Source organism: Actinoplanes sp. TFC3 (assembly GCF_001553785.1).
Lineage (GTDB): Bacteria > Actinomycetota > Actinomycetes > Mycobacteriales > Micromonosporaceae > Actinoplanes.
The window spans coordinates 4,448,664-4,504,918 of record NZ_LOJP01000001.1 but is presented as its reverse complement, the minus strand read 5'-3'; the positions used below and the strand labels follow the sequence as shown (position 1 = coordinate 4,504,918).

General features: G+C 66.4%; 55 protein-coding genes, 2 pseudogenes and 1 riboswitch (1 of these 58 only partly in view). Of the genes and pseudogenes, 14 read left to right on the top strand and 43 right to left on the bottom strand.

Features of this window, described 5'->3' with window-relative positions; all coding sequences use genetic code 11:
- From TFC3_RS20250 to TFC3_RS20150, 22 genes are all read right to left on the bottom strand, one after another.
- On the bottom strand, positions 1-367 hold the 5' end (the start) of the coding sequence (locus tag TFC3_RS20250) for a bifunctional DNA primase/polymerase (protein ID WP_067502248.1). It extends 518 nt beyond the left edge of the window; 367 of the gene's 885 nt are visible here — the first part of the coding sequence; its start codon is at positions 365-367; its stop codon lies beyond the left edge, outside the window.
- Positions 368-490: 123 nt separating this feature from the next.
- Positions 491-730: a hypothetical protein gene (locus tag TFC3_RS20245; protein ID WP_067502245.1), complete on the bottom strand. Its 240-nt coding sequence runs from the start codon at positions 728-730 to the stop codon at positions 491-493.
- A gap of 4 nt (positions 731-734) precedes the next feature.
- Positions 735-1,364 carry a hypothetical protein gene (locus TFC3_RS20240; protein ID WP_067502243.1) on the bottom strand — a complete coding sequence of 210 codons (630 nt, stop codon included), beginning with the start codon at positions 1,362-1,364 and terminating at the stop codon, positions 735-737.
- A 35-nt stretch (positions 1,365-1,399) separates the two neighbouring features.
- On the bottom strand, positions 1,400-3,244 hold the full coding sequence (locus TFC3_RS20235; RefSeq protein WP_082772188.1) for a DNA polymerase: 1,845 nt from the start codon (positions 3,242-3,244) through the stop codon (positions 1,400-1,402).
- Positions 3,245-3,383: 139 nt separating this feature from the next.
- Positions 3,384-4,166, bottom strand: a complete 783-nt coding sequence (locus tag TFC3_RS20230) for a hypothetical protein (RefSeq protein WP_067502237.1) — start codon at positions 4,164-4,166, stop codon at positions 3,384-3,386.
- A gap of 90 nt (positions 4,167-4,256) precedes the next feature.
- The gene (locus tag TFC3_RS20225; protein WP_153040316.1) at positions 4,257-4,523 is read right to left on the bottom strand and encodes a hypothetical protein; all 267 of its coding nucleotides are present in this window, start codon (positions 4,521-4,523) and stop codon (positions 4,257-4,259) included.
- Positions 4,520-5,233 carry a hypothetical protein gene (locus TFC3_RS20220; RefSeq protein ID WP_082772187.1) on the bottom strand — a complete coding sequence of 238 codons (714 nt, stop codon included), beginning with the start codon at positions 5,231-5,233 and terminating at the stop codon, positions 4,520-4,522. The genes TFC3_RS20225 and TFC3_RS20220 overlap by 4 nt, the downstream gene beginning before the upstream one ends.
- Complete coding sequence (locus TFC3_RS20215) at positions 5,230-5,439, bottom strand: hypothetical protein (RefSeq protein ID WP_067502232.1); 210 nt, start codon at positions 5,437-5,439, stop codon at positions 5,230-5,232. The genes TFC3_RS20220 and TFC3_RS20215 overlap by 4 nt, the downstream gene beginning before the upstream one ends.
- Positions 5,440-5,452: 13 nt before the next feature.
- Positions 5,453-5,803, bottom strand: coding sequence for a hypothetical protein (locus TFC3_RS20210; protein WP_067502229.1), 351 nt, complete (start codon positions 5,801-5,803; stop codon positions 5,453-5,455).
- A 374-nt stretch (positions 5,804-6,177) separates the two neighbouring features.
- Complete coding sequence (locus TFC3_RS20205) at positions 6,178-8,214, bottom strand: ATP-binding protein (protein WP_236718226.1); 2,037 nt, start codon at positions 8,212-8,214, stop codon at positions 6,178-6,180.
- Positions 8,214-8,573 (bottom strand): hypothetical protein, encoded by a 360-nt coding sequence (locus TFC3_RS20200; RefSeq protein WP_236718225.1) that lies wholly within the window; start codon positions 8,571-8,573, stop codon positions 8,214-8,216. Before TFC3_RS20200 ends, TFC3_RS20205 begins: the two co-directional genes overlap by 1 nt.
- 16 nt (positions 8,574-8,589) lie before the next feature.
- Positions 8,590-9,084, bottom strand: a complete 495-nt coding sequence (locus TFC3_RS20195; protein ID WP_067502222.1) for a Pycsar system effector family protein — start codon at positions 9,082-9,084, stop codon at positions 8,590-8,592.
- 94 nt (positions 9,085-9,178) lie between these two features.
- On the bottom strand, positions 9,179-9,697 hold the full coding sequence (locus TFC3_RS20190) for a hypothetical protein (protein ID WP_067502216.1): 519 nt from the start codon (positions 9,695-9,697) through the stop codon (positions 9,179-9,181).
- Positions 9,698-9,725: 28 nt separating this feature from the next.
- On the bottom strand, positions 9,726-10,292 hold the full coding sequence (locus tag TFC3_RS20185; protein WP_067502214.1) for a hypothetical protein: 567 nt from the start codon (positions 10,290-10,292) through the stop codon (positions 9,726-9,728).
- 86 nt (positions 10,293-10,378) lie between these two features.
- Positions 10,379-10,876, bottom strand: a complete 498-nt coding sequence (locus tag TFC3_RS20180; protein WP_067502212.1) for a single-stranded DNA-binding protein — start codon at positions 10,874-10,876, stop codon at positions 10,379-10,381.
- A 98-nt stretch (positions 10,877-10,974) separates the two neighbouring features.
- Positions 10,975-11,148, bottom strand: a complete 174-nt coding sequence (locus TFC3_RS38155; RefSeq protein ID WP_161952645.1) for a hypothetical protein — start codon at positions 11,146-11,148, stop codon at positions 10,975-10,977.
- Entirely contained in the window at positions 11,141-11,329 is a 189-nt protein-coding gene (locus tag TFC3_RS20175; RefSeq protein ID WP_067502209.1) for a hypothetical protein, read from the bottom strand. Before TFC3_RS20175 ends, TFC3_RS38155 begins: the two co-directional genes overlap by 8 nt.
- Positions 11,330-11,476: 147 nt before the next feature.
- Positions 11,477-11,797 (bottom strand): hypothetical protein, encoded by a 321-nt coding sequence (locus TFC3_RS20170; protein ID WP_067502206.1) that lies wholly within the window; start codon positions 11,795-11,797, stop codon positions 11,477-11,479.
- Positions 11,797-13,152: a hypothetical protein gene (locus TFC3_RS20165; RefSeq protein WP_067502204.1), complete on the bottom strand. Its 1,356-nt coding sequence runs from the start codon at positions 13,150-13,152 to the stop codon at positions 11,797-11,799. Before TFC3_RS20165 ends, TFC3_RS20170 begins: the two co-directional genes overlap by 1 nt.
- Positions 13,149-13,430: a hypothetical protein gene (locus TFC3_RS20160; RefSeq protein ID WP_067502198.1), complete on the bottom strand. Its 282-nt coding sequence runs from the start codon at positions 13,428-13,430 to the stop codon at positions 13,149-13,151. Before TFC3_RS20160 ends, TFC3_RS20165 begins: the two co-directional genes overlap by 4 nt.
- On the bottom strand, positions 13,427-13,795 hold the full coding sequence (locus tag TFC3_RS20155) for an RRQRL motif-containing zinc-binding protein (protein WP_067502196.1): 369 nt from the start codon (positions 13,793-13,795) through the stop codon (positions 13,427-13,429). The genes TFC3_RS20160 and TFC3_RS20155 overlap by 4 nt, the downstream gene beginning before the upstream one ends.
- Complete coding sequence (locus TFC3_RS20150; RefSeq protein WP_067502195.1) at positions 13,795-14,040, bottom strand: DUF6284 family protein; 246 nt, start codon at positions 14,038-14,040, stop codon at positions 13,795-13,797. The genes TFC3_RS20155 and TFC3_RS20150 overlap by 1 nt, the downstream gene beginning before the upstream one ends.
- 820 nt (positions 14,041-14,860) lie before the next feature.
- Here TFC3_RS20150 and TFC3_RS20140 point away from each other — a divergent pair.
- Positions 14,861-16,000, top strand: a complete 1,140-nt coding sequence (locus TFC3_RS20140) for a hypothetical protein (protein WP_067507123.1) — start codon at positions 14,861-14,863, stop codon at positions 15,998-16,000.
- On the opposite strand, the gene TFC3_RS39480 is transcribed toward TFC3_RS20140, so the two are convergent.
- From TFC3_RS39480 to TFC3_RS20125, 6 genes are all read right to left on the bottom strand, one after another.
- Positions 15,969-16,808: an NUDIX domain-containing protein gene (locus TFC3_RS39480; protein ID WP_236718224.1), complete on the bottom strand. Its 840-nt coding sequence runs from the start codon at positions 16,806-16,808 to the stop codon at positions 15,969-15,971. The genes TFC3_RS20140 and TFC3_RS39480 overlap by 32 nt on opposite strands.
- Positions 16,809-17,046: 238 nt before the next feature.
- Entirely contained in the window at positions 17,047-17,496 is a 450-nt protein-coding gene (locus tag TFC3_RS37200) for a HEPN domain-containing protein (RefSeq protein WP_153040315.1), read from the bottom strand.
- A gap of 31 nt (positions 17,497-17,527) precedes the next feature.
- Positions 17,528-18,727, bottom strand: coding sequence for a DUF262 domain-containing protein (locus TFC3_RS36045; protein ID WP_161952644.1), 1,200 nt, complete (start codon positions 18,725-18,727; stop codon positions 17,528-17,530).
- 260 nt (positions 18,728-18,987) lie between these two features.
- Positions 18,988-20,022 carry a hypothetical protein gene (locus TFC3_RS37195; protein WP_153040314.1) on the bottom strand — a complete coding sequence of 345 codons (1,035 nt, stop codon included), beginning with the start codon at positions 20,020-20,022 and terminating at the stop codon, positions 18,988-18,990.
- A 61-nt stretch (positions 20,023-20,083) separates the two neighbouring features.
- On the bottom strand, positions 20,084-21,418 hold the full coding sequence (locus TFC3_RS36040) for a Shedu anti-phage system protein SduA domain-containing protein (RefSeq protein WP_082772185.1): 1,335 nt from the start codon (positions 21,416-21,418) through the stop codon (positions 20,084-20,086).
- An 11-nt stretch (positions 21,419-21,429) separates the two neighbouring features.
- On the bottom strand, positions 21,430-22,413 hold the full coding sequence (locus tag TFC3_RS20125) for an HNH endonuclease (RefSeq protein ID WP_067502185.1): 984 nt from the start codon (positions 22,411-22,413) through the stop codon (positions 21,430-21,432).
- 982 nt (positions 22,414-23,395) lie between these two features.
- Here TFC3_RS20125 and TFC3_RS20120 point away from each other — a divergent pair.
- The 3 genes from TFC3_RS20120 to TFC3_RS20110 all read left to right on the top strand — a co-directional run bounded on the left by TFC3_RS20120 (position 23,396) and on the right by TFC3_RS20110 (position 27,276).
- Positions 23,396-24,472 carry a site-specific integrase gene (locus TFC3_RS20120; protein ID WP_082772496.1) on the top strand — a complete coding sequence of 359 codons (1,077 nt, stop codon included), beginning with the start codon at positions 23,396-23,398 and terminating at the stop codon, positions 24,470-24,472.
- Positions 24,473-24,529: 57 nt separating this feature from the next.
- On the top strand, positions 24,530-25,459 hold the full coding sequence (locus tag TFC3_RS20115; protein WP_067502179.1) for a hypothetical protein: 930 nt from the start codon (positions 24,530-24,532) through the stop codon (positions 25,457-25,459).
- Positions 25,460-25,734: 275 nt separating this feature from the next.
- The gene (locus TFC3_RS20110) at positions 25,735-27,276 is read left to right on the top strand and encodes a PIN-like domain-containing protein (protein ID WP_153040313.1); all 1,542 of its coding nucleotides are present in this window, start codon (positions 25,735-25,737) and stop codon (positions 27,274-27,276) included.
- Here the strand turns inward: TFC3_RS20110 and TFC3_RS20105 are convergent.
- From TFC3_RS20105 to TFC3_RS37190, 3 genes and pseudogenes are all read right to left on the bottom strand, one after another.
- On the bottom strand, positions 27,263-29,008 hold the full coding sequence (locus tag TFC3_RS20105; protein WP_067502173.1) for a hypothetical protein: 1,746 nt from the start codon (positions 29,006-29,008) through the stop codon (positions 27,263-27,265). The two genes, TFC3_RS20110 and TFC3_RS20105, sit on opposite strands and share 14 nt — an antisense overlap.
- Positions 29,005-29,643 (bottom strand): hypothetical protein, encoded by a 639-nt coding sequence (locus TFC3_RS20100; RefSeq protein WP_153040312.1) that lies wholly within the window; start codon positions 29,641-29,643, stop codon positions 29,005-29,007. The genes TFC3_RS20105 and TFC3_RS20100 overlap by 4 nt, the downstream gene beginning before the upstream one ends.
- A 280-nt stretch (positions 29,644-29,923) precedes the next feature.
- Positions 29,924-31,267: pseudogene (locus TFC3_RS37190) on the bottom strand (transposase); the annotation flags it as partial.
- A 275-nt stretch (positions 31,268-31,542) separates the two neighbouring features.
- Here TFC3_RS37190 and TFC3_RS20085 point away from each other — a divergent pair.
- Together TFC3_RS20085 and TFC3_RS20080 are read left to right on the top strand one after the other, a co-directional pair.
- A complete protein-coding gene (locus tag TFC3_RS20085) occupies positions 31,543-32,946 on the top strand; it encodes a hypothetical protein (protein ID WP_067502168.1) in 1,404 nt (467 codons plus the stop codon).
- A gap of 53 nt (positions 32,947-32,999) precedes the next feature.
- On the top strand, positions 33,000-35,021 hold the full coding sequence (locus TFC3_RS20080; RefSeq protein ID WP_067502167.1) for an AAA domain-containing protein: 2,022 nt from the start codon (positions 33,000-33,002) through the stop codon (positions 35,019-35,021).
- Here TFC3_RS20080 and TFC3_RS20075 read toward each other — a convergent pair.
- Positions 34,974-35,972 (bottom strand): IS481 family transposase, encoded by a 999-nt coding sequence (locus TFC3_RS20075; RefSeq protein ID WP_067502164.1) that lies wholly within the window; start codon positions 35,970-35,972, stop codon positions 34,974-34,976. The two genes, TFC3_RS20080 and TFC3_RS20075, sit on opposite strands and share 48 nt — an antisense overlap.
- A 261-nt stretch (positions 35,973-36,233) precedes the next feature.
- Between TFC3_RS20075 and TFC3_RS20070 the strand changes: the two genes are divergently transcribed.
- The 6 genes from TFC3_RS20070 (at position 36,234) to TFC3_RS20045 (ending at position 44,690) form a co-directional block, all read left to right on the top strand.
- The gene (locus tag TFC3_RS20070; protein ID WP_161952642.1) at positions 36,234-37,970 is read left to right on the top strand and encodes an AAA domain-containing protein; all 1,737 of its coding nucleotides are present in this window, start codon (positions 36,234-36,236) and stop codon (positions 37,968-37,970) included.
- Entirely contained in the window at positions 37,967-39,142 is a 1,176-nt protein-coding gene (locus TFC3_RS20065; RefSeq protein ID WP_067502158.1) for a hypothetical protein, read from the top strand. The genes TFC3_RS20070 and TFC3_RS20065 overlap by 4 nt, the downstream gene beginning before the upstream one ends.
- Complete coding sequence (locus TFC3_RS20060) at positions 39,135-40,628, top strand: phosphatidylserine/phosphatidylglycerophosphate/cardiolipin synthase family protein (RefSeq protein WP_067502155.1); 1,494 nt, start codon at positions 39,135-39,137, stop codon at positions 40,626-40,628. Before TFC3_RS20065 ends, TFC3_RS20060 begins: the two co-directional genes overlap by 8 nt.
- A gap of 438 nt (positions 40,629-41,066) precedes the next feature.
- Positions 41,067-42,029 (top strand): tyrosine-type recombinase/integrase, encoded by a 963-nt coding sequence (locus tag TFC3_RS20055; RefSeq protein WP_067502152.1) that lies wholly within the window; start codon positions 41,067-41,069, stop codon positions 42,027-42,029.
- A 199-nt stretch (positions 42,030-42,228) separates the two neighbouring features.
- Positions 42,229-43,212, top strand: a complete 984-nt coding sequence (locus TFC3_RS20050) for a tyrosine-type recombinase/integrase (RefSeq protein ID WP_236718223.1) — start codon at positions 42,229-42,231, stop codon at positions 43,210-43,212.
- Positions 43,213-43,613: 401 nt separating this feature from the next.
- The gene (locus TFC3_RS20045; protein ID WP_201787192.1) at positions 43,614-44,690 is read left to right on the top strand and encodes a hypothetical protein; all 1,077 of its coding nucleotides are present in this window, start codon (positions 43,614-43,616) and stop codon (positions 44,688-44,690) included.
- Positions 44,691-45,038: 348 nt separating this feature from the next.
- Here the strand turns inward: TFC3_RS20045 and TFC3_RS20040 are convergent, their stop codons facing one another.
- The 4 genes from TFC3_RS20040 to TFC3_RS20025 are packed head-to-tail and all read right to left on the bottom strand — an operon-like array spanning position 45,039 to position 48,524.
- The gene (locus TFC3_RS20040) at positions 45,039-45,737 is read right to left on the bottom strand and encodes a (2Fe-2S) ferredoxin domain-containing protein (RefSeq protein WP_067502146.1); all 699 of its coding nucleotides are present in this window, start codon (positions 45,735-45,737) and stop codon (positions 45,039-45,041) included.
- Positions 45,734-46,492 carry an ABC transporter ATP-binding protein gene (locus tag TFC3_RS20035; RefSeq protein ID WP_067502143.1) on the bottom strand — a complete coding sequence of 253 codons (759 nt, stop codon included), beginning with the start codon at positions 46,490-46,492 and terminating at the stop codon, positions 45,734-45,736. The genes TFC3_RS20040 and TFC3_RS20035 overlap by 4 nt, the downstream gene beginning before the upstream one ends.
- Positions 46,492-47,523, bottom strand: coding sequence for an iron ABC transporter permease (locus tag TFC3_RS20030; RefSeq protein WP_236718222.1), 1,032 nt, complete (start codon positions 47,521-47,523; stop codon positions 46,492-46,494). Before TFC3_RS20030 ends, TFC3_RS20035 begins: the two co-directional genes overlap by 1 nt.
- Positions 47,524-47,549: 26 nt before the next feature.
- Positions 47,550-48,524 carry an ABC transporter substrate-binding protein gene (locus TFC3_RS20025; protein ID WP_067502141.1) on the bottom strand — a complete coding sequence of 325 codons (975 nt, stop codon included), beginning with the start codon at positions 48,522-48,524 and terminating at the stop codon, positions 47,550-47,552.
- A gap of 32 nt (positions 48,525-48,556) precedes the next feature.
- A riboswitch (cobalamin riboswitch) is annotated at positions 48,557-48,740 on the bottom strand.
- A 254-nt stretch (positions 48,741-48,994) separates the two neighbouring features.
- Here TFC3_RS20025 and TFC3_RS20020 point away from each other — a divergent pair.
- Positions 48,995-49,543, top strand: a complete 549-nt coding sequence (locus TFC3_RS20020; RefSeq protein ID WP_067502137.1) for a GNAT family N-acetyltransferase — start codon at positions 48,995-48,997, stop codon at positions 49,541-49,543.
- Here the strand turns inward: TFC3_RS20020 and TFC3_RS20015 are convergent.
- From TFC3_RS20015 to alaS, 7 genes and pseudogenes are all read right to left on the bottom strand, one after another.
- Positions 49,524-49,781, bottom strand: coding sequence for a superoxide dismutase (locus tag TFC3_RS20015; protein ID WP_067502134.1), 258 nt, complete (start codon positions 49,779-49,781; stop codon positions 49,524-49,526). The genes TFC3_RS20020 and TFC3_RS20015 overlap by 20 nt on opposite strands.
- A 2-nt stretch (positions 49,782-49,783) precedes the next feature.
- On the bottom strand, positions 49,784-50,413 hold the full coding sequence (locus TFC3_RS20010) for a superoxide dismutase (protein WP_067502133.1): 630 nt from the start codon (positions 50,411-50,413) through the stop codon (positions 49,784-49,786).
- Positions 50,414-50,480: 67 nt separating this feature from the next.
- Entirely contained in the window at positions 50,481-50,933 is a 453-nt protein-coding gene (locus tag TFC3_RS20005; RefSeq protein ID WP_067502130.1) for a MarR family winged helix-turn-helix transcriptional regulator, read from the bottom strand.
- A 5-nt stretch (positions 50,934-50,938) separates the two neighbouring features.
- A pseudogene (gene ureG / locus TFC3_RS20000) lies at positions 50,939-51,639 on the bottom strand (urease accessory protein UreG).
- Complete coding sequence (gene tsaD / locus TFC3_RS19995) at positions 51,636-52,667, bottom strand: tRNA (adenosine(37)-N6)-threonylcarbamoyltransferase complex transferase subunit TsaD (RefSeq protein ID WP_067502127.1); 1,032 nt, start codon at positions 52,665-52,667, stop codon at positions 51,636-51,638. The pseudogene ureG and the gene tsaD overlap by 4 nt, the downstream one beginning before the upstream one ends.
- 1 nt (position 52,668) lies before the next feature.
- Complete coding sequence (locus tag TFC3_RS19990; protein ID WP_067502123.1) at positions 52,669-52,926, bottom strand: hypothetical protein; 258 nt, start codon at positions 52,924-52,926, stop codon at positions 52,669-52,671.
- A complete protein-coding gene (gene alaS / locus TFC3_RS19985; protein WP_067502120.1) occupies positions 52,923-55,568 on the bottom strand; it encodes an alanine--tRNA ligase in 2,646 nt (881 codons plus the stop codon). Before alaS ends, TFC3_RS19990 begins: the two co-directional genes overlap by 4 nt.
- Before the next feature lie 43 nt (positions 55,569-55,611).
- On the opposite strand from alaS, the gene def reads away from it, so the two are divergent.
- Positions 55,612-56,169 carry a peptide deformylase gene (gene def, locus TFC3_RS19980; protein WP_236718221.1) on the top strand — a complete coding sequence of 186 codons (558 nt, stop codon included), beginning with the start codon at positions 55,612-55,614 and terminating at the stop codon, positions 56,167-56,169.
- The last annotated feature ends 86 nt before the right edge of the window (positions 56,170-56,255 follow it).

The window sequence follows — 56,255 nt, the reverse complement described above, 5'->3', positions numbered from 1 at the left end:
ACAGGTGCCAGCCGCCGTCACCGGTGGCCACGCAGCGGGTCGGCGGCATCAGCTCGGGCACCAGCGCGCCGCCGTTGCGTGGGTCGATGTCGATCACTGCCAGACCGGATGCGGCGCCGGTGCGGATTGCCAGCAGCCCGCCGCGCACGATCTCGTGCATGGCACGGATCCGGTCGGGGTCGGCGGTGGCGGCGTAGAAGCCGTGGCAGGTCAGGTGCCCGCATGTGGCCCGGTCGTGGCCGGGGTCGTCGGTGGGGCAGGTCGGGCAGTTGGCTACGGGGCGTTTGGTGCGGCCGAGCAGGAAGACGGGCAGGCCCTCGTCGGCGAGGGCGAGCGCGGCGGACAGCAGCGGGCCGGCGTCGGTCACGGCACGGGTCCTTCCGGTTCTGAGAAAGGGTTTCAGGCGGCGGAACGCCGTCCTTCTCGCACGTGTGGACACGGTCCGGTGGCGTCGCATGCAGCTCGATGCGACGCCACCGGTGTGCGGTGATCAGGCGGCGATGTCGGCGCCGTAGGGGAACTCGACGCTTGCGGCGTCGCCGTTCGCGTCGAGCTTGATGACCAGCCCGTATGCCTCGACGGTCTCGATCCCGACGTAAGACATGGCCACGTCCACGGCCTGAATCGACCAGGGCTCAGGTTCGATCAGGGCGACAATGGCGTCGATCTTTCTGTGCTGCGACTTGGGCAGGATCTCGGCCAGCTCGCTGCGCAGTTCGTCGGCGGTCACGGGCTCAGCGGTCGGCCAGGGTACGGCCGCCGTGCTGATAGGGCCGGGTCCGGTTGTAGGCGATCTTGCGTTCGTACTCGGCGGTCAGGTCGATGCCGAAGTGCTCCGCGGCCGTGACCAGGGCACGCAGCAGATACGCGGCGTCGGCGGGGTCCGGACCCAGTCCGATCTCGCCGAGGTTCGCGACCAGCCGGTGTAGCCAGGCGATCCAGTCGCCGAATGAGTGCAGGTGCCGGACTTTGACCGGTGCGACGTCGGCCAGGGCCAGGTCAGGCTCGAACGGCCGGACGTCGATGACGTCGCAGGTGTCGAACAGCCGGATCAGTACGTCAGCGAACTCGCTCCCGACCCCCTCGGGCTTGGCCGGCCGGTAGCCCTGGAAGATTGGCGCCTCGCACATTGTCGCGTGCGTCCAGATCTCCTTGCGCTTACCGGTGGCGTCGGCGAGCCGGTGGTCGCGGTACGCCTCCAGCGCCTCGGACAGCTCGCTGTGCAGCAGCGCGAGGTAGTCGCCGAAGGTGTTGTTGCCGAGCCCGAGGCCGCCGTCGGCCGCCCGCCAGCCCTTCTCGATGTTGACCGCGCGGATCTCGGCGGTCATCTGCTCGATCGTCTTCTCGTCGTTTGCGTGGCTCATGAACCAGACCTTTCAGAGATCGATTGCCGGGTTGATCAGGCGGCAGCCGCAAGCCGGTTGCTGCTGGTCGGAAGAGGAACAACGTCGGCGACCTGTCCGCCCCAGCGCGGGCCGATGATCTCGGGGTCAGCCTCGATTGGCACGCCGCGGAAAGAGGTCGTCATCGCCGCGAGCAGCGCGCGCCGGGCATCCTCGGCCAGCTCGGCGGGCACTTGCAGGACGATCTCGTCGTGGATGATCGCCCACAGGTACGGATGCCACCCGTCGAGCGCACACAGCCGGTACAGCGACTCGACGAGCAGGTCCCGGGCGGTCGACTGGATCGCGTAGTTGCTGTTCGCGTACGTGCGCGCCGGGTCGGCCGGGATTCGCCGCCGGGCGGCGTTGCGCACCGGGTCACGCTCGGCCATCGCCGCGCCGAAAGCGGTGATGCGTGGGTAGGCCCGCTTGAACCGCTGCACGACGTCGCGGGCCGTCTCGACGGACACTCCGGTCTGTTTGGCCAGGCCCGGGGCGCCGCCGCCGTAGATCGTGCCGAACGTGGCCCGCTTGCCGAGCGTGCGCTGGGCTTTCGTCCACCCGGGGCCGAACATCAGCCGGGCGGTGTTGTCGTGGATGTCGGTCCCGGCTCGGATGACCTCGATCAGCCGGGGCTCGTTGGCCAGCGCGGCGGCGACGCGGACTTCGACGGCCTTGAAGTCGCAGCCAACCAGCACCATGCCCGGCTCGGCCACGAAACAGCCCCGTAGCCGCGGGTCGTCCTTCTTGAACGTCTGCATGGCTGGCCACTTCACCGACATGCGACCGGTGTGCGCCGCGAGGGTGCGGTAGTCCGGGTGCACCCGGCCGGCGGCGTCGGCGAAGCCGGGGAACCGGGCCAGGTTCGTGGCGAAGTTCCCCGTCTCGGCCATCCGCGTAGTCAGCGTGAGCATCCGGCCGACGTCCCCGCCCGGGTAGCGGGCGAGCAGGTCCGGTAGGGCGTCTTTGCTGGACAGCGACGGCCGGCCGGCGTCGGTGAAGTGCCGGAACTCCACGCCCCGTTCGGTGAGCCAGTCCAGGCGTTTCGGGCTGGTCGCCTTGCACCCCATCAGCGCCTCAAGCTCGGCGCGGGCCGCTGAGTTGGCCTGCTCGAACTCCTCGCGCAGCGCGTGGGTGTAGTCGAGATCGAGCCGGATCCCGCGGATCTGCAACGCCGTGGTCTGCGCGGCCAGCCACAGCTCGACCGCGGGTAGATACCCGAGGTCGCCGAGCTGCCCGAGTAGCACGTCGAGCATGCGCCGCACGTAGATCGCGTCGAGGCCGGCGTAGACGACGTACGGTTCGGCGTCGATCGGGACGTGCGACCAGCCGTAGAGCGTCGGCCGGCCGCCGACGCGCTGCCCGACCGGGGCGAGCGCGCGGAACAGGGCGTACAGGTCGTCTTCGGCGCGTTTGAGGCCGTCGTCGAGGTGCCGCTCGGTCAGCGACTTGAGCCCGTGATCGGCGGTCACGCCCGGTTCGAGCAAACAGGCCAGCACGTGGGAGTCGATCGCGCGGAGGCCGAGCGCGATACCGAAGGCGGCCCACACGGCGAGGACGTCGAAGTTCGTGTGCGAGACGAACCGGCACCGCGGATCGCCGAGCAGACCCTCGATCATCCGCCGCTGTGCCGGGTCAGCGGCCCGCAGCACCATCGCCTCATCGGCGGTGGCGACCTGCACGAGCCGCACCCCGAAGGATGGGCCGAAAAACCTCGGGCCGCCCTCGTCGATCGGCGTGGTCTCCACATCTAGACCGAACAACGTCTCCGAGGCGGCGAACCGGGCGAACTCGTCCGGGTCCGGATCGGCCACAACCCGCACCGGCCGCCCGCACACCTCGCGCTGATAGGTGGACCTCATGCTGTCACCTCGCTGAGGAAGTAGGTGGAGCAAGCCAGCACGAACCGGCCGGCGCCCGTTAGATGTGCTCGGTGCCGCACCGCACGCATGGCGGCGGGGCCGGTTTAAGCAGGCCCCGCCGCCATCCCGTCCTAATCGGCTAGATCCGCTTGACGTACCGATCCAGTTGCTCCGCGGTCGGCAGCATGACGACTCCGAACTTGCGCGCCGCCGGTAGCTCAATGTTGATGTAGGAGAACGCCGGCTGAGCCGCGCCTAAATAAGTCGCCGCGGGGTTCTTCCGTCCGCCACTGGCTGACCGGAAAGTTCGATTGCCGATGAAGAAGCTAATGACTGTGTTATCGACCCAGCCGTCGACGCCGAACAGGGCATCGGCCAACGGGTGCTGGAGGATCTCAACACCACGATGCCGTAGGTAGGCGTGAGCCCATTGCTCCCGGAGGAACGAGTAGGACATATTCCCGATGCGCCATTGCATTGCGTCGCGGGCTCGTTCCTTACTGATGCCGGTTTCCTTGATGCAGCTGTCGATCGCTTGCTGGGCAGGTTCCCAGAGCATGTGACGGAAGGGCTCAGCAGCGCACTGCTTGCGGAATCGCTGCCATGTCGGCACAGCTCCGTCGTGCTCCGTTATGAAGTGAAAGACGTGCGCGCCGGCGAAGGCCGTAGTCCAGTCCTGTATGTAAGTGACTTTCTTGGTCTCTGACTTCTTCAGTTGACCAAGAGCATGTTTCGTGGTTCTGCACACCTGATTCATGTCGTCTAGCGTGGCGGTGGTGACGACGCGGCTTTTATGCGCCATGACGGCTGTTACCACGGCGGTGCGATGTGGGTCGTCCATCCACCAGTCAAGGCGATGGCGAAATTCGCGCGACCGTACGAAGTGCTGTACCACCTCTTCTGCGGTGACGACCCGTGACATATCTACCCCCGCTACCGTCTGCCCACTGGCCCTCCACTGTGGCGCGTGGGTGTGACATCTTTCTATGAACCTCGCGGTGGTAGACGGTGTTCACGCTGCTACCTCGTCCAGGAAGCAGGCAGGACAGGTCAGCACGAACCTGGCCGGTGTCCGATATACGTGTTCGGCGCCGCACCGCACGCACGCCGGGGGAACTGTCGGGGCGAGCAGGCCGACCAGCCAGCCCATCGGCCCGGCCACGGCGTCGTTGACCGGGCCAGGATCGCGTAGCTCGGCGACGATCGCGTCTTCCGGCGGGCGCTCCGGCTCGGGCTCGGGCAGCTCGAATAGGGCCAGCACCTCGGCCCCGGCCATCATGCCGCCGTCCGCAGCGCCGCCCGGCCCGAGTAGCGGGTCACCCGGTCCCAGAGCTGCCGGCCGATGTACTCGGCGAAGACGGGCGGGATGCACTCGCGTAGCCCGTCGCGATTCATCCATGGCACGCCCAGGTCGTCGCGGATGTAGCCGACGCCGGAGAAGTTGCCGACCGCGTGGTACCACTGGCCCGGCTCGACCGGGCGGCCCATCTTGACGGTGGGCTTCTCATGGACCGGGTGGACCGGAACGGCGAGCGGCAGGTTGCTCTCGAAGTGCCGGTGCCGGTAGGTGTGCAGGCCGGGGAACATGGCGCCGCACAGCTCGACCGGGTTGATCAGCGGGTCGTCGTCCTCGCCCTCGGGCGGCACGTTCTCGATCACGTACGGCAGCCCGGTGGCCTGCAACAGCGCCCGGGTGGGAGCGATCAGTGCCGGGTGTTCCCGGCCGCGGATTTTCTGGCACTTGGTCCGGCGCTGGCACGGCGGCGACGCCGTGACCAGCACGTACTCGTGAATCTCGCCGGTGGTGATGAGCTGCCGCAGGTAGGCCAGGGCGTCGGCCTGCACGAACCGGAACGGGTAGCGCGGTTGCGGGTCCTTGTCGACGCCGGTGACGTCGTACCCGGCCGCAGCCAGCCCGGCCGAGGCGCCGCCCTGGCAGCAGTACAGATCCAGCGCACGGGGCCTGCCCGGACCGATGTGGCGGGTCACGATGCCGCCTCCACCCCGGCCGGGACGCGGTCACCGCAGCGCGGCCGGGCGTAGAAGAAGCCGCAGAACGCGCAGTGCAGGAGTCCCGGGAACGGGCCGCCCTCTTGGAGGGTGGCCACCCGGATCCGGCACAGCGCGTCGTGCACGGCCAGGGGCACCATGCGCCACCCGGCGGCTTGAAGGTCAGCGATGAGGGCCTGCTCCATGACTTGCCTCCGCTCAGCGCAGCCAGTAGACGAGCGTGCCGAGGACCCCGGCCAGGGCCAGGACGCCGGCCGCGACGGCGGTGCGGGGCAGGCTGGCGCGTAGCTCCCAGCGGTAGCGGCGGGCCAGCCACGCGGCGCCGGTCAGGACGACGGCGAGGACGGCGAGCAGGGTCAGCCGGGGCAGCCACCAGGCGGCGGTACGGACGGCGAACCAGGCCGCCACGGCGACGGCGGCGAGGATGAGCAGGATGGGCAAGACTCGGGCGGCGAACCAGCGGATGATTTCGAAGGCGGCGAACCAGCGCCATAGGCGGCGACCGAATTCGTAGGCCGCGCCGCGGCGGGCGAGTCGGAACCATGACATGGCGTGAGGTCACTTTCTGTGGAGGGTCCGGGGATTTCACGGATTTCACTTCACGGACTTCACGGAGGCTTGTGCGCGCGCACGCGCACGCATAGACGCACCTGACGGGCGTCCGCGTAAAGCGCGTGAAGTCCGTGAAGTGCGTGAAGTACGCGCCCGCGCCCGTGACACATCGTGACGGGTGCGGGCGCGTGTGGAGGGTTGCGGTCAGCCGCCGACGCAGCGCCGGCAGCCGCGGCCACCGGGCCGGAAGTGGCGCGGCTTGCGGTGTACGCGGCAGTACGGGCACCGGATCGCCACGACCCGCGAGGTGTGCAGCGCGGGTCGCCAGGCGGCGGCCTGCCGGACCCGGGCGCCGAGCCCGGTCAGGGCGGTCACGCGACGGCCCCGGCCAGCGCGGGCTCGGGGGCCGGACCGGGGACGAGGATGTCGTAGACGCCCTTGTCGCCGGTGCGCGAGAGTAGCGGGTCCGGTCCCTGGCAGAACTCCTTGAGGATCTTGCTCAGGGTGGGCGGCTTGAGCCCGGTCTCGCCGACGACCCCGACCAGCGGGGCGAACTGCGAGTGCCGGCAGGTGCGGTGCCCCTGCTCGGCGGCGGACAGGATCATTCGCCGGACCATCGCTCGGACCTCGGACGGGCTGTATTGCCGGCCGCCCTCCGGTTCCAGATCCAGCGGGATCCGGGTCCGGCTCGGGATGGTGATCGGCTCGTACGGGTCGCCGCCCTCGTCTGGCGGGCAGTCCGGGTCACGCGCCGGGGGCGCGCACTCGGCGTCCTTGTCGGCGTCGGGGTCGTCGCGCTCGTCCTCGCCCGGCGTGACCTCACCGGTGGAGGCCGCCGCGGGCTGCCGTACGGCGGCCGGCGCCGGGGTGGCAACGGTGGTGCCGTCCGGTGCCTCGCCGATTGCCGCGAGGTAGGCGATCAGCTCGGCGACCAGCTCGTCCCGGTCGATCTTGAAGGTACGGCCGGGAAGCGACCAGTCCTCGGGGTCGGTGCCGGGCAGCTCGGCGTACAGCGCACCGGGCTTGCGGTTCTTCCACGACGGGTCGGCGCCGGCCTCGATGGTCTCCTCGGACAGCACCCGGGCAGCCTCGCCGACGTTGGCTACGCCCATGACGATCACGCCGCCGATGGTGGAGCGCACCGAGGTGGGCAGCCGGTCACCTGTAGCGCGCTGCTGGCCGAGCAGCACGTAGATCCCGACGGAGCGGACCGACTCGGCCAGCTCGACCATGGTGTCCTCGCTCTCGATGAACTTGGACGCTTCGTCCACGATCACGACCCGGAACTTCGGGCACTTCAAGCATCCGGCGATCCACTGGTCGTGGCCGTGGCCGCCGATCTGCGCGGCCCGGCGAGCGACCTCGGCGATCATGGCGTCGAGGTAGCGCTCGCCTTCGGCCTGGTCGTGGATCATGACGTGCATGGCGTCGCGAAACGCCTTCGGCAGTTGCAGGCCCTTGCGGCCGTCGATGTAGACGACCTCGGCATCGACCCGTGAACGGGCCTCGCAGGCCAGTTCGAGCTGCAACGCGGTCTTGCCGGACCCGGACGCACCGAGCAGGACCATCACGCCGATCGCGTTGCGCTCGGCCTTCGGGTCGCCCGGCAGGATCAGCGGCACGATCGAGCCGGTCTGGTAGACCGCGAACCGGATCGGCTCGGCGATCGACCCGCCCGGGGCGGACAGGCCCGGCCAAACCGGAGGGTTCTCCAGCATGTCCACCGGGGCGACCTCCATCCGCCCGACCCGCGGGGTGTCGCGGTTGGCGACCATCCGCACCCCGCCGACCGGCACGTCGAGGGCGGAGGCGATGGCGGTGCGGACCTCCTTTTTCTGGAGATCGCCGAAGTTGCCGCCGTGGACCATCTCGGTGTGGGTGACGATCCGGCCGTCGATCATCTTCGGCTTGCCGGTCTTGCCGATGTCCTGCAACTCGCGCACTCGGTCGCCGAGTTCGCCGAACACGTTGGCGCGGGCGTCGGTGCCGTCGCCGCGCAGCAGCTTGGTCACTGCGAGCAGCAGCGACGTGGTGACCATGACGATCAGGTAGACCATCACGGCGTCGAACGACCACGGCCGGAAGGTGAGCACGAACAGCCCGCCGCACGAACAGGCCGACATCATCATCGATGCGACCCGTAGCTCGATCTTGCGGGCGCGGCCGACGCCCCAGGTGCACCAGACGATCAGCGCGGAGCACAGCACGATCAGCCCGGCGCGCCAGGCGGCCTCCCATACGGTGGGGTTGGCGTAGGCGCCCCACATCCGCGACAGGACACCGGCGAGGATGAGATTGCCGATCGCGGCGGCCGGCGGGATGACGTAGGGCAGCGGATTGCCGCGGACCTCGTAGGAGGCGCCTCGGGCGGCGTCCATCCCGCCTCGGGAGCGGGTCTGGCGGGCCATCAGGCGGCCTTCCCGGGCTTACGGCCCCGGATGTTGAAGTCCGTAGCGCCGGGCTGCTCGTCGTCGAGGGCGATCAGGAACGCCTCGAACCGGTTGCGGCAGACCCGGGCGTACGCAGCCACCGTCAGCATCTCGTCCGCGGCGCGGACCAGCGGCCGGGCGACCTGCCGGCCCCAGAACTTCGCGCGCATCCGGGACAGGCCGTTACGCCGCCCGTAGCGTTCGAGCTTCGCGCGGATCAGGCCGGCCAGCTCGTCGATCTCGTCGTGCCCGGCGATCCCGACGTTGCGGATGCCTTCGAGCAGGTCGAGCAGGTCGGCGTCGTCCTTGATCTCAAGGTCGGGGAACAAACGCGGCATCAGGCAGTCCTTTCGGTCAGAGCAGGGCGGCCAGGGCCGCGGTCAGGGTGATGCCGGCCAGGCCGGCGAGCATCAGATCGACGGCGGTGCGGATCCGCCGGTACTTGGTGACGGCCGAGCGGGACAGGGCGATCAGGGTCTCGTGGTCGCGGTCCTTCTGCCGGCAGACGGCGTCCCAGTGGCCACGGTCGACGGCGTCGAGTTCCTCGCGCACCGCGGCGGCGCCGCGGCGGGCGTAGCGGACGAGGCCGTGGTCGCCGGTCAGGCTCGGGCGGATTGCCAGGGCGAGATGAGCCACCGCCGTGGCGACCACCGCGGCGGTCAGCCAGCCCGCGGTGACCGCGAGGCCCGGCAGGGAGGTGCGGGCCAGCAGCGCCAGCAGCACGGTCAGCGCCGTGCCGGCGAGGGCGAGCAGGGTTCCGGCCTTGGCGTCGGCCCGGGACAGCTCGGTACGGACATGGGCGATGGCGGCGCCGAGTTCCGACGACGTCACCTCGGTCTGTGCGGACATGCAGCGATCTCCAGACGCGGGAGCAGGGGTGAGGCGTCGCGCCTCGTGCCGGTGGCCCGGCCACGGTCACGGCCCGGGCCACCGGCACGAGGGCTCAGCGGGGCAGGTACTCGCGGCCCCGGGCGGTCAGCCCGGCCGCGAACAGCGACGCGGCGAGCCGGTAGCTGGACCCCAGCTCGATCTCCTCCGGGTCGTCGAGGAACGTGACCGTGATGTGCCCGAGGCGCTGGGTCCGGACGATGTCGTCGAACACGATGTCGTTGTCGACGAACAGCCGGTCGAGGCCGAGCGATTTGCCGTGCTGGCTGAGGGTGTAGCGGATCTGGTTGCCCGGGTCGTCGAGCACGACGCTCAGGCCACGGGCGGTCAGGTGGACCCGGATCTTCTTGAGGATGGCCTGGCTCACGCGTCCGTGACCGAACTTGATGACCTTGCTCAGCTCGACGTCACGGTCGCCGATCTGCGCGTCGATCAGCCCGGAGTTCTCCAGGTCGATGAACTGGTCGTACCAGACGTCCTGCTCCTTGGAGACGGCCGTCAGGTACGGGCGGACGGTGTGCAGCTTGTACAGGTACAGGCGGTCAAGGACGCGCCAGTGGGTGGCCGGTCGCACAGTCAGGTGTCCTTTCCGGACGGTCGGATCACAGGTAGGCGACGTACGAGGCGCCGGTCTTGGTCTGCTTGGCGTAGGCCAGGCCGGGGATGGTCTGCACCTCGCGGATGGTGACCGGGATGTCGTCGTCGACTAGGAACGTGTCGAACAGGAACCGCTCGGCCATCTCGGCCAGCTCGCCGAAGGTGATCCGCGGCGGGATCATCCCGGGGGCCGGCTTCGGGCAGTGCGGGACGTGCTCCAGGCGGTACATCAGGTCCCAGAGCGTGAACTGGCCCGGTGTCGTGCTGCGCAGCGCGCTCATGACGGCGTGCTGCGGGTCGGTGCCGGCGTGGTAGGTCCCGGATTTGCTCAGCCGCAGGCGGATCGCCCGGTCGGGCAGCTTCTTGAGCAGCGCGTGGGCGCACTCCTCGCCGCCAACGCGGGCCTGCACGAGGCCGCGCTCGACGACCTCGACGACGTCGCCGCGGTCCACGGCCTGCTTGTCGATGACCACAGCTAGGCTCGGCGCTGTGCGCCGGGCGAGCTGGTCGGGGTGGTAGAGGTAGCTGATGATCCGCCACTGCGCGGCGGTGAGTTGGTGGCGCTTGCTCACGAGCGGTGTCTCCGATCAACGGGGTTCGGACAGGTGCTCGGGCGAGGCCGGCCGCAGGCGTGACGACCGGCCCGAGGCCGGTGGATCTAGAACGGGGGTTCGTCGTCCGCCACGGTGCCAACGGATGCGGTCGCCTTGGCGGGCACGGACCACGGGTCCTCCATGGAGCCGCCCCGCGGCGCCGCCGGCCGGTTCGGCGCGGCCCCGGGCTCAGCGGTGCGGGTGATCTTCTTGACCGTGGCGGTGGCGTACCGCAGCGAGGGGCCGATCTCGTCGACCTCCAGCTCGTAGACGGTGCGCTTCTCGCCCTCCCTGGTCTCGTAGGAGCGCTGCCGCAGCCGGCCGGTCACGATGACCCGCATGCCGCGCTTGAGTGACTCATCGACGTTCTCGGCGGCATCGCGCCAGATGTTGCAGGGCAGGAACAGCGGGTCGCCGTCCTTCCACTCCCCCGACGTCTTGTCGAGGTAGCGCGGGGTCGACGCGACCCGGAACTTCGCGACGGCGGCGCCGGACGGGGTGAAGCGCAGTTCGGGGTCGTCGGTGAGGTTCCCGACGACGGTGATGGTGGTGTCTCCGGCCACGATGGGTGGCCTCCTTCGGGTGCTCGGGGTGCGACTGTCAGGGCTGGCAGCCACCGCGCGGAACCCGTTACGGGACAACGGGTTCCGCACGGTGGCGGTCAGCGGCGACCGCGACGGAACGCGCCCGCGGTGCGCGCCTGCTGGGCGTCGCGGGCACGGTCGTAGCCGGCGCGGGGATCGGTGTAGGGCCGCGACTCGGAATCGACCGTGGCCAACAGCCGCGCTGTTGTCGGGTCTGCCGGGTGCGCGGGCGCGGCGGCGGACCTAGCCACGGCGCTGGTGTCCGGCCTGGCCGCTGCGGGCCGCGCCGTGCTGGGGCGCGCTGGCCGCGTCGTGGCCGGCGGGCATCAGGTGCCCGCGGTGGGTGTCGTGGACCGGGCGGCCGTCGGCGATGACGCGGCCTGCGGCGTTCTGCGTGCTGCCGGAGGGGTTCGAGGTGGCGTTGGATGCCATGATGTGGTCGCTCCTTGTGCAGGAGTGGCGGGTGGCCCCTGATAGCTGTCCAGGCGGAGGGGGCCGCCCGTGCCGCCGTTCTGGCGGTCACCGCGCAGGACCGACCTGGTTGCCCGGGTCGGTCCCCACGGTCGCCGTCGTACGGCGCTACTGGTCTGCGGAATCGCTGTTGAAGAGCACCGCGCGCAGCATGATCGCCACGCCCTGGAAGTCCTTCGTGCTGGCCCGCAGCGTGGTCACGCCCGCGTCGACGTGCGGCGCCAACCACGTGGCCCCGAGCACGTCAGCCCAGCGCTCGATCGCGGCGCGGCGTTCGGCGTCGTTGGCCGCGTAGTGCGGCCCGCCGGTGACCCCGTATGCGCCGACGGTCCACCCCATAGTGGGCAGATCGTGATTACGGATCAGGGTCTCGACGACCGCTAGGTTCCGCAGTTGCCAGACCCGGCGGTGGGCGTCATCGCTGGCCATCAGTGCAGGTACTCGTCGATCGAGGCCGTCGCTGCGCGGCGGGCGTCCCGGCGGCTGTGCTTGATCCGGCGGGACTCGTCGTAGGCGCGGCGCCAGCGGCGGGCCAGGTCGAGGCCGACCTCGGCGTCCGCGATGGAATGATCGAGGCTGATCAGCCAGGCCCGGCGGGTCTGGCCGGGCAGGATCAGCCAGCGCAGCAGCCGGTACCGCGACGTGCGCCGCGACAGCCGCGCCGAGCGAGGCTGGTCGTCCCAGTCGTCGGGCGCCGCGTCGTCCTGGAGCTTGACCCACCAGAGGATCAGGCCGACCACAGTCGCAGCGCCGAACACCAGCCCGGTCCGGCCGCCCGCGTGCACGACGTTGGTGTAGACGGCGAACCCGCCGAGCACAGCGGCCAGGGCGAGAATCTTGCCGACCGGCTTGGCCGGCAGCCCGGCCCGGCGGCGACGCACCCGGCGGTTGGCCAGCAGCAGCAGAACCACCACGGACGGCTCCAGGATGCCCGGGACCAGGTACTTGGTGGCGTCGGTGACACCGGCCCACTCGGCGAACTTGACCTGCCCGTACGCGGCCAGGTAGCCGGCAACCCCGGCCACCGTCCACGACGCAACGTCGAGCGCCAGATCACGCCCGGTACGCCCGGCGACCAGCGCGGCCACCACCGAAGCGGCCGACCAGACCAGCACACCGACCGTCACCAGCGCGGCGACTACCGCGGCCAGGGCGATCGGCCAAGGCCAGGCGAACGGGTAGAGCAGGCCGCGGGATGCGGCAAGGGCCACGCCGCCGGCCAGGCCGCCGCTCAGCGCCAGCGCCACGGCGGCGCCGGTGCGGATCGGCCGGGTGGGGATGGTCGGTGCGGGTTCCGAGCCCGGTTCGGCGGGCGTCTCGACGGGGGCCACGGGCGGCGGCTCGGCCGTCGAGACGGGCTCGGCCACGAGCTTCGGATCGGCCACCAGGAGGGCGGACTCCATCTCCGCGGCCGGGGGCGGCGTCTCGACGGGCTCGGCGGCCGTCGAGACGCCCTCGGGGTCGTTGTCGAGACGCGGCGCCGGGTCGGGCTCGGGCGTCTCGACGGCCTCGGGATCGGCCGGCCCGGTGGGGTCGGTCTCGGTGATGTCGTCGAGGCCGCGGCGGCGCCGGTGGCCGCTGAGCAGAGTCGATACGTACGGACGTTTGGTCTCGATGCCGTATCCGGCCAGCCAGCGCCGCACCGTGTCGGTGTTCGCCTCGCTCAAGTTCTCGCAGGCGTAGCGGACCTGGTCGGCGATCGAGGTCAACTCAGCCAGCGCCGCGGCGTGGACCGGGTCGACGTCAACGTGCTCTACCGGCGGAGCAAGGGTCGCGGCGCTCACGCGGCAGCCCTACCGAGGTCAGGCGTCGTGTTCGCCGGCCTAGGCGACGCGTCGTGTCGTGCCGGCGCGCTTCGACGCGTCGCGCCAAGCTCGGGGCGACGGATGTCCTGCTCAGCCGCGACGATCGCCCGCATTCGGGTGACCGCGGCCGAGGTCGGCAGGGATTCGAGGCGCTCGGCCTCGTGGTTGAGGGTGAGGTTGTCGGCGATGTGGATACCGGTGGTGAAGTTGGCCAGGCACCGCTCGATCAGGTCGGCCGGGCCAGCGTTCTCGATCATGAGTTGCCTCCGTCGTGGCAGGTCAGGCACTCGCCGAGCGAGCGCGGGATGCAGTAAGGCCGCACGTGGCGGCAGGTCGAGCAAGTCCGGCGGGCGCGTATCGACGCGTCCAGGGCCGTACGGACGGCCGGGGTCGCGGTGCGCTTCGGGCGGGCCAGGTCGAGCCGGTACAGGTACGCCACGCGTGTGCCGCCGACGCCGGCCCACAGGATCTGCGCGGCAGGCTCATGGCCACCCGGGCAGAGACCCTGTTTGCGCAGTTGACGGCGAGTGGCGTAGCCGGCCGGGGCGCCTTTCCACCAGAACGTGGGTATGCCGTGCTGGGTGCCATCGGGATCCCAGAACGCGGCGCGGATCCGCGACATCAGGCCGCGGGCCGCAGCCCGGTACCCGGTCGTGTCGGACGGGAGGCGGTGCGGGTGAGCCGGGCCTCGCTGCGGCCCTTGCGCCGCCAGTCCAGCTCGTCCGGGCCTCGGTCCGCGGCGTACAGGGCCTCGATCTCGGCGTCCAGCTCGGCGAGGTCGGCCTCGATCCGGGGCCACTCGGCCTCGATCGCAGCCAGGTCACTCGGCGACGGGCCGCCGGTCTCGGTCTCGAAGTCGATCGACATGAGTCGGGAAGTCCTTCCGGTCAGGCGGCCCGCGGCAGCCGGTGGCGCCGAGGGCGCTGCGGCTCGGCCCGGCAGTCCGCGCACTTGGTCTCGTCCGGCGCGAGCGGCCCGAGGGCCGTGCAGCCGCCACACATGCGCCAGACGGCGCTCTGACGTGCGGTGATGCGAATCATCGAAGCGATAGCAGCCACGGCAACCACGCCTCCTGGCTTGATCGGAGAACTAGGGGATGTGGTGCGAAGAACGCCCGGTGGACCGACCGCCATCACGGCGGCCGGCCCACCCGGAACGCGTCAAACTCGGCCTTCGGGCAGGCCGTTCGAGTCGAGCTAGGTCTACTTGTCCGCCGTCACGCGCTCACGCCGTCGCCCACCATCCGCAGTGCATCGCGGGATGTACGCCGGTCGCCTCATCGCATGTCCACCGCCGATGACGGCGGATACGGGACAGCCAGTGCTTTTCTGGCCACTGAGCGGGGCCTAGACCTGTCGCTTACTGCTGGCGCCTTCTTGGCCGTTCCCCGCTTCCCAGCGGGAGGTAGGGCGCCTGACCGGTTCGTCGTTCGCGGTTCGGTCAACACCGCCGCTGTGGAGTTGTAGGCGTTACAGTACTAACTAAGTTAGTACTTGGCAATATGAGCTTCTGCTCAATCGAAGTTCTCGCTTGTGGGGTAGCGCTGCGTTGCACCAAGCTTTGTCTGCCGGTAGCTGCTTTGGTCAGAGGACGCCAGGGACTCAGGGGGACTCATCCCCCTGAGCGCCGAGCTGCCATGATTGCCTCGAACGCATCGTGAGGTACCGATCACCGGGGGTCGTCGATGATGGACGCAACCGACTTGCCGCGTTTGTGTGACCAGCGAGGATGGAAGAACCGTGCTCGCCTCATGCTCGAACTGCGAGCCGCCGCACGGCGCACGAACCGCGGACTCTTGCCGGATGACACCAGCTTGAAGCGGATGATCCGTGAGTGGGTCCACGGGCGACGCGGTCTGTCGCCGGAGTATGCCGACCTCTTCGCCGAGGTGTTCGGCGTGCCGTTCGCCATAGGCCGGCCAGGAACAGCCACCGCTGCGCCGACGGCGGACGGTACGGATCTCGTGGACCGGCTGAGTGCCGCTGCGACTCTCGATGCGTCCCTCATTGCGCTGCTGGAGACACAAACGGACTCGTTTCGCGCGCTCGACCGGCAGCTAGGAGCGGCGAGAACTCTGCAACAAACAGAGGCGCACGTTGATCAAATGACAGACCTTTGGCGATACGCGCTGCCGGGCACGCATCGTGCCACCCTGGCAGCGGCCCTGGCTGAGGCGTCTGCATTGGCTGGTTGGCAGGCCCTCGATATTGGCGACTCGCATAAGGCGTGGAGTCACCATGAGACCGCCAAGTCTGCGGCGCGAGAGAGCGGCGACCGTTCGATCATCGCCCACGTAACCGCACAACAGGCATACGCGCTGCTCGACTCGGGCCGCGCCTCGGACGCCGTGGCGTTGGTCCGGCACGCCCGGACGGAGGCCGACGGCCGTGTTCCCGCGACGCTCCGATCGTGGCTCTGGGCTGCCGAGGCTGAGGCGCTTGCGGCATGCGGTGCAGCCGGGCCTGCACAGGATGCGCTTGATGAGGCCGGTCGTGCTCTGCCAACGCAGGATGATGGCCTGCCGTTTCTGTTCCTCAACGATGTGCATCTCGCACGCTGGCGCGGGCACTGCCTCGCCCGCCTCGGCAAGACGGAGGCCATACAGGAGCTGACCGAATCCGTGGAACACCTTGATCCAACTTTTACGCGGGCCGCAGCAGGGCTTCGCTGTGATCTAGCGTTGGCCTACTCCGTGCGTGGCCAGCACGATGAAGCCCGAACCGAAGCCCGCGCAGCCGAGGCCCTAGCGGCGCGGGCTTCATCGGCGCGTCAGCGTCGGCGCATTGCCCAACTGGTCATGAGCGGCGAGGGGCAGTCGGGCCGCTGAGTGCAAGGACGTGCAGCAGGGCGACCAGGCTGCCGGAGTTGCTCACCTGTCCCTGCGTGATGAGCTTCGGGACTTGGGTTAAAGGCACCCACTCCATGCGCTGCATCTCGGTCTTCTCGGTGGGCTCGCTGATCCGCTCTGCCCCTCGGCCGATGAACACATGATGCGGGTTGCTGACCATGCCGATCATCGGCTCAAACGTCACCAAATGCTCGATGCTGCGAGGGCGGTAGCCCGTCTCCTCTTCGATTTCCCGAGCCGCCGTCTGGGCTGGCTCCTCACCTTCGTCGACCAAGCCGCCGGGCAACTCCCAGTTCCACACGTCTGGAACGAACCGGTGCCGCCACATCAAGAGCACGTGCGTGAGGTCATCGTTCAGCAGAGCCGTCATCGCCGCCGCAGGCATCCAGACGGTGTGATGTTCGAAGCGCTGACCGTCGGGCAGCTCAACATCGGTCTTGTAAAGCTTGATCCATTCGCTCTCGTAGAGAGCCCGGCGGCCGTGCACGATCCACCGGCTGTCGTCATCCGGCTCAGGCGTCTCGATCTCCTCGTGATCCGCCCGCGCTGGCTTGTCGCCGCCGCGCGGCCGGCCGCCGACACCTGGACGAGCCCGGGACTCCTGCCATGCCGTAATCCGGCTCGGCTTCCACAGGTGCGTACGGCTGCCGATGGTTTGATCTGGCGCGGGCATCTGGCCCCGCTTCCGGTAGGAGCTGACGGCGCCCGGCTCGATGCCGAGGTACGCAGCTACGTCCTTCGTCGTCCACCATTCGGCCTCGGGGTCAGGTTGCGCTGTCGTCGTCACCAACTCATTCTCTCCGATCGAGCGAGCCGCGCGGCTGCGCGCGGGCTGACGGCGGTGCTCGGTACCATCCCCTGGCCCCGAGGTGCTTACAGCTGCTTGCTGAAGTTGTGAGCACCTCGGGGCCAGGAACGACCTTGAGCGGGGGCAGCGCAGTCCGGGAACGCTCGTGTTGGCGACGGTCGGATTCGCGGCAACGATGCAGTCGCGTCTACAAACCAATCAGCCTTGTAAGCGGTTGCTAGCTCAGAAGCCTTTCAGTTATCCACGAATGTAGGTCATCAACTAGATCCTTGTATGTTGCTACATTCAATCGCGACCCGCCGTAATCTTCACCGTGGGCAGTCTTGTTGCGGATATCAATCATTCTGCCGAGAGAGTTTCGTCGTGGCTCAATATCTAGAAAGTCCTTTATCTCGGCAGACCAAGTCTGGCCGAACCTGCCGACAAGACTTCCCAAGGCCTCTGGGTTTAAGTTAGGGGCCTTTTTGAAGAAAGATGCACCGAAGTTTCGCACGGCCTCGTCCCGCGAATCACCTAAGTAGCCGTGGACCGCTTCGTAGAGCAGCCTCTCAAGATACCCCGAAAAGCGAATGCAAATATATCTGTGAAGATCCTCTTGCAATGCAGGATCTAGGTCGTGAAGGGCTTCCTGATACCGTCTATACGTGTCGTCGAGGTCCGACTTCATCCGCAGCACCGTCTGCCTTGCAAGGGTTCTGCTAGTCGGCAACGGAGTTTCCTTGGAATGCTTGGGTCGCAAGCTTAATGCGGAGACTAACTTGGTCGCTATGTGATGTACTTTCGGCAATTGCGGACTGATAATCCGGATCTTTAATCAGTCGTGATAGTGCGTCGCCGACCGCATTGCCGCTCAAGTCAGTATCGTTCGCAAGGGCAGTCATCAAACCGACCAGAACTGCGTCGGTGTGAGCCGCATTGACTTGTGTTCCGCGGATTCGAAGAGCATCGCGTCCACGAGATTCGTTTAACAACAAGGTGGCGCGTGCGAAACGCTCCGAAATTCCCGCTGAATCGGGAGGTAGCTGTCCTTGGTGGACTTCCAAAAAGTCATTAAGGTATCGAGCCATCGGCGGCCTAAAAACTTTGTTGCCTCTAGCCACCGGAAGGAGGGCAATAGCTCGCAAGATTAGTTCGTGATCCTTCAGGTCTCTATTGTGAGGGCCAAAGATCTCACGCCAATTAGAATCGCGATTGAGTTTCCTTACAAAATTTACGGTAGCGCCGGCATATAGTGCGACACGAATTTGCTGGGGTTTTAGATTGGTTCCGCCGCTGTTGATTCTCTCGAAAAGCGAGTAAACGCCGCGCTTGCCTTCCGCGCCTTTTGGTACGATAATCGTGGCCTGAATGAAAGTATTGTCAAACACTCTCTTGGATTTAGGATCAAGATTTTCATACGTGTGGCCCTTGAATTCGTCACCGACATATCGGAGAGAAAACTTGCTCAACCCTTGCGTGGACCGGTATTGGCCATTCTTAAACGCGTGAAGCGTGGTCATTCGCTGCTGGCCATCCAGGACTAGGTAACGGCGGTCTGTTAGCTCTACTAAAAAGATGCCTGGCACTGGGTAGCCGAGAAGAATAGATTCAATGAACCGATCCATTTGCTTTTTCTTCCAGACCAAACCGCGCTGGAAGCCTTCGAAATCGGCGATGTCGTCGGCGATTAGAGGGTCGAACGTAGGGATCAGGAAGGTGCCGTTTTCTAGGCGTTTTACAAGACCGTCCACGTCGAAGTCGGCGCCAAAGTACCGTAAAGAATCCTCTGCCCTAATAGGGTTTGTTTCAACGGTTTCTGATTCTGAGTCGACAACCTCGGATGCTTCGTCCTGGAAGCTCTGTTCCGGATCTTCAACGTCGCTGTCGACGGTGCTCTGGAGCTGCGTCTGGTCGGTCACGGGATGGACTTTACCGAATTTCAGGGCATGGCGCGCGCACTCTAGTCGCGTGTGTAAGTGCCCGGTGATCGGTGCTGCGGTTGCAGGCTGGCGAGCCAACCGGCCAACCGCCGCCTTGCCGTCCTGCCGCCCTAAGTCTCTAGTCGTCAGCCTCCGCCATCGTCGGCTTCTGCCCACCAGACGCCACGAGGTATGTGGTCGCCCCGGTCACCGAGCCAACTGCTAAATCGATGCCATCGACGAAACTGACGTACCAAACCTTAAAGCGTAAATGTGTGAACAAAACCCTCAATAGGTTCGATCAAAGGTTTGCGGTTCTTTGTCGGGAGCTGATCCTCAATCCAGCCTACAATCTCCGCTGCGAGGCTTATAAGTTCAAAAGCCTTTTCATGACCTACTACGGTGTTGCCAATCACTGGAACGCCTGAGTGCGCAAATGAGTTACGCGCTCGCCTAAGCTCCTTGAAGGCAACCCAAAGGCGCTCGGTTGACTTGAGGCTAGTTCCACCAATCGCCTTAAGTAGAGTATCCCACCTTTCCTCGGTGGAGGGGCGGGCCCGAAAGTCGCTTCGTCCATTAATCCATTCCCACAGATCATCATCTATACTGTGAAGCTTGGCTAAAGCATCAAGCGCTGATTCGATTCTAGTTTCTACCGCGGTGTAGGCGAGGACAATTGAAGCGCCGATGTGGCTCGAAATTCTGCGAGCATCCATCAGTAGGTTGGCGGCGGCTGCGGCTCCCGGATCAACCTTCCCTCGATTTCTTAGGCGTTCCCATACCTCTGGGGTTATGTTCATGGCTTTCAAGTCATGCGGTGCACCGAAGCCTGGGGGACGGTCTGGGAAAGCCGGGGAGCCATTGTCATCAAGATATTCAGCTAGCCATCGGCCAGACCGCGTATGAGCAAGCGGAAGAAGTTCATTGGCATGAGTCACTAGCCTCAAATTTTCGAGCCATACATTTAGCGCTTCGAATGCTAACTCTATGTTTTCTAATCCCTTATCGGTCTCGAATTGGTCCCGGCGCAGTTCGACCACGAGAGCGTCTGTAGCAATTACCGGGCCTTCTCGGTATCTGGCGTGGTAATCCTCGGGTTGTGGATCGGCCGCGATAAGTTGAAAGGGCTGCCGCGATAAGGGCAGCGCCTCCTCGCCGTAGAGAGATCTCGGCTCTAGTCTCGATTTGTGCGGAGGATAAATAATTACCGCGACGCCTCGATGCTCCAGTTCTATTGGCCGCCACTCTCTGCCAATCTTAGGCAGGTAGACCACAAGCGGAAGCTCTACTGTCATTCTCAAGATCATTGGTCCTCCTGCGGTCTCAGTCGAGCATGGCTCTCAGGCGCTCGTCCAACTAGGTTGTGCCATCCTCTTCAAAGCGCAACGCGCGTTCCGCGCCGTCCAGCAGGTCAGCGTAGGTAAGCACCTGAATGCGTGACAGGTGGGCGTTGTAGGCTCGGATCGCCTGTTCAATTCGTATGCGGCTCACTTTTGTTGTTGCTGCACGTTCGGGATGGCCAATTATTACAGTTGCTCGGCTGCGCCCCAAGTCGTAGGCAGGCCGGCCGTCCCTGAGGCGTTGCGCCTGCAGGCTAGCGCCGGTCTCGTCGAGTGCCTGCAGGTAATTCAGGCACTGGCTTGCGGCCTCATGGACCTGGTTCGCGACGATGAGGCTACCGCGATGGTCTTTGACGAGTTTACTCTCCGGCCCTTTAAGCTCGACGATGTGCAAGCTATTGTCGGCGCTAATTAGAGGAATGTCGTATTGGTCGTGGGCGACGATGCTACGGTCAGCCATGCCGATGTACTGGCCGCCGAAAAGCCAGTAATTCTTGCCGATGGCAGCCTGCATTGTCGTCTCATTGCTCGCTGGGTCGAGCGCAAGCCGTTGCAGTTCGGCGACTAAGTGACGTCGCCGCTGAATAAGTGAGGCTTCGGCTGCCGAAAGTCCGCGCGGGGTTGAAGTGATGCCTGATAAAAGGTCATCGATGTCTTCGCGCTCCGCGAGCATCCTACCTAGGGCGACTGCATCCTCATCCGCACTTCGGATTCTTTCGATTCGGTCGGCCACGGTGCGAGAAAATCGAGCGAAGCCTAAAGCTTGAGCTGGCTCCTTAACGGTGAAGTTTGGCGGAGCGCTTGTTGTAACGAAGCAAATGGCGTCATAGAGACCGTCTTGCGCGATCCTCCTCAGGAATTCCTGCATTCGGTCTTGAATAGACGGGGCTTCCTCGATTTCACCAGCGATCGTCCGGCGGTACGGCCGTGCTGTGTCGATGGTGTCTTCCATGACTAGGAACATTCCGAGAAGCGGTTTTACGGCTTGCGCCTGGGAGGAGCGGTATGCTCGATTAACATCGGCTACGGCGGCCAGAATGTCATCCTGGCGACTGCGTAAATTTTTGCCAATTGCGCCGCCGCTCATGCACCAAATCTCAATAGCGGCAACCGGAAGCTCGTCCTCAATGACAAGCAAATCCCACTTTCGCGTGGTCGGCTGGTAGCCGCCGGGAAGCTTGAAAGACATGCCTAGATGTATCGCTTCACGGTGCACGCCATGTTCGACCAGCATGTTTATAAGCAAATTTTCGAAGGGGCTTCGCCGTGAGTTCGGTCCTCCTCCGGAAGAAAAAGTCTCACGGGAGCGCCAGTGTGCGCGTATCGACTCTTGAAGTGCATCCTCCGCCATAACTTTCTCCCTTACCTCCGGGCCGCAACGATGCCGTGGAGTTCGTCAACGGTGAGCCATGACTTGGCGCGGTGGATCATGCGATGACAGTTGGAGCACAGTAGCGCTAGATCTTGCAGTCTGGTTTTCGTCGGCCCGCTGACGTGCAGTGGCGTACGGTGGTGGCACTCTATGTAGTCAGCACCGTGGGGTCCGTAGGTCTTGCTGAAGTCGAAGTCGCAGACCTCGCACGCTACGGCGAGACCTGCCCTCTTAATCTGCGCAATCTTGGCCTTCCGCATCCTCGGGTCTCGCTCGCGGCGAAGGTGCTGACGAAGTAGGACACCGCCCTCGTTGGCAGTGGGGTCATCTACGTCGGCATCGGGAAGCGGTTCTCCGGGATCCTCGGCCCAGAGTGCGGCTCGTATCGCTCTGGCTCGAGCGTGCATCTCTGCCGGCTGGTCGAGGAAGTCGAGGAGAACCTGGCGATCGATACGGTTCCCGTTGGTGGCGCGGCCTGTGTACTCCGGGTGCGAGGTAGCGATGTCAGCCATCTTGCGATGAACGCTGGACGGTGTTCGGAAGTCGGGGCCGCGCTGGTCAAGCAGGTAGAGGGAGCGACCTTGAAGCAGCTTAGATAGCTCGATGACTTCTGGGTGGATACGGTCAAGGGGGCGCCACCCGTTCGGCTCGATCAGTGCCGAGGCGAGGATGATCTCGTCGCGGGTCCAGTCTTGACGAGGTATGTAGCGAACGGTGAACCCAAGCGCTTCAAGGCGGGGGAGGACTGTCCTCTCGCCTCCGCTGAAGTTGCCTGCCGCGAGTGCGCTGCCTGTGCTTATCTGATGTGCGTGGCCCACGACAGCCTTGGAGTCGTAAAGTCGCCCGCCGTGCTCTAGGTAGTAGAGGCGCGAGCGAGCGAAGCCCGTCATCCGGAGAAACTCGTCTCGGCCGAGACGGTCGAACTCGGCGATTGCGCTGTGTACGGCTGGAGCGGTGATGTCGGCGAGCGTCACGGGCAGACCCTACGACAGGGGCACGACACCTGACGCGGTCCCAAACGCGGCCGTGTCCAGCTGTGAGCCCCGCACAGCCGTCCTTGCGTCCGGGCATCTCGAAGTTTGATCACCTTGCAGGTGGCAGTCGGGGTGACCAGTTACGCAAGTTCAGATCGTCATATCCAGAGGAAGATCCGAGATGTGTCTGCCCGCGGGATTTAGGGGCGGGGGCGGGCGGGTTCGCTGTCGTCGTCTGGGACTGGGGGATGCTCGGCAAGGATTCCACCACTGACGGCCGAGGTGCGAGCGAGGCACGCGATCGTAACTCAAACGTCCATCCGGGTGCCCCCGCGCTGCATCCCGTGCTGAGATACGGACGGAGAACATGGGGGACCGTTTGGGGACCACACGCTGTGCATACTCATGCCCGGAGCCGCACACTTGACATGCGGGGAAACGGTCCGCATCGCGTTTGACGTGCGGAAACGTCTACTCTAACGGCCTGGGGGTCAAGGGGTCGCAGGTTCAAATCCTGTCAGCCCGACTTTGTGAAAGGCCAGCTCAGCTGGCCTTTTTCATTTACTGGCCTAAATCTTCGGCGCGTCGCGTGACACTTGATTTTACCCGTACGGTCGTACGGGTTGTTCTCTCGGTCCTACGTTCGCAGGCTACGACTTGATCAACGACGGCGCTGGGTGCGAGGCGTTGATCCTCCTGCATGCCGCTGACCAGGTGAAACCTGCCAAAGTTCGCTGACTGCTGACATGACCGAATCAGGTCGCCTGGCGTTTGGCACCGCTGTCCATGATGGATGATCGTGACACCTGTGTTACACGAACGCCCGTACGGTGATCTTCGCTCGTTCGGTCGGTGCTGGTGCCCCGGTCGAGGGACATGCGCTGCTGGACCTGTTGCCAATGCGGGGTGCTGCCTTCCTTCATGGGGAGGTGAAGGCTCTTCTCGTCGCGGGGGAGTCACGTGGCGGATCGAGGTGTGGGTCATGGTGATGCCTGAGGCGATCGTGCAGGATCAGGTGACAGGGCTGTTCGGGTTCCGGCTGGAGCTGGGACGTGATGACAGCGGGATCAGGCGGCAGGCGCGGCGGACCGGCTTCGTCCACGAGAAGGCGGCGCTGGCCGAGTACGAGCGGCTATGCCGGCAGCGTGACGCGCTGCATCGGCAGCCGCGTTTGAGTGATCCGGTGCGGGAGATCTGCCAGGGGTGGGTGCTTGCCCGTCAGCAGGAGCTCGAGCCCAACACGGTGTACGGCTACCTGTGGTTGTTCGGTTTGATCTTCCCGTACGTGGGTGGTGTGCGGGCGTCGCGGCTCAGCGCTCGGATGGTTGAGCGCGCCTACCGGGAGTTGGAGGCTGTCGGCTACTCGCGCAGCACGTTGCGGACCTTGCATTTGATTCTGGACAAGGCGTTCCGGGAGCAGGTCGGCCGAGATCTGGGTGCTCACAAGCCGCGGGAGAGCGACGATGAGCGGCCGGTCTGGACGCTCGCGGAAGCGCAGCGGTTCAGCGATCACGTTCGGGGTGAACGGTTGTACCCGATGTGGCGGCTGCTGATGGTCGCGGGTCTACGGCGTGGTGAGCTGTGCGGTTTGAGGTACGGCGATTTGGAGCTGGACCAGGGCGCATTGAAGGTGCGCCGGCAGATCGTTGTCGAGGACCCGGGTAGCCGTGTGCGGGTGAAGCCGCCAAAGTCGCCGAACGGTTTTCGCACGCTGATCTTGGACGACGACACCCTCACGGGTTTGACCGGGGGAGCGGCGTCGGGCCGGGCGTCGCGGTACGTGTTCACCGGCCGTACGGGCCGGCATCTACGGCCGGACAACGTCACCGGCCGGTTCAACCAGATCGCTGTCGCGGCGGGTGTCCGGCCGCTCGGTCCGCACCAGATCCGGCATCTGATCGCGTCGAATCTGCTCGACGCCGGGTTCGGCATTCATGAGGTTGCGGAACGGCTGGGTCACGACCCGGCCACCCTGATGCGCTATTACACCCGGGTCAGCGCCACACGTCGGCTACAAGCCACCAACCACATCGCCGACCTCCTCATCGCAGGTCACTGACTACTCGTTGGGTGACAGTCAGGAATGCCGAGGTTGGGGTGGCTTTATGCTGCGCGGATGGACCGACAGGTGCGGCGGTTGACGATTAATGCCAAGGTGACGGTGGAAGTCACGGACGCCCAGGCCCTGGAGGCCGAGGCTTTGCGCCGTGTCGCCGTCGCTGAGTTCGTGGCCGATGCCGACCACAGCGTTGAGGAGATCCGGGCGGCGGAAAGCGCCGACGTCCGCGGCGACATGGCGGCGGCTCTGAGCTGGCTCACCAATGAAGACGCGATTGTCGAAGCCGGCGCGGGCGTGATGGTCGTCGGCTCGACACACGAAGTCGTCAACGGCGACGGCGTCAACGAGCGGAAGCCGAGCCCTGACTTTGCCGTGCTGTTCGCTGCCTGTCAGTGCGGCGGCGACGACTGCGAGGCGTGCTCCGGTGTGCAGCTGACGCCGCGGACGGCGGCGATGCTGTGGTCAGTCGCGCAGATCGACGCTGACTTCGCCTACGACGACGTTCAGCAGCACGGTGACGACCCCGTCGTGGAGGACGACGGCTGGGCGCTGTTCGGTGACTACCCGCGCATCACCTGGAGCCAGGACGCCGTGTGGCGGCGGCAGGCCGCGCGGGCGTTCGACGACCTGGCGGAGGACTTGGCGTCGGGACGGGTGCCGTCGCCGACGTGTCCGGGCGAGGAGATGGCGATGCACCTCATGCTGCGCTCCGCTCAGAGCGCGGCGCAGGACGGCTGGGGTGCTTCACCGGTCATGCTGGCCGGCCTGCCGGAGCATACCGATGACTACGACTGGGATCTGCTCTTTGATCTGGTGCTGCAGGACGACGACATTCTGCAGCTGTTCGACGAGCAGCTCGACGGTATCGAGGACCCTGAGGCCGAGGCGAACCGCGGTTCCGGGATGGGTGACTACCGCCCGGCGGCATGGTTTCGACCGTTCCTGAACGCGACACGACGAGACGGACGGCGTGGGTTCCGACGCTGAGCAATTCTCACTCGGAGCACGTCGCGGTGCAGCGCGTGGAGGGTTGCGCACCGACTCCGGCCTGGTGCTGAACGCCGGGTAAGTGAGGTCGGACTCGACTCCCGCACCGATTGTGGCCGGGGCGCGGTGGCGCCACCGGCAGATCGCGGTACCGCGAACACGTCTGCGGCTCGCAGCGATCGACGTACTCAGCGCTTCGAGAACCTGGTCCGAGCGGTGACCGACGCCCTCGGATCGGCCTGAGGGGAATCGGCGAGGCCTGTTCGGTCTTTGTCGTGCATTCGCCGGAAGCCTTGTTCAGGATTGCCGAAGCTGTTACCTATTGGGTACGGTCTGGCCGTTTGGAGGTCCGGGTGCCTGGATTGTTCGATGGTTTCGAGGGCTACTACCTACCCAGTGGTGAGGACATCGACCGTGCATTGGCGACCGCTATGGTGGCCCTCGATGCCAATGTGATGCTGAGTCTCTATCGGTACAACGCGCAGACGGTAACGGACGTCCTGAGCGTTTTGGAGGCTCTCGGCGACCGTCTTGTCGTCCCGCACCAGTCTTTGGTCGAGTTCCATCGCAACAGGCTGTCGGTCATCAGCAATCCCGGCGTGGCCCTGAAAGAGCTGCGCGATGCGCTGGAGAAGAGCCGGTCCAATGCCGATGGTGCCCTCGGTCGCTGGGCTCAGCAGGTTGCCATGGATGAACCACTGCTGGTGCATCTCCGTGAGGATCTCAAGGAGGCCCTCGATTCGATCGAGACGAGGGCGATCCAGGTGATCCCGGACCGCATTTCCCCGGACACGCCCAGCGACCAGGACACCGTGCTCACGAGGCTAGGCACTCTCTTGAAAGGCAAAGTCCTGCCAAAGCCGGACGAGAGTGATTGGTCGGCGATGGTGGACGAGGGCAAGCGTCGAGTCTCGGCGAAGCAGCCGCCGGGCTATCTTGACGCAGAGAAGGCCGACCTGCAGGCCGAGGGGGCTGCCGGAGACTACCTCGTCTACTGGCAGGCGGTCCTCCATGCAGCAGACCTGGGTAAAGACCTACTCATCGTCACCAACGACCAGAAGGAAGACTGGTGGTGGCGGAAAGGCAGCTCTGTCCTCGGTCCCCGGCTCGAGATGGTGGAGGAGTTCCGAAAGCACAGTGGAGGCCGCCGGCTCTACCTTCTGAGAGCGCCTGACCTGCTCAAACGTTCCAAAACGGCGCTGAGCGTCCTGGTCAGCCCGGACTCTGCACAGGATGCGGAGCGGGTGGCGTTCAAGGGGGAAAATCTGTGGTCGCCGGATGGGGTCAACGAACTTCTCTCCCGGCTTCGTCACGAAGGGCTTCCACAGGCCGCGGTCATCGAGGAGGCGGCCTGGCTGGGCGGCACCATCGATCGCGCGGCGGTGTACGAAATATGCGGTTACGACAGCAGCCGGATGCTGAGGGGTTTTACCAGGCCGACGACCCGGATAACACTTGAGTTGCAGGATGAGGGTTCGGTGCCGGTCGGCGTCAAATCCATTCTGGAGGCGCTCTATCCGGATGACGTTCGCACCAGTGGATTCCGCATCCCGGACGAGGTCGTTGACATCCTGCAGGATGAGCAGGATCTCCAGCCACTGATCAAATACCTTGAGTCCAGGAACGAACCCGTGATTCAACTGGTCTTTTCTGAGATCGAGACGATTCTCGGCGCGGAATTGCGGCCGGTGGCCCGACGCTCCAACGGCTACTGGCAATCCCGTACCAATGCCATGGGCCGAGCCATCACCAGCTGCGGATATCAGACCAGAGGCGTGAATGTCGCGGAGGAGACGTTGAACCTCACACGTCTGTGAGGATTTGCCTCAAGAGTTTGGTCTTGCCCGCGGGCTGATGTGACCGCAGCCATTCTTCGAGGCCATCCGGCCTACGGTTCATGAGCTGACGGAGGGCCTCGAAAGTCCGCACGTCCGCGTCGTCAAGGTCCACTTCGATCCCGCCGGCGTCTCGTAATGCTCGCCGTGCGGAGGCGACAGGGGATCCGGTCGGCCATGGCTTTGCTTTAATAAGATACAGTCGGCTGTCAGCCGAGCCGGCGAAGCCGTCCATGGCCGCCTTGATGCGAACTGTCGTGGGCTGCGGGCTTACCGACGTAACTACGCGAAAGTGCCACGCCGACGCGTTGGACTTTGACGTGAGTAGCGCGTGCAGTGCGGCTGGGCGTTCCGGTTTGACCTCGAGCCGGACGAAGCGGTCGGCTCTGGTGGGGTGTTCGCGGATCCAAGCATCGAGGGCGGCGCCCAATAGCAGCGGCATAACTCTGTCCTCGGACCGCGTTCCGAGGATTGTCTCCACGTCGGCTGCGGCAGCGAGCTTTTCGAACTCGGTTTGAAGTGCGCTCGGTGACTGCCCACCACGCCGCTCTCCGGCGAAGTCGAACAGCTCGGAGGGGATCCCGGTGTTCAGGCATCCCTTGACGTGGTGCCGGATCCGGTCGATGAGCCGCCGCGCGGTGTAGTCCGTTGATGTCCGGAACGCGCTCGGGTGCACCGGCCAGGTTCCGTAGTCGGGATGGAAGCCGATGCGTCTGTAGTCGATGGCGAACCGCTGGGCGACGAGACGCTCGGCGATCTCGGGATCCGGGATGTTCCGGAGCTGCTGCGTTCGCCAGAACCTGTCGGCGAACGAGTTGACCATAGTGCCGACCAGGGCTTCCCAAGAGTCGGGTAGGCACGAGACGATGATCAGCGTTCGGCGTGATCGGCTGTGCAGGTCCATCAGCCCATGTCCGAGGTCTATGACCTGCTCTCGGACATTCGCGGCTTGAGGCGATGAGGACATCGTCTTGACCAGAGCATCGATCTGATCTACGGCGACGACCACCGGTCCCGACAGGGCAAGTAGCCGGGTGATCTCGGAGATCAGAACGCTGGGAGACTTGACCGGTGTCTGGAATCCCCAGCGCCGGCGAGCCGTCTCATTGATCTGGCCACCCTGGAGATAGACACTTCCGACCTTGCGGTCGTTCGGTGCCGGGGACGCGAGAAGGATCAGTGCGCGCAGGGTGTCCTGGTACTCGCTGCCGAGCCGGGTGTCATGCTCCGGAAGCGCGGACACGATTGCTTCGACCGCGACCCGCGGCAGGCTCCGTGAGCCGTTGCCGACGTCGGTGAGAGGTGCGACCTTGAGTCGCTTCGCGAGATCGTCAACAAAGCGGGAGGCTTGCGCCCGCTGTCCGGACCGGGTTTCTTCCAGATCCAGCCGGAGGGAGCGGAGTAGCTGAGTGTGGAATGGGACCCCTCGTTCGATGGCGTAGAGAAGGAAGAAGTAGCCGCCACGGCGTTGCGTCTGGATCTGCGTCCACTTCAGCGTCTGGGTCTTGCCGACGCCGAGCTCTCCCTCGACGACCATGCCGGTCGAGCTGTGGTGTCCGTCCGCCCGTAACGCGTCTAGATTCTCTTGGACGGCGGCCTCAACGCCGGGATGTAATCCGTCCACGTGACAACTGAGGTCGTTGTTCCAGACGTCATCCTCAGTGACGACATGATCAAATCTCAGCGCCTTGAGCGCGGCGAGTTCCATCGTCATGAGCGCTGCATGGAGATCCGATGCTTCTCCTCGCCGCCTATGTCAAGAGCCGCCGCACGATCGTCGGCAGTGATCGAGGCGTTGTCGGCGATCGGTACCAGATTGATCTTGTGGTCCCGGTACATCTGCCGGAGAGCCTCATCGACGGCGCCGCGGTCGAGGCCTCGTGGGAGTAGCGGACGAAGTTCGGTCAACCGTACGAAGGATTCACTTCGCCCATCGGCGGCTTGACTGTAGGCAGTCCCGATGTGAGTTTCGAGGTCGTACTGGATCGATCCTCCATGCAGGATGGTGCGGACCGCCTTGGCCAGCACATAGTCGGTGCTGTTCAGGTGTTCACTCAGGTCGGCGATTAGCGCAAAGAGGACACGCTCCGCTGGACCTGCGCCAGGATCAAGAGCCGCCAAACAGTGATCTGCTCCGTCCGGCGAGAGAGTGTGAACGTATGCGTTGCCAACCATCTCACTCTCGATGAGGCCGGCGTTCTTCAGGCCGAGGCGGTCCCGCCCGGTCAGGCCGAGCCCCACGCGCTGGCGGAGTTCCCGGTTGGTTTGTTCGCCAGGGCCGGTCAGGAGAGCGAAGAGAACGGCGCGCTGTGTGCCGTTGAGTTCTACTCGGCTTCCGGAATCAGTCACGCCAGCTCCTGATCTCAGGTCAAACACTCAGAGCACTGACGACGCTACTAGGAGTAAGAAGATCAAGATAGGTGTCTTTGCGGACTGTCGGTTTCTGCACTCCCGGTGGCAGCGACTTCCGGGGGCTGACCTTTATGCCGCTTTGCCTGATCGGGGGGCCGACCGGTGCGGAGCCACCGGTCAATCTGACCCGGCGGCCTACCGACCGGCTGGGGGAGCAGCGCGAAGAGTCCTCTTCAGTCGTCCATCCCGGTGGGAACGTCATTCTGCGCGACAATACCGGTGACCTCAGATGGTGGACCTCGGGCAACTCAAGGAGCGTGGGTAGTGGCCGGCCGGTGCCGAACCGTTCCGGGTCCGCGGCGAGGGTCTCCTCTCGTCCGGCGCGGACCAGGTGGTGGCGGCCGTGGTGGACGTCGGCGGGGGTGTGCAGGCCGATCTCGGAGTGCCGGTGAGCATGGTTGTACCAGGTTACGAACTCAGCCATGAAGGCCGGGCGTCAGCGAGGGACGCGAAGCGGTCCGGGAAGACCGGCGCGTACTTCAGCGTCTTGAACCAGGCCGCGGAGTACGGGTTGTCGTTTGAGATTTTCGGCCGGGAGTGCGAGCGGGTGACCTGAAGGTCTTTGAGCAGGTCAGCGACCGATTTCGAAGCCATCGAGGCGACCTGGTCGGCTTGGACCATGTTTGAGACGCCGTTGGCGCCGAACACCTCGCGCATCATGTTCTCGGCGAGCGGGCCTGATTCGCGGGCGTGCACCGGTCCGCCGACGATGTACCGGGAGTGGATGTCGATCATGACGTACGCTTCGAAGTAGCCGCCCTTGACCGGTCCGGCGAGTTTGTGATGTCAGAGCTATAGACCTACCCTGGGGCGTCGGCGACCAGTTCGAGGCGTGTCCGGGTTGCCGGGCCTGCCAGCGACGTTCGCGGACCTGCTCGTGCTCGCGCAGCAGCCGGTACATGGTGGCGATCGAGCCCTCGTAGACGCCCCTGTTTCAGCAGCGCCGCGTGGACCTGCGTCGGCGCCGCCTCGACGAACTCCGCGCCGTTCAACACGTGCAGAACGTGCTTACGCTCGAGGCCCGACAACGCGTTCGCCGGTGGGCGTCGCGCCGGACGGGCTGGTGTCGGGCGTCGCCGGTCGCGATCGGCGCTGGACCGGGCGATCCCGTTCAGCCGTTTCGCCTGCCGTGTCGTGATCTTCACGCTGGTCAGCTCATGAAGGCAGGCCATCAGGGCTTGCCGGGCCCGAACACGTCCGGATCGTCCGGCTCGCTCCCGGAGATGCCCTCCAAGAGCTCTCGCGATTTTCCCATGATCGTCAACGCGATCTCCGTGCGCGCCAGCTTCGCGTGCACCAGCTGCAGTTCGCGTCGCAGTCGGGCGATCTCGGCCTGCTCCGCGCTGGGCCGCCCGACGGTCTCGCCAGTGGGTTTGCCCAGCAACAGCCCGGCGTCACGAGCCCGGCGCCACTCGGTCATCAACGACGAGTACAAGCCCTCCCGCCGCAAGAACGCCCCGCTCTCGCCGGCCCCCACGGCCTGCTCGTAGCGGGTCAGCAGGTCCAGCTTCTGCCCCGGCGTGAAGTTCGGGCGGGCCGGCGGACCGCCCGAACGCGCCCCTTCTTACGACTCATGACCCCATCCTGGGCCACGACCATGTCAGCAGCAGCAGTCGACGCTCTCGATCCTGAACTCGCCCTGTCCGGCGGACTTGCTATGAACCGCTGGCCTCAACTCACCCTGGCCCACAGGGGGTGAGTCGGCTTGCGTCAGCTCAGATCATCCAGCCATGCATGGGGGGTAGGGAGGGGCGCCGGGAGATGCGGCGCGCACAAATACCGCGCCGTCGATAGAATGTCTTTCCTATGGGGAGCTTGGATGAGAAGCACTCTCGCATGCGGCGGATCTTCCGCGGCGAGGAGGAGTATGGCGAGGGCACGGCGGCCGAGCAGGCCCAGTCCTTCCGGCTGGCCGAGATCTACGATGAAGCAGTCGAAGTCGCACGAGCCAACTCCACGGACGTCGAGCGGCCAGCAGTCGATCTGCTGATCAGCCTTTCTGGGTTCTCCCCGGAGACGACGCTCCTCGCCTTCGCGCTGACCCGGCCGGCGAGGATCTTGATCATCACGTCGGAGGGCACCAAGAAGACGATCGACGCGATCTGGGAAAAGCTCGCTGGCAAGATTAAGTTTTCCGAGATCCGGCATGTAACCTGCGATCCCGTCGATCCGACCAGCATTTATGACATCGTGCTGAAAGAGGTCCGCTCCCTGCTGGCTGCTGGGCGGCCGCCACGGGTGATCATCGACATCACCGGTGGGAAGAAGGCGATGAGCGCTGGTGCGGCGCTGGCCGCTTCCCAGTTGGACCTTCCGATGTGCTACATCGACAGCACCTTTGACCCCGAGATCCGCCAGGCCCTTCCCGGCAGCGAACGGCTGTGTGTGCTACCGAATCCGACGGCACTGTTCGGGGACAAGGACCTGACCGCCGCGATGGCCATGTTCGGCAGCGGCGTGTATTCCGGCGCGCATGCGCTGTTCGAGAAGCTGAGCGATTCGATCGCCGAGCCGACCCGGGTGCGGTTCCTCCGCGACTTCGCCGCCCTGTACGAGGCCTGGTGCAACCTCGACGTCGACGGTTTGCCGGATCTGATTGTTCGCGTTCGGGATCACTTGCGTGAGAACCGGATGGCGCTCGCTGTCCCCGTCGCGCGAAGGATTACGAACCAACTGGAGTTCGCGGAGGCGCTCGCGGGCCGGGACGGGCCGACGATGCTGCTCAACTTCTTCCTTCTGGGCGAACACTATCGGGCCCAGGGCCGTCATGACTTCGCCGCGCTTCTCTACTACCGAAGCATCGAGAAGGCGTTCGAGGAACGGCTTTCCAGTGAGTTCGGGCTCGACCCGGTCGAGCCCGACTACGCCAAGCTGGGTGACGTGGACGACTTGGCGGCCCGGTATGCCGTGTTGACCACCGAGGTGTATGGGGAACCGACGCACACCCTGCCACGCAAGATCGCACTGATGGACGCGATGCTCCTGCTGTATCTCAAGGACGACGCGGTGTTGAAGCGGATCGGTTGGACGACGCTGTCCGCTATCAACAGCATGCGTGGTGTCGTCGACACCCGTAACCGGTCGGTTCTCGCCCATGGCACCGCATCGGTGTCAATGGATCAGAGTGTTCAGCTCAGCGGACGGGCCCGTGCCTTGATGCGGTGCTTTTGGCAAATCCACGCACCAGACCAGAACATCACCGAGCGTATCGAGACGCTACGGTTCGTCAGCGAGATTTGATGGCACCGCCCCTACTCGAGCCTGGTCAACCGAACACCGGTCACCCGCCGCCCATGCGGATCGCGGAGATCCTGCTGTCCACGCAACAGAAGTTTGCCTTACCGGATGGCACCACGCTGGACCAAGTGCGAGACGACATGGTCGGCGGAATCTGGATCGTCCGATACCGTTCATCGGGACAACAGGGTCCTCAAACCTATCGGCTCGGCGGCTCCCGATTCGAGGCCCGGGTTCGGCGTCGTAAAGGTCAGTCGGCGGGAGCCTGGCTGGCCGAGGTGACGGCCATCGAGGTGACGTCCTCGATGCCTCGCCGGTATGACCGCATCGTGCCGGCCGTCGTCTCCTTTGAGCCGAACTATCGCGAGCTGGCCTTCGACATGGAGGACCTGCTCAGGCAGCTGGAACAGTGGCGTCAGATTCACGAGGGCCGCGTCGGAGCGCCCGCTTCCGAACAGCTCAAACGCGCGGTCCACCTGGAGTACGGCCGACTGAAGCGGCTCTTGGAGATCGTTGAGCAGCGTCCGGAAGCCGCCGAGCAAACCGTCTCGGGCATCGTTCTCTCCGTTGAGGAGGGCATCGACGGAGCGGGCACGGTGGTCGTCGATGTCAAGCCCGCCACGGACCTGGCCGACTTCGACCGCCGACGGGTGACGATCACCGCCCCAAGCGGCGTCACGGTGAACACCAGCGTCCAACGAGTCCGCGCCGGGCGACTCGCGGTCCGGCAAACCGGTCACTGGTCGCCCAAGCGCGGGACCGAAGTGATCGTCAATCTCGTCAAACCGTTCGGGATGCGCCAGAACGCACTGGCGCTCAAAAGCTTTCTCAATGGCGAGGTGGAGGGTTCTTGGGACGATCTGGCCCGCCTGATGTGCCAGCCCCAGAGCCTGACTGCCCATGAGTCAATCGCGTTGCCCCAGCGGTTCTTCTGCGACGACAGCGACAGCAGCGTGCCTCTGAACGATGAGCAGCGGCGAGCTGTCGCCGGTGCGGTCTCGACCCCGCACGCGTTTCTGGTGCAGGGTCCGCCGGGAACAGGCAAGACCGAGGTCATCTGTGAGATCGTCAGACAGTTGACGGCACGGGGCGAGCGGGTGCTGCTTCTGGCGCCGACTCATGTCGCTGTCGACGAGGTTCTGGGCAGGATCGGGCACAAGCCCGGCGTCCGGCCGCTACGCATCACCTGGGACGACGACCGGGTGCACGAGTCTGTCCGTGACTACCTCGAGCCCAATGTCGGAGCTGGTCTCACGGGCCTCGTCGTCCGACCCGAGAAGGGCGCCCGCGACCCACAGTGGGCCGAAAGCTTGGCTCAGGTTGAGGTGCGCATCCAGGACGCCCGGCGAGCGATCTCCGCCATCGCGGACAAACGCCGTCAGGCGACTGCCTTGGCCCACACGCGGGTCGCGCTCGCGGCGGCCGCCGAACGCCTCGAACTCAGCCGAGTCAGGGCCGATCAGGAGTTTGCCACCCTGAATGGGGCGACGGAGTCGGCGACAGCTCGCGTCGATGCTGCCGCCAGCACGCTGAGCCGAGCCGTCCGCATCCACGATGCCTTGATCGCGACGGCTCGTCCGATACTCGAGCCGCTGCCCCCGCTCGCGCGGAGCTGGCAGGCGGCGATGCGGGTAGCCGCGACCGCCGCGAGCGCTCTCGACGCCGCGAACACCGAACTCAACAGGACAACAGGGCAACTGAACCACGATGTGGCAGAGGCGAAAAATGCCGTAACACGGGCCGACCTGGACAACCGCGCTGTGATGGCGCGGCTGGAGGGCGCCCTGACGGAGTTGCGGCGGGCGCAGCTGGACTTGGACAACGCGGTCTCCCATCAGAACCAGCTCGGGCGGATGCTGACGGCAATGAATGTCGGTCGCGTCACTGCCGCCCGCCGCAGGGCGGACGAGGCAGAGTCAGCGGTCGCCTACTGGCGAAACCGGTCACGCTCAGCTATAGATTGGCAGCGCAGGGTCGAAGGTCACTTGGTTGCTGTCGAGGCCTCCCGCACCAACGATGTCGTGGCCGCACTAGATGTGCTGTCCGGGGACGTTGGTCAATCGGGTGATGGGTGGTAGGCCGCCGGTGGCGGTGTGGGGCCGGTGGTGGTTGTAATGGTGCAGGAAGGCGGGTAGGGCTTTCCTGCGGGCCTGTTCGCTGTTGTAGAAGCGGGCGTAGGCCCAGCCGTCGTTGAGGGTGCGGTGGAAGCGTTCGACCTTGCCGTTGGTCTGGGGCCGGTAGGGCCGGGTCTTTTTCGGCCGGATACCGAGTTCGGTGCAGGCGTCGCGCCAGGCGTAGGACTTATATGCCGATCCGTTGTCCGACAACACGCGTTCGACGGTGACGCCGCGCTGGGCGAACCAAGCGACGGCGTTGCGTAGTACGCCGATCGCGGTGGCGGCTTTCTCATCGGTGTGGATTTCGGCGTAGGCGACGCGGGAGTGGTCGTCGATGACGGTGTGCACGAACGCGGTACCCACCTGAGGTGTGTAGATCTTGCTGCGGGCTCCGGTGCGTCGGGCGGTCGCTTCCCGGTTGCGGCGGCCTTGGAGGGGGCCGAGGTAGCGCCAGCCGCCGCCGTCGGGGATGTTGCCGTATTTGGTGACGTCCACGTGCAGCATCGCGCCGGGCCGGTCGTGTTCGTAACGGCGGATCGGTTCGCCGGTAACGCGGTCTATGTGGGAGAGCCGGTTGAGTCGGCAGCGGGTCAGCACCGCATGAACAGTGGACGCCGGCATGCCGAGACGGCCCCCGATCTGGACCGGGCCGAGTCGCTGTTTCCACCGTAGATGCACGATCTTGCGCACCGTGGGACGTGGCGTGCGGGCCGGGCTGTGGTGCGGCCGTGACGAGCGGTCCTGCATGCCCTCAGCACCCTGCTCGCGGTAGCGGTCCGCCCAGCGTTTCGCGGTCCGCCAGGACACGTCGTAGCGTTCCGCCGCTCGTGCGGGTGACCAGCCCTGTTCCACGACCAGACGCGCCAGCCGCAATCGGGCACGCGGGGTCAACGCGGCATTAGCGTGGGACATGAAGGCCTCCTGCTAGCGGAAGTGGTTCCTCGACAGCTCCACTCCACAGCCGGAGGCCTTCACCCGTTCACGACATCAGACCTTGATCGTCAGATCGTGTCGTCACACAATCTCGACCAACCTCCCTGGACAGCACAACTAGAACGTGCCGGCAACGCTCGGCAGCAGATGGATGCGGCTGTGCGGCAGAGCACCTTGCGGTGGATCCGGCTCGCGGAGGCCGTCGGCGACGCTCAGCCTGCTATGACAGAGGTTACTGACATGAACGAGAGGCGGAGAGTCGCTGCGTTCCTGGCCGGAACGGTTCCGGATCTCCTCGCAGGGAGGCCGCCAGCAGGCGCGGACCATGGCAAGCTGACCGCGCTGAGATCGGTCGCTCAGATCGCCGGGCAGTTGTCACAGGCTGTGGCGGACCTCATTGCGGCACGGCAGGAACAGCGGTCCGCCCTGGAAGACCAGGCCTGGTGTCGGCGGGAACTGGAGCTGGGCAGAGATCGCACCGCAAGCTCGGTTGACGCCGCTGAGCAGGATTTCACCGAAGCTCAAAGCCGCTACGATGCCGCAGCCGAACGAGTCGCGAAGATCAGCCAGATCCTTGCCGGGCAGTCCGAGAACCCGGCGGACCATAGCCGGAACATTGAGCAACTCGAGCGCCGCCTGCACGTGCTACGACGGCTTCCGGCACTGCACCAACGATGGTGCGAGTTGACCAGCGGCCAGTCCGACGACCTGCTCGTGGGCGACATCCGAGAGTCGCTGGTTCGGGCCGCGAACCTCGTGTGTGCCACCACCAAAGGGATCGTCGGGCGAGGCAGCAAGGTCGTTCGGTACGCCGACTACGACACCCTTATCGTCGATGAGGCGAGCCGGGTGACCGAGAGCGAGTTCCTGATCGGCGCCACACGGGCGCGACGATGGATTCTCGTAGGTGACGAACACCAATTGCCCCCGCACGTCGACCAGCGCGACGAGCATTTCCTGCACGCGCTGACCGCCCTGCACCGCTTCCACCGCGGCGCCGGTGAGAGCCTCGAAGCATCCGTGCTATACCTGGCACAGGTCTGGGCCGAGGACGAGGAGCTCCACAAGTTCCGTGCTGAAAGTGTGCTGGCAGTTGCGGAGGAGTTGAGTTCCAGCGGTCTGTGGGCCGCGAGCTTCCGGGACCCTTTCGACTCGGCGTACCGTCGCGTCCAGTCATCCGGCAACCGAAACGATCCGGACCGGCAGGTGCTCACGGCCATGCTGCGCCACCTCGTGCAAAGCCTGTTCCAGCGGGTGGCGCCCCAGGTTCCCGCCGGGCTGCGGCAAGAACTCGTCTGGCAGCGGCGCATGATTGAGCCATTGGCCCGGATCGTTGCCGAACCTGTCTATAGAGGGCGATACCGTACACCGCCTCCCGCCGATCTCGCTGCTATCGGGCTGACTCCGTTGGTGCTCGCCGAGACGCTGACGAGACCGGTGACATTCGTCGACACCAGCTACTTCCGGGACTCTGGTGACACGCCGCAGGATCACGGCTTCGTCAACGAACGAGAGCAGTACTTCGTAGAACGCGTCTGCCGCCTCTACAACGAAGATCTCGGGCGAAGTGGCTCCAAGCCCGTCACTGTCAGCGTTCTGGCGTTCTACCGGGCTCAGGCACAACAACTGTCGCGTCGGCTACGCGGCCTGGACCTGCCACATCTGCAGTGGGAGGTCATCGATGTGATCGACCGTATTCAGGGCCAGCAGAGTGACCTCGTCATCATCAGTTTCACCAGGGCGCACACCAGGCGAATCGGCCCAGGGTATGGCCAGTGGCTGCAAGACATCCGGCGCCTCAACGTCGCCTTTACCCGGGCGCGTCGCGCCCTTGTGTTCGTCGGCCATGGTCCTACCCTCAGCGCGCTTGGTGCTCCCTCCGCCGGCGCAGAACCCGGTCCTGCGCGGATCTTTTACGAGAACCTCTTCCGGCTCGTCGACCAGGACGACGACTTCATGCGAGTTCGCCGGTTATGACGGTCCGCTTCGAGTTCCAGGCCGCACGGCAGACCGACACCAAGGCGACCGTCGTCGTGCAAGAATCGCTCATTGGCCTTGACGTTTGGCCGGATGTGCCGATGATCAGCAGGTTCGAGGAGGATTTGACCGCAATCGACCGGCTGATCCTCGAGGCGGCGATAGCCCTGGATCCCGTCCACGCTGCCGACATCGAGGAGATCACCGGCATTCCAGCCGAAGCCGTGGACGGCATCATCAGCAGACTCGGGAGCCTTGGCCTGCTTCAGGCCGACGGATACGGCGCGGTCGCGACGGGCTACGCCCAGCCCGCACTGGACCAGGCCGCCGCGGTGAGACTGCGCCAGACTCAAGTCACGCTGCTGTACCTCGCGGACACTGACGAGATCGTGGCACTTTCCCCTAATGAGGGTCAGCGGGCACCGCGCCTGCACAATGCGAAATCGGCCGGCTTCGTCGACGTCCCTCGTGGCATCGGTCTGACCAGTCAACACAATCTCATCACCGAGCGAATTGCTAGACGAGCAATCCGCGGGCTTTCGAAGGACATCGTGAGTCCGGTAGCTACCGAGACACTGATTGCCGACGTGTGTAAGCAGTTCCGCTGCAGCGGATATGTGCGGGTCAGCGCCGACGGCACGTCCCGCGCCTACCTGAAAATCGAGATAGGTCCCTCGAAACGCCTCAACCTGCAGATCCCGTTCGCGAACCAGCTGGCCAGCCGATGGAAGGACCTCGCTCAGCAAGCGGACTCGGCAGCCGACGCATGGGGACCCGTGGTGGCGACGAGAACGGGCGGGAGTTGGCGCTACGAGCTGGGCCAGGAGGCAGCCGCTTCGGCCGCTGCGGGCAGGATCCGGCTGGGCCACCCCGGTGGTTTGCTGATCCACGGTGAACGTGACGTCGTCTACGTCGATGTCGAGTTCGTTCCGGGCGACGAGCATGCTTCACGAATCTTCGCGCTCCAGCATGCCGTGGGCGAAGTGTCGGCCAGATCGGTCGCCAACATCGATTCCGGGCACCTGGCAGCCATCACGGCGGCCAGTAGGGAACGGTACGGCCTGCCGCCGGACGATCTGACCGTGGCCGACGTACGTAGCGCGCTGTGGACCGGACAGCACTACCAGCACGTCTACGCCCTGCGCCGAAAGGAGGACTTCCCCGGTGAATGAGTTTCCGGCAGGCAACCTGGGCCAGGTCATCGACCTGGGAAAGCGGACTGTGGAAGGCGCCTTCTTCCTCAGGCGCCAGGACGGACCGCCCACCCGTAGCCCCTTCATCCCCCGCGATACCGAATCGCAGGACGGCGTGCGGCACTGTCTCACCTACGACGGTGGAGGGTCGAACATCCGCGAGGAACTGGTGCGCCTGATCGACTCGGCGACCCGGCGAGTGTTCGTTGCCACCCTTTTCCTCGGTGACGAGCAGGTCCGACAGGCCCTCGAACGGGCGGCCGACCGGCTTCAAGGCGGCGTCTATGTCGTCTCGGCGCTCGACGACCGCGGGCTGAGCAAGGCTATCAACGACGCATCTGACACCATGGACGTCGACACCCAGACCGAGTTCCGCAACTTCCACCGGTTGACGACCAGAGGTATCTACGTCCGCGGCTACCCGGGGCTCCACGCGAAGTTCGCCGTCGTGGACGATGCTCGTGCACTGGTCTCCAGCGCCAATCTGGTCACTCGCTCATTCACCTGCGTCGGCGAGAACGGCGTGGTGCTGGATGGAATCGACGAGGTCGCCGTGCTGGCCTGGGTCTTCCGGCGCCTGTGGCGGCAAAGTCCCTGGGACATGCCGCCAGCACCGTCGTACCACTCCGTAAACGATCGCAGCCCGGCAGACGACGCCCTGGACGAGGGCCCCGAATCCGGCCGCCTGCTGTGGACCTGGCAGGACCAGTATCGCATTCTCGACGATATCCGACAGACGATCGACCAGGCCGAGCATGAAGTGATCCTGGGCACTTTCAGTATCGGCAATATGACCTTCGACATGCCGAAGGCACCCGCCCGACCCGAGATCCTCTACGAGCCTGTGTGCCGCGCCATCGAACGAGGTGTGCGGGTGCGAATGCTGCTGCGTGGCCGCAACCACGTTGAATCGTCACGAGCCGAGGCAGCCGCATTCCAGGCGGCCGGAGCGGAAATCTACGCCGACACGCTTACGCACGCCAAAGGATGCCTCGCGGATTGCCGCATCGGTTCCCTCTTCTCTGCCAACTTCATGACCACGATGGGCCTGACCGGCGGCATGGAGCTTGGTATGCGCCTCGACGGTACGGGCGCACTTGGCGAGGCCTGGCGTTACTTCGAGCATTACATGGCAGAGGCCGACCTGGAATTCGCCGTAAATCCGCTGGCCGGCGTCACCGCCGACCGACTATTGGCCGACTCGATGAGACGATGGCCCCTCCCGAGCCACGGATTCGTGACTTGCAACGATCAGACGTGGACTCAGCTCGCTACCCACACGGGTCCTGCCTTATGGGAGCAGGACGGCGACCATCACCTGGTTTTCAGTGGGGCCCGCTGCTATCGACTCATCGGTGAGGGGGCTCGGTGGCGTATGGAGCCAGCTAACCGCCCCGGCAGGATATCGGAACATTCGTCAACTGATCGAAGGCTGGATCTCGCCTCGGCGCGGCAAGAGATCTGATGACACCATCAGCCGTGGCATCTTCGCTCCCGTACTCCACCGAGCTGAGCCCTAATATGCCAAGTATGCGGGAGCAGGGATTATGTCAGCTGACTCTCGGAATGGTGCGCGCGTCGGATGACAGTCACCGCACTTGATTGGCCGTGGTCACGCGCCTGGTCACGGCATTGATCAACTCCTCCAGGATTGGCTGAAATCGGGCGGCATGGCCGTGCCGTTCTGTCCGCCTCTGCGTATATAAAAGCATGTGCTGATACTGCTTAATCGAATTGTAATGCGACTGGGGGTCAAGGGGTCGCAGGTTCAAATCCTGTCAGCCCGACAGCGTAGGGGTTTCCGCAGGTCACAGACTTGTGGAAGCCCCTTTTTCGTGTCTGACGACGTCACCGGGATCGAGCACGCCGCTTGTAGACCCCTTGACTCGGCAGGTGACGAGAGATGCCCCTACTGAAGCTCGACCGACTGTGCGAAGGCCTGGAGAAGGGCGACTGGGCCGGCTTCCGGCGTGACTGGGACCGCGCCCTACGGGCCGGCAATCACCCGGAGACGACGCGCTACAACTACCTTCTGGCCGCCGCCCAGTTGGCGAAGTATTTGGCCGAGGAATCGCCGGATACAGACGCTGACGATGCCGCGCAGGACCCGACCGTGGTGACCAAGGCGCACATCGAATCGTTCCAGGCGTGGATGATCGAGACGCGTTCACCGTCGACGGCTTTGAACAAGCACAAGTCGTTGCAGCAGTTCTTCAAGTACCTCCTCGAGGAAGAGGAGATCGACCGGTCACCGATGGAGCGGGTAAAGCAGCCGCAGACCCCGCAGAAACTCATGCCGATCATGGGTGACGACGACACAAAGAAACTGCTCGACGGCACCAAGGGCAAGACCTTCATGTCGCTGCGCGACGAGGCGCTGATCCGGCTCTACTACAACACCGGCGCCCGCCTGTCGGAGATCGGCAATCTGCTACTGACCGATCTGGACATGAACACCGAGTCGGTCCACCTGCACGGCAAAGGCGCGAAGGACCGTCGGGTGCGGTTCGGCCCGAAGACGTCGCGGGCGATCGCCCGTTATCTGCGGGCGCGGGCGAAGCGGAAAGGTGCCGCCGACGTGCCGCAGCTGTGGATGGCTGAGAAGGGCGCGAAGCCGTTGTCGCCGAACGGGATCAAGTTGATGCTCAAGCGCCGTGGTGCTGCTGCTGGCGTGACGAATACGCACGCGCATCGGTGGCGGCACAACTTCGCCCACGAATGGCACAAGGGCGGCGGGAACACCGGCGACCTGATGCTGCTGCTCGGTTGGGCGTCGGAGGACATGCCGCGCCGCTACGGCGCGAGTGCGGCGGCGGAGCGGGCGCAGGAGCTGCAGGTGCAGATGGGCATCGGCGAGCGGATCTGATCGGCTCACCGGCTGCGGCGGCAAGTAGGGTCAGCGCCGCAGCCGGGACCGGCCCGGGGGAGTGGTGGGGGAGGAGACAAGGAAGGACAGCCGCAGACAGCTTTCGCCCGTCGCGCCGCAGCTCGGATGATCGAACGAGCGCCGCACGTACGGGCTCGCGGTGCGATACGTGCCCTTGTACGTAGTCAAGGGATGCACGGTGCCCGCCCGACGAAGCGTCTGCGAGGTGGATGTGCTCGATCTGCAGAAGGTCTGCCACGATCTACCGCCCGCCTGGTTCGACTACCTGCGCGATTGGGACCGGATGCTGCGCTCGGGGAACTATCCCGAAACCACCCGCTACAGCTATCTCCTGGCCGGCGCCCAGCTGAGCCGGTTCCTCGTCGAGAACGCCGAGCAGCTGGGTGCCCAGGACGCGGCGGAAGATCCGCCCGAGGTGGAGCGGGGGCACATCGAGGAGTTCCAAGCTTGGATGGTGCGGACCCGCTCGGCGTCGACGGCGTTGAACAAGCACAAGGGGTTGCAGCAGTTCTTTCGGTGGTTGACCGAGGAAGAGGACTTGGAGCGTTCGCCGCTGGATCGGGTCCGGCAGCCGAAGACCGCCCAGACGCTGATTCCGATCTTGGGCGACGACGACACCGCTAAGATCCTGGCCACCTGCAAGGGCAAGGACTACCTGTCGCTGCGCGACGAGGCCATCATCCGGCTGTTCTACAACACTGGTGCCCGGTTGTCGGAAGTCGCTGGTCTGCAGCTGGACGATGTGGACCTCAACAGCGACTCGCTGTTGTTCCACGGCAAGGGCATGAAGGACCGCCGCGTACGGTTCGGCCCGAAGACCGGCCATGCTCTGACCAAGTTCCTACGCGCGCGCAGCCGCCGCAAGGCAGCCTCGTCTACAGCGATGTGGCTGCCGGCTCGAGGTGCGGTGCCGCTGTCGAGCAACGGCATCAAGCTCATGCTCCGACGGCGCGGAGTTCTGGCCGGGGTGGACAACGTCCATGCGCATCGCTGGCGGCACAACTTCGCCCACGAGTGGAAACTCGCCGGCGGTGACACCGGCGATCTGATGCTGGTGCTGGGTTGGTCCTCGGACGACATGCCCCGCCGCTACGGCGCGTCAGCAGCAGCCGAGCGAGCCCAAGCGACCCACGCGCGGCTGCGAATCGGCGAACGGGTCTGAACGGGGGGAGACAACTCATGGCGTTGACCGCGTAGCAGCGATCGAGGCGGGCGCGGATAGCCGCGCACGCCTCGTGGGCGAACACGGCAGATCGGCAAGGGCGGACGGCGTCGGCGACGGCGTCGTTCCTGGCCCGGTTCGAGAAGCAGGTTGATCCGCTTGGTGTGCTGGAGCCGGAGGTTCGGAAGACGATGGCACAGCACGCGCGGCGCGCGTACATGCTGCAACTGGCGGAGCGTTGGGCGAAGGCGCGAGCACGGGCCGCAGGTGGTGACGGCTGATGTCCCCGTTCGAGGTACCAGCTCGGCTGCGGTACGCGGGGCGCGCGAGGATCGAAGCGGCACCGTGGTTCGAGATCGGCAAGGCGACATGACTCGCGTCTACTTGAGAAGGAGACCATCGTGACCAATTACGCCGTCGACGAGGACACCGGAACGCTGCTGCGCATCTGGCCGACGGGACGAGGGCAGCGTGCGGCGGTGGTGGGCAGTTTGCCCACCACGGCCGCGGTGGAGGACCGGTTACGGCTCGCCGCAGCTCTCACGTCTTTGTCCGAAGCGCTGTGGCGCTGCTACACCCATCCCAGCCTCGCGACCGACGACCGTGACGGCAACGGTGAGGGCTGGCGGCGCGAGCAGAGCCGGGAGGCTTTCTCGCAGCTGATCGGCTTCATCAAGGAGCCGAACCTGCCCGGCGAAGACGGCGCCATGATCGAGAGCTACGACCCCGTCGAAGAATGGTCTCATCGCGTCGGCCGGGCAGTCCGCGCCGTCGACGACGCGCAGTTGCTCGAGGCGGTCAGCGCGGACGTCGCCGCGGAGATTGAAGCGGTCGATTCCGCCGAACGCGGTGACTTGGGTGGTCGAGCCCAGCAGGCGGTGGTGTTGAGCCGCACCGATGTGAGCCCGATCCAGGTCGCCGCCGCCGATGGCATTCTGGCGCTGGATCCGTTGGATCGCGAGCGGCTGTTCCTCGACGTCGACCCGACGGCGGCGTCGGTGGCGGCGGCGCATTGGCTCAAGGCGGCCGCCGATGTCGTCGCCGAAATGTCCGGCATGCCGGCTAACCAAGTGTTGTACGCCGCCGATGACATCGAGGCGTTACCGGTCGAGACGCCGAGCGAAGTCCTGGACCTGTTCGACTTCAGTAACACCTCCTACCGCGTAGTAGTGGAAATGGTCCGCGGGGCGATGGATGTGGGTGAGGGGGTTCTGGCTGACCTTGGTGCCTTCCTCGTCGCGCATGACACCGGAGACGACAACGACGATGCCGACGACGAGGCGACGCCAGTACGGCTGACCCCGCTGGACCCGCGACGGCCCGCGGTGGACTTGCTCGAGGATCTGCTCACCGGCATCCGCGCCTGCCGTCTGGTTTACGAGGAGTACGCCGCGGCCGGAGACGCGGCATCGACCGACGCGCAATTCTGTGCGGCGGTTCGTGAGGAAGCGAGGAAGAACTACACCCGTCTGATATGAGGACGAGCTCGGCAGCACGGCGGCACGTGTTCCTCGCGTACTCTTACGCGAGGCACATGGTGCCGTCTCTGCCTTGCGTCCCCGCCGCCGCCGTCACACTGGCAGTGTGGGGGTCAGGGGAGTGGTTGCGCTCGACTTTAAGGGCCCATCGCTTCCCGCGGGAGGAATTTCTGGTCAGTGCCATTTATTTTATACCGGGTGAGTAAAGGGGTCGCTTTCCGAATGATGGATCCCTTTACTGCGTTCATTCCTAGGACGCTTTAGGTGATGCTCTCTGCACAGAGGGCCGCCAACGCGAGGTTTCTGTCTACCCATCCGTCCGGGCAGGATGGCCACTTCCTAACCAGGTCAGTGCTCGCGTGTGCGCTTGTCGTCGACCGGTTGGTCGCTGCGGAGATGTTCGTCGGCGATGCGCGTTGCCAAAGCGGTGTCGACGTGTTCGTACCAGGTGTCGTCGGGGTGGACAACGACGAGCGGGCCGAGGTTGCAGGGGAACAGGCAGCCGGTGTTGGTGACCAAGATGTCGTCGTCGCCGAGCTTGTGGTGGGCCAGGCGCTCGCTGAGAGTGACGGCGACGTCGTTGGCGCCGTAGGCAGTACAGCGGGGACCGCGGCAGACCAGGACGTGCTTTCGATGGCGGGTGATCTGGTTCCAGGCGGGGCTGCGGAACGGGCCAGGGTTGCCGGAGAGCTCGGTGTATTCGCCCGCGATTGCCTCGGTGACCGCGGTGACCAGGGCGAGCTGGGCGGCCAGCGGTGCCGTGGTGGTGATGCGCAGCGGCCGGTCCCGGGTGGTGCGCCAGTGGGCGACAGCGCGCCGGACCCAGGTGTCGAGGTAGCGGTCGGGTGGCAGATGGACGGCCACGAGCAGCGCCTCGTCATCCTCGGGAAGGGCGTCGAGTGCGGCGTGCAGGGACGGCTCGGCACCGTCGAGGAAGCACGCCCGTACCGGTAGTCCGGTGGCCTCGGCGGTGGCGGCGGCCAAGCGGTGGATCGCGTCCTGGCCGCCGTGGTGGGTCACCGAGCGGGAGACCAGCAGGATCGTCATGACGGTGGCCGGTAGGTGATGACGGGACGGCCGTCGTGGACGGTGACTTTTGCCTGGACGCCGTAGACGTCGGCCAGCAGGGCCGGGGTGAAGACGTCGAAGGGCGGGCCGGTGGCGACGATGCGGCCGTGGTGCAGGACGGCGATGTGGTCGCAGAACATGGCGGCCAGGTTGAGGTCGTGCAGGGCGGCCAGGGTGGTCAGGCCGGAGCGGCGTACGAGGGAAAGCAGTTGAAGTTGGTGGCCGATGTCGAGGTGGTTGGTCGGCTCATCGAGCAGCAGCAGTTCCGGCTCCTGGGCCAGCGCGCGGGCGAGCTGCACGCGTTGACGTTCGCCGCCGGACAGGGTCTGCCATTTGCGAGCGGCGAAGCCTTCGAGGTCGACGCGGGCCAGGGCGTCGGTGGCCACGTCAATGTCGGCGGCGTTGTCGGACCAGCGGGATCGGCGGTGCGGGGTGCCGCCGAGCAGCACGATGTCGAGGGCGGTGAGGTCGAGGTCGGTTTCGGCGTGCTGGGCGAGTAGCGCCATGCGGCGGGCAATGACGGGCCGGGACAGGGCGGCGAGGTTGTCGCCGCCGATGGTCACGGATCCCTCGGCGGGGCGGATGAGTCCGGCGGCCACGCGCAGCAGGGTGGTTTTGCCGGAGCCATTCGGACCGAGCAGGCCGACCAGGCTGCCGCGGGGCACGGTGCAGGTGATGTGGTCGAGGATGCGGGCGGCGGGGACGGACCAGGAGATGTCGGTGACCTTCAGCATCAGCCGCGGACCTCCCGGCGGCGCAGGAGCAGGATGAAGGCGGGTACGCCGATCAGGGCGGTCAGGACCCCGGCGGGTAGTTCGCGGGGCTCGAAGACGGCGCGGGCGGCGGTGTCGACCCAGATCATGAAGATGGCGCCGGCCAGGACGGCCAGGGGAAGCAGGCGGCGGTGGTCGGGTCCGGTGAAGATGCGGACGGCGTGGGGCAGGATCAGGCCGACGAACCCGATCGCGCCGCTGACAGCGACGATCACCGCGGTCAGCAGGGCGGTGGTGACCAACAGCAGCCATCGGACCCGGGCGACATCGATGCCGAGAGTAGCCGCGGCTTCCTCACCGAACGCGAAGGCGTTGAGCGCGCGGGCATGCCACAGGATGACGGCCAGGGCGACGACGAGGACCAGGGTGGCCCAGGCCAGGGCGGTCCAGTCGGCCCGGGCCAGGGAGCCGGAGAGCCAGAAGGTGATCGACTGGGTGGCGTGCGGGTCGGCCACCCAGATGATCACGAAGGAGGTCAGGGCCGCGCAGAGCTGCCCGATCGCGATCCCGGCCAGCACGACTCGGGTCGGGCGCAGTACGGCCCGGCCGGAGATGGCCAGCACGAGACCGAACGCAGCCAGGGCGCCGGCGAACGCGCCGCCGCTGAGGGCGGCGACGCCGCTGCCCAGGCCGAGGACGATGACGGCGACCGCGCCCAGCGACGCTCCGGAGGAGACGCCGAGCAGGTACGGGTCCGCGAGGGGGTTGCGGGTGACGGTCTGCATGACCGCGCCCGCGGCGGCCAGCCCGGCCCCGACGACGGCGGCGCCCAGCACCCGGGGCAGGCGCAGTTGCCAGACGATGTGGTCGCGCAGCAGCGGCACGTCCGAGTCGGCGAGGCCGAGGTGACCGGCGATGACGGACCAGACAGTCCGCAGGGACAGGTCGGCCGGTCCGATGGTGACCGCCACGCCGATCGACAGCAGCAGCCCGGCGGCCAGGACAACCGCGGCGGTGATGATGCCGGCCGTGCGCCGCGGCGAGGTGGCCACGGCGGACGGCCGGCTGGTGAGCGTGGTCAGCTGACGGCCTTGGCGAGTGCTTCGACGGCGAGCACGTTGCGCACCCCGGCCGAAGTGGACGAGAACGGGATAACCACGTACTTCTGGTTCTTCACCGCGGGCAGGTCCTTGAGCGTGGCGTGCTTGGCCAGGAACGCCTTCTTGGCCGCAGCCGGGTCCCAGCTCGCGTCGACGAGGATGATCGTGTCGGGGTTGCGGTCAGTGACGGCTTCCCAGCTGGAGTCGGCCCAGCTGCCGTCGAGGTCGGCGAAGACATTGGTGGCCCCGGCCTCGTTCATGATCATGGCTGGGTCGCCGCAGCAGGCGCCGACGCTGGGGGCGTCGTTGCCGCCGTCCCACCACAACACCTTGGTGTTCTTCGCGCCGGCCTTGGCCCGGGTAATGCGGGCCTGCTGGTCGGCGATCAGCTTCTCGGCCCGGTCCGGTACGCCGAAGACGGCGGCGATCTCACGGATCTCGCCGAACACGTCGGTCATGGCCAGCTTGGCCGGGCGGGTCTCCTTGGGACAGCCGGCGGGGGAGATGTAGGTGCCGATGCCGAGTTTCTGCCACTCGCTGCGGTCGCCGACACCCTCGTCGCTGAAGGCGCTGTTGAAGGAGGCGTACACGAAGTCGGGCTCGGTTTCGAGCAGCTTCTCCTTGGACGGGTATTCCTTGGCCAGCACCGGCACCTTGGCGTACGCGTCGGCGTAGTCGGGCAGGACCTGGTCGTCGAGGTAGGCCGTGCCGATCATCTGGTCCTGCAGGCCGAGCGCGAGCATGATCTCGGTGGCCGACTGGTTCATCGTCACCGCCTTGGCCGGTGGCGCGGCGATGGTGACCGGTGTGCCGCAGTTGGTCAGCGCAACCGGCCCGGCGGCGGACGCCGACGCTGTGGCGGACAGGCGGTCTTCGTCGGCGCCGCAGCCGGCGACCAGCATGAGCAGGACAGTTATCGGCGCGGCAACGCGCCAGGACACAGGGAACCGCATGAGCGGGACCACCTTCCAGCACCTCGTGGACGGAGTCGATCTGGTGCCGTGGCCGGTCTCCTGGCTGACGGGTGGTGCGCCGGCGGCCGGCCTTCCCAGGCGTAGTGCCCAGTGACCTCGCGAAGCGACGAGGGCCGACGGCTGTCCCGTTCACAGTGGCGAGGGCCGCGCCGGTTTCCCACCGGCTTCCCGAGCACCACGGCGGCCTCACCCTAACCGGGGGCGCACGGCCGCGTCATCATGAGCTTCGCCTCTGCCGGACGGTGCGCAAGCCGAGCGGTCGCCGCGGACGGGTGCATGCGCGGTTGGCGTCGGGAGAAGGAAAGGCGAGCGCCCCGGCGGCGTGGATCATCGCGGTGCCGGGGCGCTGCTGCGGAAGCTTTGGGTCACGGCCACGCAAGCCATCGCTTCTCTTCCGCCATATTCTCGTACTTGCAAAATTATGGCAACAAGCCAGGGGGAGGTGGGCGTTGATTTTCGACATCGCTGCGGTGAACGGCGAGCAACTGCTCGGGCTTCAGGAGCGGCTGCACCCGATCTACCGGCAGTGTTTCGCTGGGCCGCCCTGGAACGAGTCACTCGACGAGCTCGACGGCTACCCGGCGCGTCTGGCCCGGCAGGCCGCATACCCCGGCGCGTACGGTTTGGTGGCGTCTATTGGCGGCGTCGTTGCCGGTGCGGTCTACGGGTGGCCCGCTCCGGCCGTGCTGCCGTCGTCGAACGCCTTCGATTTGGCGGTGCGGGCTGCGGCCCCGGCCGAGGTGGCGAGATTGCTGGTTGCTCCGGCCGTGGTGGTGGCGGAGCTGACGGTGACGCCGGCTCACCGGCGCCGGGGGCTGGCTCGCAGCCTGCTGCGGCGGTTCGGTGCGGGCGCTCCTCGAGGTTGGCTGGCCGCCCATCCGCGAGCCGATGCGGTCCGGTTCTACGAGGCCGAAGGCTGGAAACGCCAGTTCACCTATGAGGTCGACGGACGGCCGTTGGTGCTCTATACGGCGGAGTTCACGCCGGCGGTGGGCTGAGCGCGGCGGCGGCGATGTGCAGGCTCAGTTCCTGCACCAGCTCGTCCATGCTCTGGTCGGTCTGGGCGCGCAGAATACTCAAGACAAGCTGGGCCAGCAGCTCGAACGCGCGGGCGCGGGCCTGCTCGTCGGGGAAGGCGGCCAGCAGTTGCTGCGCGCCGGCGAGGTCACCGCGGTGTTTGGCCGCGATGACCCCGGCGGCACGTTGCGCGCCGGCGAACGCGTCGGCGGCGTCCATCGTCAGGGTGCGACGATGATCGGGTTGCCTGCGGCCCGGGCGGCGTCGAAGCGCTTGGTGACGTCGGCCCAGTTGACCAAGTTCCACAGGCGGTCGACGTAGTCGGGGCGGACGTTCTTGTACTGCAGGTAGTAGGCGTGCTCCCAGGCGTCGAAGACCAGGATCGGCGTGGAGCCCTGCCCGACGTTGCCGTGGTGGTCGTAGACCTGCTCGACGATCAGGCGCTGCGACAGCGGCTCCCAGGCGAGGATGCCCCAACCCGAACCCTGAACGCCCTTGGTGGCGGTGGACAGCTGCGCGGAGAACGCGTCGAACGAGCCGAGGTGCTCGTCGATGGCCGCGGCGAGGTCGCCCTCGGGCCGGTCGGCGCTGCTGCCGGGCCGCAGGTTGTTCCAGAAGATCGAGTGCAGCACGTGCCCGGACAGGTTGAACGCGAGCGTCTTCTCCAGGCCGACCAGGGCGTGGTAGTCGCCCTTGTCGCGGGCCTCGGCGAGCTGGTCGAGGGTGTCGTTGCTGCCCTTGACGTACGCGGCGTGGTGCTTGCTGTGGTGCAGCTCGAGGATCTGCCCGGACATCGCCGGCTCGAGTGCGCCGTAGTCGTAGGGCATGTCGGGAAGCGTGTAGATGGCCATGACCATCCTTCCATCTGCCGGATTGTGGCTGTTGCCAATATCTTGCAACATGAAGCGGGGTGGAGGTCTAGTAAGGGCTACCTTGCCCATCAGTGTTGGTGGGTTCGGCGGCCAGTGCGGTCAGGACGAGGCGCGCGGCGGTCATCTGTGCATCGCCGAACCGTTCGGTGAGGAGTTGCTGCAGTTCAGCATCGAGGCGCCGATCGAGCTGGCCGGCGGCACGCCCGGCCGCGGTCAGTTGCATGACGCGGTGCCGGATGTCGCCCTGAGGGCCGATCCGGCGCAGGTAGCCGCGTGCTTCCAAGGCTCCAGCGCGCTGAGCGATGTCCTGTTCGGTGACGTGCAGGGTCGTGGCGAGGGCACCGATCGTGGTGTCCCGCTCGGCCAGGTGGTGCAGCTGGACGATGACTTCCCGGCGGATGCCGGGATACCCGGCTCGGCTCAACTGTTGCTGCCGGTACAGCTCGCAGGCGGCCTCGGCATCGCGGCAGGCCGCGACGAGCAACATGTCGTCGCTCATGACGCTCAGCGCGGAAAGCGCCGCAGATGGCTGCGGATCCAATCGGCGACGGCGGTGGCGCCGGTGTCCTCGGCCAGGGACTGGAAGATGGTGGGTAGGTCGCCGCGGCGGGCGCGGGCGTCGCGGTCCATGACCGTCAGGTCGGCGCCGACGTGCGGGGCGAGGTCGGTCTTGTTGATGACAGCAGGTCGGCGGTGGTGACGCCGGGGCCGCCCTTGCGGGGGACTTTGTCGCCGCCGGCCACGTCGACGACGAAGATCTGCAGATCGATGAGGCCCTTGCTGAAGGTGGCGGTGAGGTTGTCGCCGCCGCTTTCGATGAGGATCAGGTCGAGCGGGCCGAGGCTGTCTTCGAGTTCCTCGGTGGCATCGAGGTTGGCGGAGATGTCGTCGCGGATGGCGGTGTGCGGGCAGCAGCCGGTCTCCACGGCCCGGACCCGTTCGGCGGGCAGGACACCGTTGCGCAGCAGGAAGTCGGCGTCCTCGGTGGTGTAGATGTCGTTGGTCACCACCGCCAGGCGCAGATCGTCGGCGAGGGTGCGGCAAAGCGCGGCGACCAGGGCGGTCTTGCCCGAGCCGACGGGTCCGCCGATGCCGACTCGCAGGGCCCGGCCGCCTGAGGTCAGCGGCTGGTGCGGGTCGACGTCGGGATGCGGGTGGGTGTGCGGCGGCTCGTCGGGGCCGTGGGTGTGGACGTCGGTGGTCATGGGGTGCTCCTTGAGGGGCGTACGAGGGCTTGGGTGAGGGTCAGGGTGGGTTGCATGGCCAGGTCGAGTGGGCTGGGTGGTAGCCCGGCGCGGGCGATGAGGTCTCCGACGGCGGCGATCATGGCGCCGTTGTCGGTGCACAGCCGGGGTGTGGGCACGCGCAGTTCGATCCCGGCCTGCGCGCAGCGCCGGGCGGTCAGCGCGCGGACGCGGCTGTTCGCGGCGACCCCGCCGACCATCAGCAGCGTGCCGGCGTGGTGTTCGCGGCAGGCGCCGACGGCTTTGCGGGACAGGGTGTCGGCGACGGCTTCCTGGAACGACGCGGCGACGTCGGCGACCGGGACCGGACCGTGGTGGCGTTCGACCCAGCGGGCCACCGCGGTTTTCAGGCCGGAGAAGGAGAACGTGTACGTGCCGGGCAGCGGACGCGGGAACGCGATCGCGTCGGGGTTGCCGTCGCGGGCGGCCCGATCGATGGCCGGCCCGCCGGGATAGGGCAGGCCGAGCAGCCGGGCGACCTTGTCGAAGGCTTCCCCGGCGGCGTCGTCGACGGTGTCGCCGAGATGCACGATCGGGTCGCGGGCGAGGTCGCCGAGCAGCAGCAGTGACGTGTGCCCGCCGGAGACGATCAAGGCGATACACCGGTCGGGCAGGGGCCCGTGTTCGAGGGTGTCGACGGCGGCGTGCCCCGCGAGATGGTGCACGCCGTAGAGCGGGACACCCAGGCTCAGCGCGTACGCCTTCCCGGCGGCCAGCCCGACCTGCACGGCCGAGGCCAGACCGGGCCCGGCGGTGACCGCGACGGCCTCCACCTCAGCGAGGGCGACGCCGGCGTTGTCCAGAGCGTGCCGCACCATCGGCTGCAGCGCTTCGAGGTGGGCGCGGGCGGCGATCTCCGGGACGACGCCGCCGAAGCGGGCATGCTCGTCCATGCTGGACGCGAGCGCATCGCCGAGCAACACCCCGTCGCGCACGAGCCCGACACCTGTCTCGTCACAGGACGTCTCGATCCCCAGCACCAAAGGCATGTCAGGCCTGCCCGGCGGACAGGGCGGCAATGCGCAGGGACAGCTCACCGGTGACGGTCTGCACGTCGCGGCCGGTGTGATCGCTGACGATGGCCAGGGCGAGTTCGGTGAGCAGCAGGAACGCGTGGGCGCGGTCCGCGTCGTCGCGGACCGCGCCGGTGAGCGCCTGCGCGCCGGCGAGATCGCCGCGGCGACGGGCCGCGACGATCCCGAGAGCATGTTGCATCCCGGTCAGCAGAATCGCCGGGTCCGCCGTCATGCCGCGGCGGTCAATTCACGCAACCGGGCCAGCACTTGCGCCGGGTCACCGGTCGCCTTGCCCTGCGCGAACGCGGCGTTCCCGCCGCCCCGCCCAGCCAGCAGCAGCTTGATCAGATCTGCAGCAGACAGGCCACGTTCCACGGCGGAGGGCGTGGTGGCCACGACCGCGCTAGCCCCGGCCACAACCCCGATGACGCCGGGGCGGTTCCCGAGCCGGCCGGCGATCTTCTCGGCCAGCCGCCGCCCGTCACCAGCCGTAGTGACCCCGACGTAGGCGATACCGCCGAGGTCGACCGCGTTAGCGGCGTACTCGTCGACGTCGAGGTCGAGGATCCGGTCGCGCAGATCGCTGGCCTCGCGTTCGACCTGCTTCATCCGGGCCAGCAGGGCGGTAATTCGGTCGGGTAGTTCCTCCGGGCGGGCCTTGAGCTGGGCGGCGAGCCGGCCGACCAGGTCGCGTTCGCGGGCCAGATACCGGAACGCCTCGATGCCGGTGACCGCCTCGACCCGGCGCTGCCCGGCCCCGACCGATGCCTCGCTGGTGATCGCGAGGGATCCGATCTGCGCGGACCGGTCGACGTGGGTGCCGCCGCACAGCTCCCGCGACCAGTCACCCCCGATCTCGACCACCCGTACCGTCTCGTCGTAGGTCTCCCCGAACAGGGCGATGGCGCCTTCGTGCCGGGCCTGCTCGAGTGGCAGGTAACGCACACCGACCGGCAGGTCACGGCGGATGGCCAGGTTGGCGACCTCCTCGACCTCGCTGCGGGTCGTCTCTGACAGGCCACCGCGCCAGGCGAAGTCCAACCGCAGATAGCCGGGCCGGTTGTACGAGCCGGACTGCAGCGCGGTCGGCCCGAGGACCTGCCGCAGCGCCGCGAGCACGACATGCGTCCCGGAATGGGCTTGGCGGGCGCCGGTGCGCCATTCCGGGTCCACGGCGGCGTGCACGCTGTCGCCGGTCGCGAGAGTGCCGTCGAGGATGCGGACGGTGTGCGCGATCAGTCCTTTGACCGGGCGTTGCACGTCGATGATCTCGGCGTGCAGGTTCGCTGCGGTGAGCATGCCGGCGTCGGAGTCCTGGCCGCCGCTCTCGGCGTAGAACGGGCTGCGATCCAGCGCGACCGAGACGATGTCACCGGCCCGGGCGCTGCCGACCGCCGCGCCGCCGGCCCAGATCGCGACGACCCGGGAGTCGGTCTCCAGGGTTTCGTAGGCCACCCAGTCGGTCGGGCCGTGCGCGTCCAGCACCGCCCGGTACGCGGACAGGTCGGCGTGGCCGGTCTTGCGTGCCTTCCCGTCGGCCTTGGCCCGGGCCCGTTGCTCGGCCATCAGTGCCCGGAACCCGTCGGCGTCGACCTGCAGGCCTTGCTCGGCGGCGATCTCCAGGGTCAGGTCGATCGGGAGGCCGTACGTGTCGTGCAACTGGAACGCCTTGTCGCCGGGTAGCACCGTACGGCCGGCGCCCTTGGTTTCGGCGATGGCGGTGTCCAGGATGGTGGTGCCGGCCCGCAGCGTCGACAGGAACGTCTCCTCCTCCGCGTACGCGATGGTGGAGATCCGGTCGAACTCGCTCGCCAGCTCGGGATACGACGGGGCCATGCAGTCGCGGGCGACCGGCAGCAGCTCCGGCAAGGCGCGGCCGTGCCAGCCGAGCAGTCGCATGGCCCGGATGGCGCGGCGCATGATCCGGCGCAGCACGTAGCCGCGGCCCTCGTTGCCCGGGGTGACGCCGTCCCCGATCAACATCAGCGCGGTGCGTACGTGGTCGGCGATCACCCGCAGCCGTACGTCGTCGGGGTGGCTTTCGGAGGCGGCGTGCCCGGAGTGCACGCCGTATTGCTTGCCGGTCAGGTCGGCGGCCATGGCCAGGATGGGGCGGACCTCGTCGATCTCGTACAGGTTGTCGACGCCCTGCAGGATCGACGCCATCCGTTCCAGGCCCATGCCGGTGTCGATGTTCTTGCTCGGCAGCTCACCGACGATCCGGAACTCCTCCTTGGAGGCCACGTCGGCGATCTCGTACTGCATGAAGACCAGATTCCAGAACTCCAGGAAACGATCCTCGTCGACCTCCGGGCCACCGTCGGCGCCGTAGGCAGTGCCGCGGTCGTAGTACAGCTCGGAGCACGGACCGGCCGGGCCGGGGATGCCCATCGACCAGAAGTTGTCCTTCTTCCCGCGCCGCACTATTCGCTCGGCCGGCACGCCGGTCTTGAGCCACAGCTCGTACGCCTCGTCGTCGTCCAAGTAGACCGTCGCCCAGATCCGCTCGGGGGCGAGCCCGAATCCGCCGTCGCTGATCGGCTTGGTGGACAGCTCCCAGGCCAGAGGTATGGCGCCTTCCTTGAAGTAGTCGCCGAAGGAGAAGTTGCCGTTCATCTGGAAAAACGTGCCGTGCCGGGAGGTCTTGCCGACCTCGTCGATGTCCGGGGTGCGGATGCACTTCTGCACCGAGGTCGCCGTCGCGTAGGGCGGGGTGCGCTGACCGAGGAAGTACGGCACGAACTGCACCATGCCGGCGTTGATGAACAGCAGGTTCGGATCCGCGATCGCGGGCAGCGGTGCGGACGGCACCACGGTGTGCCCGGTGTTCGCGAAGTGCGCCAGGAAGCGCCGTCTGATCTCCGCCGTCTGCATCCGCCACCCCTTATCGCCATAACTTTGCAACTACATATTATGGGTGACTGTGCAGACCCGTTCCGGTACCCCACGACCGATCACCCGCTACGGCAACCCGGTGCTGCATCGCCGCTGCGCCGAGGTGACCGTTTTCGACGACGACCTCGCGCAGCTTGTGGCGGACATGTTCGCCAGCATGGCCGCCGCCCGTGGCGTCGGCCTGGCCGCGAATCAGATCGGCGTCGACGCCCGGTTGTTCGTGGTCGACTGCCCCGACGCCACCGGCACCCATGTGGTCGCGCACGTCGTCAACCCGGTCCTGCACCTGCCGGAGAACCGTGAGCTGGACGACGACACCGAGGGCTGCCTGTCGGTGCCCGGCCCGCACGCGAGCGTGCCGCGACCGGCCACCGCATACGTCACCGGCGTCGACGTGACCGGCCGCCCGGTCCGCATCGACGGCACCGGGCTGCTCGCCCGCTGCCTGCAGCACGAGACCGATCACCTGGACGGGCTGCTCTACGTCGACCGGCTCCCGGCCCGGCAGCGCAAGAAACTCCTCGCCGAGAGCGCCGAGCACCCGGGGGTAGGGGCCGGCACCCCGAACGACGCGAGTTAGTCGTTTGCGGCGGGGGCCCGGGTCGCCGCCCAGCGCTGCTCGATGCGACCGAACCGCCACACCGCGAGCGCGACCACCCAGGCCAG

What these genes read in the sequence shown, in the direction of transcription:
- TFC3_RS20240 (WP_067502243.1), bottom strand. Translation starts at nt 1,364, where the DNA reads ATGAGCCACGCAAACGACGAGAAGACGATCGAGCAGATGACCGCCGAG.
- TFC3_RS20235 (WP_082772188.1), bottom strand. Translation starts at nt 3,244, where the DNA reads ATGAGGTCCACCTATCAGCGCGAGGTGTGCGGGCGGCCGGTGCGGGTT.
- TFC3_RS20230 (WP_067502237.1), bottom strand. Translation starts at nt 4,166, where the DNA reads ATGTCACGGGTCGTCACCGCAGAAGAGGTGGTACAGCACTTCGTACGG.
- TFC3_RS20225 (WP_153040316.1), bottom strand. Translation starts at nt 4,523, where the DNA reads ATGATGGCCGGGGCCGAGGTGCTGGCCCTATTCGAGCTGCCCGAGCCC.
- TFC3_RS20215 (WP_067502232.1), bottom strand. Translation starts at nt 5,439, where the DNA reads ATGGAGCAGGCCCTCATCGCTGACCTTCAAGCCGCCGGGTGGCGCATG.
- TFC3_RS20210 (WP_067502229.1), bottom strand. Translation starts at nt 5,803, where the DNA reads ATGTCATGGTTCCGACTCGCCCGCCGCGGCGCGGCCTACGAATTCGGT.
- TFC3_RS20205 (WP_236718226.1), bottom strand. Translation starts at nt 8,214, where the DNA reads ATGGCCCGCCAGACCCGCTCCCGAGGCGGGATGGACGCCGCCCGAGGC.
- TFC3_RS20200 (WP_236718225.1), bottom strand. Translation starts at nt 8,573, where the DNA reads ATGCCGCGTTTGTTCCCCGACCTTGAGATCAAGGACGACGCCGACCTG.
- TFC3_RS20195 (WP_067502222.1), bottom strand. Translation starts at nt 9,084, where the DNA reads ATGTCCGCACAGACCGAGGTGACGTCGTCGGAACTCGGCGCCGCCATC.
- TFC3_RS20175 (WP_067502209.1), bottom strand. Translation starts at nt 11,329, where the DNA reads ATGGCATCCAACGCCACCTCGAACCCCTCCGGCAGCACGCAGAACGCC.
- TFC3_RS20170 (WP_067502206.1), bottom strand. Translation starts at nt 11,797, where the DNA reads ATGGCCAGCGATGACGCCCACCGCCGGGTCTGGCAACTGCGGAACCTA.
- TFC3_RS20160 (WP_067502198.1), bottom strand. Translation starts at nt 13,430, where the DNA reads ATGATCGAGAACGCTGGCCCGGCCGACCTGATCGAGCGGTGCCTGGCC.
- TFC3_RS20155 (WP_067502196.1), bottom strand. Translation starts at nt 13,795, where the DNA reads ATGTCGCGGATCCGCGCCGCGTTCTGGGATCCCGATGGCACCCAGCAC.
- TFC3_RS20150 (WP_067502195.1), bottom strand. Translation starts at nt 14,040, where the DNA reads ATGTCGATCGACTTCGAGACCGAGACCGGCGGCCCGTCGCCGAGTGAC.
- TFC3_RS20140 (WP_067507123.1), top strand. Translation starts at nt 14,861, where the DNA reads ATGGACGCAACCGACTTGCCGCGTTTGTGTGACCAGCGAGGATGGAAG.
- TFC3_RS37200 (WP_153040315.1), bottom strand. Translation starts at nt 17,496, where the DNA reads ATGAAGTCGGACCTCGACGACACGTATAGACGGTATCAGGAAGCCCTT.
- TFC3_RS37195 (WP_153040314.1), bottom strand. Translation starts at nt 20,022, where the DNA reads ATGACAGTAGAGCTTCCGCTTGTGGTCTACCTGCCTAAGATTGGCAGA.
- TFC3_RS36040 (WP_082772185.1), bottom strand. Translation starts at nt 21,418, where the DNA reads ATGGCGGAGGATGCACTTCAAGAGTCGATACGCGCACACTGGCGCTCC.
- TFC3_RS20120 (WP_082772496.1), top strand. Translation starts at nt 23,396, where the DNA reads ATGGTGATGCCTGAGGCGATCGTGCAGGATCAGGTGACAGGGCTGTTC.
- TFC3_RS20115 (WP_067502179.1), top strand. Translation starts at nt 24,530, where the DNA reads ATGGACCGACAGGTGCGGCGGTTGACGATTAATGCCAAGGTGACGGTG.
- TFC3_RS20105 (WP_067502173.1), bottom strand. Translation starts at nt 29,008, where the DNA reads ATGACGATGGAACTCGCCGCGCTCAAGGCGCTGAGATTTGATCATGTC.
- TFC3_RS20085 (WP_067502168.1), top strand. Translation starts at nt 31,543, where the DNA reads ATGCGGCGGATCTTCCGCGGCGAGGAGGAGTATGGCGAGGGCACGGCG.
- TFC3_RS20080 (WP_067502167.1), top strand. Translation starts at nt 33,000, where the DNA reads ATGCGGATCGCGGAGATCCTGCTGTCCACGCAACAGAAGTTTGCCTTA.
- TFC3_RS20075 (WP_067502164.1), bottom strand. Translation starts at nt 35,972, where the DNA reads ATGTCCCACGCTAATGCCGCGTTGACCCCGCGTGCCCGATTGCGGCTG.
- TFC3_RS20070 (WP_161952642.1), top strand. Translation starts at nt 36,234, where the DNA reads ATGAACGAGAGGCGGAGAGTCGCTGCGTTCCTGGCCGGAACGGTTCCG.
- TFC3_RS20065 (WP_067502158.1), top strand. Translation starts at nt 37,967, where the DNA reads ATGACGGTCCGCTTCGAGTTCCAGGCCGCACGGCAGACCGACACCAAG.
- TFC3_RS20055 (WP_067502152.1), top strand. Translation starts at nt 41,067, where the DNA reads ATGCCCCTACTGAAGCTCGACCGACTGTGCGAAGGCCTGGAGAAGGGC.
- TFC3_RS20040 (WP_067502146.1), bottom strand. Translation starts at nt 45,737, where the DNA reads ATGACGATCCTGCTGGTCTCCCGCTCGGTGACCCACCACGGCGGCCAG.
- TFC3_RS20035 (WP_067502143.1), bottom strand. Translation starts at nt 46,492, where the DNA reads ATGCTGAAGGTCACCGACATCTCCTGGTCCGTCCCCGCCGCCCGCATC.
- TFC3_RS20025 (WP_067502141.1), bottom strand. Translation starts at nt 48,524, where the DNA reads ATGCGGTTCCCTGTGTCCTGGCGCGTTGCCGCGCCGATAACTGTCCTG.
- TFC3_RS20015 (WP_067502134.1), bottom strand. Translation starts at nt 49,781, where the DNA reads ATGGACGCCGCCGACGCGTTCGCCGGCGCGCAACGTGCCGCCGGGGTC.
- TFC3_RS20010 (WP_067502133.1), bottom strand. Translation starts at nt 50,413, where the DNA reads ATGGCCATCTACACGCTTCCCGACATGCCCTACGACTACGGCGCACTC.
- TFC3_RS20005 (WP_067502130.1), bottom strand. Translation starts at nt 50,933, where the DNA reads ATGAGCGACGACATGTTGCTCGTCGCGGCCTGCCGCGATGCCGAGGCC.
- tsaD (WP_067502127.1), bottom strand. Translation starts at nt 52,667, where the DNA reads ATGCCTTTGGTGCTGGGGATCGAGACGTCCTGTGACGAGACAGGTGTC.
- TFC3_RS19990 (WP_067502123.1), bottom strand. Translation starts at nt 52,926, where the DNA reads ATGACGGCGGACCCGGCGATTCTGCTGACCGGGATGCAACATGCTCTC.
- alaS (WP_067502120.1), bottom strand. Translation starts at nt 55,568, where the DNA reads ATGCAGACGGCGGAGATCAGACGGCGCTTCCTGGCGCACTTCGCGAAC.